General features: G+C 60.9%; 63 protein-coding genes (2 of these 63 cut by a window edge). 44 read left to right on the plus strand and 19 right to left on the minus strand.

Annotated elements, in window-relative coordinates; genetic code table 11:
- The 3 genes from AAIL67_RS12770 to bamC all read left to right on the plus strand — a co-directional run.
- Positions 1 to 1156: the 3' portion of a hypothetical protein gene (locus tag AAIL67_RS12770; RefSeq protein ID WP_343484150.1), read on the plus strand. Its footprint begins 995 nt before the window's first position; only the last 1156 of its 2151 coding nucleotides appear in the window; its start codon lies off the left edge, out of view; it ends in the stop codon at positions 1154 to 1156.
- A gap of 298 nt (positions 1157 to 1454) precedes the next feature.
- Positions 1455 to 2351, plus strand: coding sequence for a 4-hydroxy-tetrahydrodipicolinate synthase (gene dapA, locus AAIL67_RS12775; protein WP_003064577.1), 897 nt, complete (start codon positions 1455 to 1457; stop codon positions 2349 to 2351).
- Between the two features lie 63 nt (positions 2352 to 2414).
- A complete protein-coding gene (bamC, locus tag AAIL67_RS12780; protein ID WP_224650048.1) occupies positions 2415 to 3527 on the plus strand; it encodes an outer membrane protein assembly factor BamC in 1113 nt (370 codons plus the stop codon).
- 271 nt (positions 3528 to 3798) lie between these two features.
- Here the strand turns inward: bamC and AAIL67_RS12785 are convergent, their stop codons facing one another.
- The 3 genes from AAIL67_RS12785 to AAIL67_RS12795 form a co-directional block, all read right to left on the minus strand.
- The gene (locus AAIL67_RS12785) at positions 3799 to 4065 is read right to left on the minus strand and encodes a hypothetical protein (protein ID WP_034359978.1); all 267 of its coding nucleotides are present in this window, start codon (positions 4063 to 4065) and stop codon (positions 3799 to 3801) included.
- A 377-nt stretch (positions 4066 to 4442) separates the two neighbouring features.
- A complete protein-coding gene (locus tag AAIL67_RS12790; protein WP_034378842.1) occupies positions 4443 to 5567 on the minus strand; it encodes a cupin domain-containing protein in 1125 nt (374 codons plus the stop codon).
- A gap of 71 nt (positions 5568 to 5638) precedes the next feature.
- On the minus strand, positions 5639 to 6589 hold the full coding sequence (locus AAIL67_RS12795; RefSeq protein WP_343484151.1) for a helix-turn-helix domain-containing protein: 951 nt from the start codon (positions 6587 to 6589) through the stop codon (positions 5639 to 5641).
- Between the two features lie 354 nt (positions 6590 to 6943).
- Here AAIL67_RS12795 and AAIL67_RS12800 point away from each other — a divergent pair, with 354 nt between their 5' ends.
- The 3 genes from AAIL67_RS12800 to AAIL67_RS12810 all read left to right on the plus strand — a co-directional run bounded on the left by AAIL67_RS12800 (position 6944) and on the right by AAIL67_RS12810 (position 9194).
- Positions 6944 to 8395: an aldehyde dehydrogenase gene (locus AAIL67_RS12800; protein ID WP_343484152.1), complete on the plus strand. Its 1452-nt coding sequence runs from the start codon at positions 6944 to 6946 to the stop codon at positions 8393 to 8395.
- A 177-nt stretch (positions 8396 to 8572) separates the two neighbouring features.
- Positions 8573 to 8893, plus strand: coding sequence for a cytochrome c (locus tag AAIL67_RS12805; protein WP_343484153.1), 321 nt, complete (start codon positions 8573 to 8575; stop codon positions 8891 to 8893).
- A 13-nt stretch (positions 8894 to 8906) separates the two neighbouring features.
- On the plus strand, positions 8907 to 9194 hold the full coding sequence (locus AAIL67_RS12810; protein ID WP_343484154.1) for a hypothetical protein: 288 nt from the start codon (positions 8907 to 8909) through the stop codon (positions 9192 to 9194).
- A 76-nt stretch (positions 9195 to 9270) separates the two neighbouring features.
- Here AAIL67_RS12810 and AAIL67_RS12815 read toward each other — a convergent pair whose 3' ends face one another.
- The 14 genes from AAIL67_RS12815 to AAIL67_RS12880 form a co-directional block, all read right to left on the minus strand.
- Positions 9271 to 9906, minus strand: coding sequence for a phage virion morphogenesis protein (locus AAIL67_RS12815; RefSeq protein WP_343484155.1), 636 nt, complete (start codon positions 9904 to 9906; stop codon positions 9271 to 9273).
- Positions 9903 to 11096 (minus strand): phage minor head protein, encoded by a 1194-nt coding sequence (locus AAIL67_RS12820; RefSeq protein ID WP_343484156.1) that lies wholly within the window; start codon positions 11094 to 11096, stop codon positions 9903 to 9905. The genes AAIL67_RS12815 and AAIL67_RS12820 overlap by 4 nt, the downstream gene beginning before the upstream one ends.
- Before the next feature lie 8 nt (positions 11097 to 11104).
- On the minus strand, positions 11105 to 12634 hold the full coding sequence (locus AAIL67_RS12825; protein WP_343484157.1) for a DUF935 family protein: 1530 nt from the start codon (positions 12632 to 12634) through the stop codon (positions 11105 to 11107).
- Positions 12627 to 14156, minus strand: coding sequence for a hypothetical protein (locus AAIL67_RS12830; protein WP_343484158.1), 1530 nt, complete (start codon positions 14154 to 14156; stop codon positions 12627 to 12629). Before AAIL67_RS12830 ends, AAIL67_RS12825 begins: the two co-directional genes overlap by 8 nt.
- Entirely contained in the window at positions 14153 to 14716 is a 564-nt protein-coding gene (locus AAIL67_RS12835; protein WP_087084184.1) for a DUF3486 family protein, read from the minus strand. The genes AAIL67_RS12830 and AAIL67_RS12835 overlap by 4 nt, the downstream gene beginning before the upstream one ends.
- Positions 14717 to 14719: 3 nt before the next feature.
- The gene (locus AAIL67_RS12840) at positions 14720 to 15028 is read right to left on the minus strand and encodes a hypothetical protein (RefSeq protein WP_087084185.1); all 309 of its coding nucleotides are present in this window, start codon (positions 15026 to 15028) and stop codon (positions 14720 to 14722) included.
- Entirely contained in the window at positions 15018 to 15356 is a 339-nt protein-coding gene (locus AAIL67_RS12845) for a hypothetical protein (RefSeq protein WP_343484159.1), read from the minus strand. Before AAIL67_RS12845 ends, AAIL67_RS12840 begins: the two co-directional genes overlap by 11 nt.
- Position 15357: 1 nt before the next feature.
- On the minus strand, positions 15358 to 15930 hold the full coding sequence (locus AAIL67_RS12850) for a DUF2514 domain-containing protein (protein WP_343484160.1): 573 nt from the start codon (positions 15928 to 15930) through the stop codon (positions 15358 to 15360).
- Positions 15927 to 16469, minus strand: coding sequence for a lysozyme (locus AAIL67_RS12855; RefSeq protein ID WP_343484161.1), 543 nt, complete (start codon positions 16467 to 16469; stop codon positions 15927 to 15929). Before AAIL67_RS12855 ends, AAIL67_RS12850 begins: the two co-directional genes overlap by 4 nt.
- 181 nt (positions 16470 to 16650) lie before the next feature.
- Positions 16651 to 17133 carry a hypothetical protein gene (locus tag AAIL67_RS12860; protein ID WP_343484162.1) on the minus strand — a complete coding sequence of 161 codons (483 nt, stop codon included), beginning with the start codon at positions 17131 to 17133 and terminating at the stop codon, positions 16651 to 16653.
- Between the two features lies 1 nt (position 17134).
- The gene (locus tag AAIL67_RS12865; RefSeq protein WP_343484163.1) at positions 17135 to 17683 is read right to left on the minus strand and encodes a hypothetical protein; all 549 of its coding nucleotides are present in this window, start codon (positions 17681 to 17683) and stop codon (positions 17135 to 17137) included.
- A 38-nt stretch (positions 17684 to 17721) separates the two neighbouring features.
- Positions 17722 to 18108 (minus strand): hypothetical protein, encoded by a 387-nt coding sequence (locus AAIL67_RS12870; RefSeq protein WP_343484164.1) that lies wholly within the window; start codon positions 18106 to 18108, stop codon positions 17722 to 17724.
- A gap of 15 nt (positions 18109 to 18123) precedes the next feature.
- A complete protein-coding gene (locus AAIL67_RS12875; RefSeq protein ID WP_343484165.1) occupies positions 18124 to 18603 on the minus strand; it encodes a hypothetical protein in 480 nt (159 codons plus the stop codon).
- A gap of 32 nt (positions 18604 to 18635) precedes the next feature.
- Complete coding sequence (locus AAIL67_RS12880; protein WP_343484166.1) at positions 18636 to 19091, minus strand: helix-turn-helix domain-containing protein; 456 nt, start codon at positions 19089 to 19091, stop codon at positions 18636 to 18638.
- 103 nt (positions 19092 to 19194) lie between these two features.
- Between AAIL67_RS12880 and AAIL67_RS12885 the strand changes: the two genes are divergently transcribed.
- The 31 genes from AAIL67_RS12885 to AAIL67_RS13035 all read left to right on the plus strand — a co-directional run bounded on the left by AAIL67_RS12885 (position 19195) and on the right by AAIL67_RS13035 (position 45371).
- Positions 19195 to 19398, plus strand: a complete 204-nt coding sequence (locus AAIL67_RS12885; RefSeq protein WP_087084191.1) for a hypothetical protein — start codon at positions 19195 to 19197, stop codon at positions 19396 to 19398.
- Between the two features lie 27 nt (positions 19399 to 19425).
- Positions 19426 to 19734, plus strand: a complete 309-nt coding sequence (locus tag AAIL67_RS12890) for an HTH domain-containing protein (protein ID WP_140401060.1) — start codon at positions 19426 to 19428, stop codon at positions 19732 to 19734.
- Positions 19735 to 19760: 26 nt separating this feature from the next.
- Positions 19761 to 20750, plus strand: coding sequence for a hypothetical protein (locus tag AAIL67_RS12895; protein ID WP_343484167.1), 990 nt, complete (start codon positions 19761 to 19763; stop codon positions 20748 to 20750).
- A gap of 9 nt (positions 20751 to 20759) precedes the next feature.
- Positions 20760 to 22565, plus strand: a complete 1806-nt coding sequence (locus AAIL67_RS12900) for a hypothetical protein (protein ID WP_343484168.1) — start codon at positions 20760 to 20762, stop codon at positions 22563 to 22565.
- On the plus strand, positions 22562 to 23752 hold the full coding sequence (locus AAIL67_RS12905) for an AAA family ATPase (protein WP_343484169.1): 1191 nt from the start codon (positions 22562 to 22564) through the stop codon (positions 23750 to 23752). The genes AAIL67_RS12900 and AAIL67_RS12905 overlap by 4 nt, the downstream gene beginning before the upstream one ends.
- Positions 23753 to 23764: 12 nt before the next feature.
- Positions 23765 to 23935, plus strand: a complete 171-nt coding sequence (locus tag AAIL67_RS12910) for a hypothetical protein (protein ID WP_176391677.1) — start codon at positions 23765 to 23767, stop codon at positions 23933 to 23935.
- Positions 23935 to 24102 carry a hypothetical protein gene (locus AAIL67_RS12915; protein ID WP_343484170.1) on the plus strand — a complete coding sequence of 56 codons (168 nt, stop codon included), beginning with the start codon at positions 23935 to 23937 and terminating at the stop codon, positions 24100 to 24102. Before AAIL67_RS12910 ends, AAIL67_RS12915 begins: the two co-directional genes overlap by 1 nt.
- Positions 24103 to 24198: 96 nt before the next feature.
- The gene (locus tag AAIL67_RS12920; RefSeq protein WP_343484171.1) at positions 24199 to 24432 is read left to right on the plus strand and encodes a hypothetical protein; all 234 of its coding nucleotides are present in this window, start codon (positions 24199 to 24201) and stop codon (positions 24430 to 24432) included.
- 30 nt (positions 24433 to 24462) lie between these two features.
- Positions 24463 to 25080, plus strand: a complete 618-nt coding sequence (locus AAIL67_RS12925; protein WP_343484172.1) for a DUF3164 family protein — start codon at positions 24463 to 24465, stop codon at positions 25078 to 25080.
- The gene (locus AAIL67_RS12930) at positions 25077 to 25781 is read left to right on the plus strand and encodes a DUF2786 domain-containing protein (protein ID WP_343484173.1); all 705 of its coding nucleotides are present in this window, start codon (positions 25077 to 25079) and stop codon (positions 25779 to 25781) included. The genes AAIL67_RS12925 and AAIL67_RS12930 overlap by 4 nt, the downstream gene beginning before the upstream one ends.
- A 3-nt stretch (positions 25782 to 25784) precedes the next feature.
- Complete coding sequence (locus AAIL67_RS12935; RefSeq protein ID WP_343484174.1) at positions 25785 to 26066, plus strand: hypothetical protein; 282 nt, start codon at positions 25785 to 25787, stop codon at positions 26064 to 26066.
- On the plus strand, positions 26063 to 27049 hold the full coding sequence (locus AAIL67_RS12940) for a recombination-associated protein RdgC (protein WP_343484175.1): 987 nt from the start codon (positions 26063 to 26065) through the stop codon (positions 27047 to 27049). Before AAIL67_RS12935 ends, AAIL67_RS12940 begins: the two co-directional genes overlap by 4 nt.
- Before the next feature lie 326 nt (positions 27050 to 27375).
- Entirely contained in the window at positions 27376 to 27798 is a 423-nt protein-coding gene (locus AAIL67_RS12945; protein ID WP_087084199.1) for a regulatory protein GemA, read from the plus strand.
- Between the two features lie 77 nt (positions 27799 to 27875).
- Entirely contained in the window at positions 27876 to 28229 is a 354-nt protein-coding gene (locus AAIL67_RS12950) for a Mor transcription activator family protein (protein WP_343484176.1), read from the plus strand.
- Between the two features lie 110 nt (positions 28230 to 28339).
- Positions 28340 to 29362 (plus strand): hypothetical protein, encoded by a 1023-nt coding sequence (locus tag AAIL67_RS12955; RefSeq protein ID WP_343484177.1) that lies wholly within the window; start codon positions 28340 to 28342, stop codon positions 29360 to 29362.
- 31 nt (positions 29363 to 29393) lie between these two features.
- Positions 29394 to 30350 carry a hypothetical protein gene (locus AAIL67_RS12960; protein ID WP_343484178.1) on the plus strand — a complete coding sequence of 319 codons (957 nt, stop codon included), beginning with the start codon at positions 29394 to 29396 and terminating at the stop codon, positions 30348 to 30350.
- 12 nt (positions 30351 to 30362) lie between these two features.
- The gene (locus tag AAIL67_RS12965) at positions 30363 to 30887 is read left to right on the plus strand and encodes a hypothetical protein (RefSeq protein WP_343484179.1); all 525 of its coding nucleotides are present in this window, start codon (positions 30363 to 30365) and stop codon (positions 30885 to 30887) included.
- Between the two features lie 99 nt (positions 30888 to 30986).
- Positions 30987 to 31379 carry a DUF2190 domain-containing protein gene (locus AAIL67_RS12970; RefSeq protein WP_343484180.1) on the plus strand — a complete coding sequence of 131 codons (393 nt, stop codon included), beginning with the start codon at positions 30987 to 30989 and terminating at the stop codon, positions 31377 to 31379.
- A gap of 20 nt (positions 31380 to 31399) precedes the next feature.
- On the plus strand, positions 31400 to 31894 hold the full coding sequence (locus tag AAIL67_RS12975; RefSeq protein WP_343484181.1) for a DUF1320 domain-containing protein: 495 nt from the start codon (positions 31400 to 31402) through the stop codon (positions 31892 to 31894).
- A complete protein-coding gene (locus AAIL67_RS12980; RefSeq protein ID WP_343484182.1) occupies positions 31894 to 32349 on the plus strand; it encodes a hypothetical protein in 456 nt (151 codons plus the stop codon). The genes AAIL67_RS12975 and AAIL67_RS12980 overlap by 1 nt, the downstream gene beginning before the upstream one ends.
- Before the next feature lie 18 nt (positions 32350 to 32367).
- Positions 32368 to 33171, plus strand: coding sequence for a hypothetical protein (locus AAIL67_RS12985; protein ID WP_087084207.1), 804 nt, complete (start codon positions 32368 to 32370; stop codon positions 33169 to 33171).
- A 12-nt stretch (positions 33172 to 33183) separates the two neighbouring features.
- Positions 33184 to 33957 carry a hypothetical protein gene (locus tag AAIL67_RS12990; protein ID WP_343484183.1) on the plus strand — a complete coding sequence of 258 codons (774 nt, stop codon included), beginning with the start codon at positions 33184 to 33186 and terminating at the stop codon, positions 33955 to 33957.
- A 14-nt stretch (positions 33958 to 33971) separates the two neighbouring features.
- Positions 33972 to 36332 (plus strand): hypothetical protein, encoded by a 2361-nt coding sequence (locus tag AAIL67_RS12995; protein ID WP_343484184.1) that lies wholly within the window; start codon positions 33972 to 33974, stop codon positions 36330 to 36332.
- A gap of 10 nt (positions 36333 to 36342) precedes the next feature.
- Entirely contained in the window at positions 36343 to 37131 is a 789-nt protein-coding gene (locus tag AAIL67_RS13000) for a hypothetical protein (protein WP_343484185.1), read from the plus strand.
- Position 37132: 1 nt separating this feature from the next.
- A complete protein-coding gene (locus AAIL67_RS13005; protein ID WP_343484186.1) occupies positions 37133 to 37594 on the plus strand; it encodes a hypothetical protein in 462 nt (153 codons plus the stop codon).
- Positions 37595 to 37763: 169 nt separating this feature from the next.
- On the plus strand, positions 37764 to 41039 hold the full coding sequence (locus AAIL67_RS13010; protein ID WP_343484187.1) for a phage tail length tape measure family protein: 3276 nt from the start codon (positions 37764 to 37766) through the stop codon (positions 41037 to 41039).
- Positions 41039 to 41413, plus strand: coding sequence for a hypothetical protein (locus AAIL67_RS13015; RefSeq protein WP_343484188.1), 375 nt, complete (start codon positions 41039 to 41041; stop codon positions 41411 to 41413). Before AAIL67_RS13010 ends, AAIL67_RS13015 begins: the two co-directional genes overlap by 1 nt.
- The gene (locus AAIL67_RS13020) at positions 41410 to 41886 is read left to right on the plus strand and encodes a DUF1833 family protein (protein WP_059440638.1); all 477 of its coding nucleotides are present in this window, start codon (positions 41410 to 41412) and stop codon (positions 41884 to 41886) included. Before AAIL67_RS13015 ends, AAIL67_RS13020 begins: the two co-directional genes overlap by 4 nt.
- Complete coding sequence (locus tag AAIL67_RS13025; protein ID WP_343484189.1) at positions 41886 to 42263, plus strand: hypothetical protein; 378 nt, start codon at positions 41886 to 41888, stop codon at positions 42261 to 42263. The genes AAIL67_RS13020 and AAIL67_RS13025 overlap by 1 nt, the downstream gene beginning before the upstream one ends.
- Positions 42264 to 42298: 35 nt before the next feature.
- The gene (locus AAIL67_RS13030) at positions 42299 to 43117 is read left to right on the plus strand and encodes a hypothetical protein (RefSeq protein ID WP_343484190.1); all 819 of its coding nucleotides are present in this window, start codon (positions 42299 to 42301) and stop codon (positions 43115 to 43117) included.
- A gap of 1 nt (position 43118) precedes the next feature.
- The gene (locus AAIL67_RS13035; RefSeq protein WP_343484191.1) at positions 43119 to 45371 is read left to right on the plus strand and encodes a phage tail protein; all 2253 of its coding nucleotides are present in this window, start codon (positions 43119 to 43121) and stop codon (positions 45369 to 45371) included.
- Here the strand turns inward: AAIL67_RS13035 and AAIL67_RS13040 are convergent.
- Complete coding sequence (locus AAIL67_RS13040) at positions 45366 to 46232, minus strand: hypothetical protein (protein ID WP_343484192.1); 867 nt, start codon at positions 46230 to 46232, stop codon at positions 45366 to 45368. The two genes, AAIL67_RS13035 and AAIL67_RS13040, sit on opposite strands and share 6 nt — an antisense overlap.
- 159 nt (positions 46233 to 46391) lie before the next feature.
- Between AAIL67_RS13040 and AAIL67_RS13045 the strand changes: the two genes are divergently transcribed.
- Together AAIL67_RS13045 and AAIL67_RS13050 are read left to right on the plus strand one after the other, a co-directional pair.
- On the plus strand, positions 46392 to 46646 hold the full coding sequence (locus AAIL67_RS13045) for a hypothetical protein (protein WP_343484193.1): 255 nt from the start codon (positions 46392 to 46394) through the stop codon (positions 46644 to 46646).
- A gap of 19 nt (positions 46647 to 46665) precedes the next feature.
- On the plus strand, positions 46666 to 48216 hold the full coding sequence (locus AAIL67_RS13050) for an FAD-binding oxidoreductase (RefSeq protein ID WP_034378834.1): 1551 nt from the start codon (positions 46666 to 46668) through the stop codon (positions 48214 to 48216).
- 323 nt (positions 48217 to 48539) lie between these two features.
- Here AAIL67_RS13050 and AAIL67_RS13055 read toward each other — a convergent pair whose 3' ends face one another.
- Complete coding sequence (locus AAIL67_RS13055) at positions 48540 to 49520, minus strand: AraC family transcriptional regulator (protein ID WP_034359967.1); 981 nt, start codon at positions 49518 to 49520, stop codon at positions 48540 to 48542.
- 214 nt (positions 49521 to 49734) lie between these two features.
- Here AAIL67_RS13055 and AAIL67_RS13060 point away from each other — a divergent pair, with 214 nt between their 5' ends.
- From AAIL67_RS13060 to AAIL67_RS13080, 5 genes are all read left to right on the plus strand, one after another.
- Positions 49735 to 50958: an amino acid ABC transporter substrate-binding protein gene (locus AAIL67_RS13060; RefSeq protein ID WP_343484194.1), complete on the plus strand. Its 1224-nt coding sequence runs from the start codon at positions 49735 to 49737 to the stop codon at positions 50956 to 50958.
- Positions 50959 to 51179: 221 nt separating this feature from the next.
- On the plus strand, positions 51180 to 52055 hold the full coding sequence (locus AAIL67_RS13065; RefSeq protein WP_043004316.1) for a branched-chain amino acid ABC transporter permease: 876 nt from the start codon (positions 51180 to 51182) through the stop codon (positions 52053 to 52055).
- Positions 52052 to 53002, plus strand: coding sequence for a branched-chain amino acid ABC transporter permease (locus tag AAIL67_RS13070; protein WP_343484195.1), 951 nt, complete (start codon positions 52052 to 52054; stop codon positions 53000 to 53002). The genes AAIL67_RS13065 and AAIL67_RS13070 overlap by 4 nt, the downstream gene beginning before the upstream one ends.
- Positions 52999 to 53769: an ABC transporter ATP-binding protein gene (locus AAIL67_RS13075; RefSeq protein ID WP_343484196.1), complete on the plus strand. Its 771-nt coding sequence runs from the start codon at positions 52999 to 53001 to the stop codon at positions 53767 to 53769. The genes AAIL67_RS13070 and AAIL67_RS13075 overlap by 4 nt, the downstream gene beginning before the upstream one ends.
- Positions 53762 to 54350 carry the 5' portion of an ABC transporter ATP-binding protein gene (locus tag AAIL67_RS13080; RefSeq protein WP_253233530.1) on the plus strand. Its footprint extends 125 nt past the window's final position, so the window shows 589 of its 714 coding nt (coding positions 1–589); the start codon lies at positions 53762 to 53764; its stop codon lies off the right edge, out of view. The genes AAIL67_RS13075 and AAIL67_RS13080 overlap by 8 nt, the downstream gene beginning before the upstream one ends.

Below are 54350 nucleotides of genomic sequence, written 5' to 3' on the forward strand. Positions count from 1 at the left end.
CGGCCTCGCGCTGCTGCACGAAGGGCTCAGCAGCATCGACTACAACGAGGAACACGACGAATTCATCCGTGCCGAACAAGGCCCTTGTGGCGACTCGCGCCAGTTGCTGCTCAAGCCCGACGGCCACCCTGTGTTTGATGCGGGCCGCTATGAGCACATCAACGACTTCAGCGCCAAGACAGACCTGGCCGTCGCCTGCGTCCGGGAACCCTTTGTCAACGAGCAGGGCGAGCAGGAGTTCCGCATCCTCGAAGGCGTGATTGACATCCGCGGCCAGGAAATCATCCCCTGTCAGTTCAAGACCATAGAGCGCGGCTTCAGCAGCTCGCCCCCCAAGGTATTTCCCGGCCGCAAACTGCTGGCCATCACCGAAAAAGGCGAGCCCCGCATCTTCAACACCAAAGGCAAGCTGCTGGCCGCCCCTGATATCTGGTGCCCGCCGCTGAACTGCAGTCCCAAGAAAAATGAACTGCTCACCTTTGTGGGCGAAGGGCCGGAGGCCGAACTGGTCATGTTCTCCATCCAGGATTTCAGCATCACCCGCACTGGAGAAACCTGGGAGGACTACCGTAATGCGCTGCGCGGCATGTTCAAGGGCCTGGGTGGCGACACCCCCGAAACCACGGCCATGACCCGCGCGGAACTGATAGAGGCAGAGGATGAGGCCTGGATGCAGGATATGTCGCGCATTCTCTGCCTGAATGACGAAAGCCAGGCTGCAGAACTGCTGCTGCAATGGCGTGACTGCGTGGCGGCACCTGATCCTGACGACATGGGCTGGGACGAAGATGACGAGATCGACCCCGATGTCATGCATCTGCCCGCTGGTGAAAACGCGCTGACCCTGTACTGGGTGCATCTGCTTGCCGTTGCCGGTCAGTTCGCCCGCTTTGACTGGAAGGACGCCGACGGCATTGCCGCCACGCACTGGTTGCCCGGCACCGATGACTGGCAATGGGACACGCCCGCTGATGGCGTTGAATCGGGCCTGGAGAACATGGCCGAACATCTGGCCGGCCGCCAGCTGGCCCTGATCAAGCTGGCCACCGATGACGACAGCCTGCGCGTGACCGTGGTGCGCTCGGCAGATGCCGAGGACTTCATGGAACGGCTGGCGCAGGCCCATATCAGCGCCTGGAACTACAGCGCGAACTGAAGCGATGCCGGCGTGGCAGGAACCATGGTCGCCGGGCCTGCCTGCAGGCTTTGAGAAAAGCGGCCGGACCGCATTGAGCAAGACTTGCAAAGCCGCCAGATTGCAGCCATGCCGTCCGAAACAAAGCCACGATCAACGAACAATATGACGCACAGAAATTAAATATTTCGTCATTTCGTCATTTATCAACAACACTTCGACAAAAACAGAGTTTTGCTAGACACTGTTGATCGCAAACCACTGCCTGCACCCTGTCCCTGTTTGTAGAATTCATTTTTACCGTTTTCTGATTGCGGATATGACATCACCCTCCGTTGCTCTCACTGGCAGCATTGTTGCCCTCATTACGCCCATGCTCGAAGACGGTAGCGTCGACTACCCGTCGCTGCGCAAACTCATCGACTGGCATGTGGCCGAAGGCACCAACTGCATCGGTGTGGTCGGCACCACCGGTGAATCGCCCACCGTGAATGTCGAAGAGCATTGCGAAATCATTCGTGTCGCCGTGGAACAGGCCGCCGGCCGCGTCTCCATCATGGCCGGCTGCGGTGCCAACAGCACGCACGAAGCCATCGAGCTGGCCAAGTACGCCAAGAAGGTGGGCGCCGACAGCCAGCTGCAGGTCGTTCCCTACTACAACAAGCCCACACAGGAAGGCCAGTACCAGCACTTCAAGGCCATCGCCGAAGCCACTGGCGACCTGCCCGTGGTCCTGTACAACGTGCCCGGCCGCTCGGTTGCGGACATGCAGCATGACACCGTGCTGCGCCTGGCCCAGATCCCCGGCATCATCGGCATCAAGGAAGCCACCGGCAACATCGAGCGTGCTCAATGGCTGATCCGCGACGTGCCTGCCGGCTTCGGCGTCTACTCCGGCGACGACCCCACCGCCGTGGCACTGATGCTGTGCGGCGGCCACGGCAACATCAGCGTGACGGCCAACGTCGCGCCCCGCCTGATGAGCGAGCTGTGCAAGGCCGCCATGGCCGGCGATACCAAGCGCGCCATGGAAATCCAATTCAAGCTCATGCCCCTGCACAAGAGCCTGTTTGTGGAAGCCAATCCCATTCCCGTGAAATGGGCAGCAGCCCGCATGGGTTTGTGCGGTCCCGCCATGCGCCTGCCCATGACACCGCTGAGCGAGCAATGCGAAGCAGTTGTTGAGGATGCTCTGCGTAAAGTTGGCGTACTCTGATCGAGTTGCGCTAAGCTAGCGGTTTTTCGCACATAGCTTGAACGCTACCCAAGGACAATCCGCGTGAAACAACAAACAGCACGTTTGAGCCTGCTCAGCATCGCGCTGGGCCTGTCTGCCTGCACGACCACGTTCCAAGAGACCAAGATCGACTACAAGAGCGCGGGCAAGAATCAAGCTCCCTCTCTTGAAGTCCCTCCGGATCTGACGCAGCTGTCGCAAGACTCGCGCTATACCGTCCCTGGTGGCGTGGTATCCGCTGCTGCCATGCAGGCCAATGCCAAGGCCGCCAAGCCTGCCGACAACAACACCGCAGCCAACAAGATTGGCGACGTCCGCATCGAGCGCGACGGTGCCGAGCATTGGCTCGTGGTTGATCGTGCAGCCGACAAGCTCTGGGAGCCCACTCGCGACTTCTGGCTGGAAAACGGCTTCATCTATGCGATGGAAGACCGCCAGCTGGGCATTCTCGAGACCGACTGGGCCGAAAACCGCGCCAAGCTGCCTCAGGACATCATCCGAAAAAGCCTGGGCAAGGTGTTCGATTCGCTCTACTCCACCAGCGAGCGCGACAAGTTCCGCACCCGCCTGGAGCGCGAGCCCGATGGCAAGACCCGCATCTATGTCACCCACCGTGGCATGCAGGAGGTCTACACCAGCGAGCGCAAGGACAACACCATCTGGCAACCGCGTCCTCGCGATCCCGAACTGGAAACCGAATTCCTGCGCCGCATCATGGTCAAGCTGGGTGTGAGCGAAGAGCAGGCCTCTGCCGTTGCCAAGGCGGACAAGTCTGCAGCCACCACCTCGACCAGCGCACGCATGGACACCATCAACGGTGTGCCCACGCTGCAGCTGGAAGAAGGCTTTGAGCGCGCATGGCGCCGCGTTGGCGTGGCACTGGACCGCACCGGCTTCACCGTGGAAGACCGCGACCGCAGCCGCGGCCTCTACTATGTGCGCTACGTGGACCCGAACGCCAAGCCCGAGTCCAAGGGCTTCTTCAGCAAGATCTTCAGCCAGGGCAAGGAAGCTGCTGCGCCCCAGAAGTATCAGATCCAGGTCAAGGGTGACGGCAACAAGTCCCAGGTCAGCGTGCTCAATGAGCAGGGCCAGCCGGACAGCTCCACCAACGGCCAGCGTATCGTGCGCATCATCACGGATGATCTGAAGTAAAGAGCGCTGCGCCCCATAAAAAAGCCACCGGACTGCGCTCTGGTGGCTTTTTTCATGTCCGAACGAATCGAACTTCGGCTTGGGGCTGCAATGCTCATGGCGCGCTTGCACGCGAGAATCCGCCCAAGTGCTGATACAGGTGCAGACCTTGTATGCCGACAAGCATCCGCGGCTCGAAAATCCGCTGCGAAATCCAGACGTAAAAAAACCGCACCTGAGTGCGGTTTTTTCATGCTTGAGGCCTGGGCCTCAAGCTGGCTGATGCAGCGAATTACTTGGCAGCAGGAGCTTCAGCGGCGGGAGCAGCAGGAGCGTCAGCGGCAGGAGCAGCAGGAGCGTCAGCGGCAGGAGCAGCAGGAGCGTCAGCGGCAGGAGCAGCAGCGTCAGCGGCGGGAGCAGCAGGAGCTTCAGCAGCAGGAGCGGGAGCAGCAGGAGCTTCCACAGCAGGAGCGGGAGCAGCAGGAGCTTCTTCCTTCTTGCCGCAAGCAGCCAGAGCAGCAGCAGCGATCACGGTAGCCAGAATCAGAGAGTTCTTCATGACAGTTTCCTAAATGGTAGGTTCAGCAGACGGTATGCAGATTGCCATTACGGTCAGCCTTTTGCAGCTATTGATCGCTCTGGCAGATCAGGTCAAACGATAAATTCGACTCAGCCCGCATTATAGGTAGTTTTGCCCATTGCTGACTAACACTGACAGCAACCAAACAATTCTGCACAAATCGGCGCGTTCTCATTTATCGGGCAAGCCCACGCTTGCCTTGAGCCACACTGTGGAGCATAAATTTATTCCTGTCAAATCCCTGACAAAGCTTTGATAAAGATTTACATAACCTACACAAAGCCTGCGAAATCAGCAGGAGCCACAGAGGACAAACCCGTAAGTTAGCACGATCGCTGTTACAAGTCCACCCTGTTTCAGTCGCCGGAGCGAACCCAGCCAGCATCAAACCACGACGACAGCAACTCCAGCGCGTCATCGCTGGCAGTTGCCAGATCCTTGCGCGACAGGGCTCGGCTGTCTGCCAGCTTGCGCATCAACGTGGCATCGCGGCCACCTGCCAGATAGCTTTCGCCATTGATGAAGATGTGCTTGGCGTCATACATCATGCGCGTGCGACGATCCAGCACAACGCTCTCGAACATGCCGTTTTCATCGCCATGCTCGAACCAGACATTGGGCTTGGGGTCGGTCAGGTACTCGCCCAGCGCGCGCTCCAGCGCCAGCGGCTCGGCCATGGCCTTCTTCAGTGCCTCGCGGGCAAAGTCATACATGCCTTCAGGAATAAGCGCCGGGTTGCTCACGGCCTCCTGCTTGGGATCGCGATAAATGACCGGAGTTTCGGGCTCGTCGGGCTCGTCCGACATGCGCAGCAGCAACTCGCGGCCCAGCTCGCTGCGATCGGGCGAGCGAAAGCCTATCGAATACGTCATGCATTCGCCTTCCGCCACACCGTCATGCGCCCATTTGGGCGGCAGATACAGCATGTCGCCGGGCTCCAGAACGAACTCTTCCTCGGGCTCGAAATTGGAGAGGATTTTCAGTGGCTTGCCCTGCTGCAGAGACAGGTCTTTTTGACGACCGATGCGCCAGCGGCGCTTGCCCTGGGCCTGCAGCAGAAACACGTCATAGCTGTCGAAATGCGGGCCTACGCCCCCCTGATCGGTGGCAAAGCTGATCATTAGATCATCGAGGCGCGCCTCGGGCACAAAGCGGAATTGCTGCAGCAACTCATGCGCCTTGGCGTCATGCATATCCACGCCCTGCACCAGCACGGTCCAGCCCGGCTTGGTCAATGCAGGCAGGCTGCGACGGGACAGCGGGCCGTGGCTGAGCTTCCAGTTGTCGCCTTCGAGCTGCTGGATCAGGCGCGACTCCACGCCATCCTCGCCCGCCATGGCCAGCAGTCGGGCACGCGGAATCGGGGCCTTGAAGCCGGGGATAGCCTGACGCACCAGCAAGGGCTTTTTGTGCCAGTGGCGGCGCATGAATTGAGAGGCGGTGAGCCCACCCAGCAGGGTGAGCGGCGTATTGATGTCCATGAATACAGTCCTGCTTTCTAAGCAACGGACTGCATTGTCCTATAGGCCTCGAAAACGCTGGTCGGCACAGATCAATGACCGAGCGCTCTGAACTCGGACGGCGACATGCCGGCATAGGCCTTGAAGGCACGGCTGAAGTGCGCGCTGTTGCCAAAACCACAGCCCATGGCAATGTCTGTAATGGTGCGGTGCGCGAGCGCCGGGGAATGCAGCTCCCGCATGCAAAGCTCCAGCCGGCTTTGCTGGATGAAGCCGCCCAGCGACTGGTCTCGCCCCGCAAAGGCGTTGTGCAGATGCCGACGGCTGCAATTGAGTGCTTCGGCCACCTGATCGACCGACAACCCGGGGTCGCGCACATGGCTGGCCACATGTTCGCAGATACGGTCGTACAGGGCCTGCTTCTGCGTCACCGCCGTGGCCTGCCCGCCAAGGGCCTGCAGGGACAGATGCACCATATCCACCAGCAACTCCCCGGCGCGACGCGCCAGCGGTGCCGTCATATTGTCCAGTTCCTGGTAAGTGCTGCGCATGGTCTGCAGAGCAATGCGTGCAATGCCGGCGCTGCCCCCCACCGATCGACCCATGAGGTTTTCCAGACGCAGGCCTCGCTCGGCAATGCTCTGTTTGGGCACCATCATGATCAGGTGCTCCGTGTGCCGGGGATTGGCCACCACATAGGGCTGCGAGGTGTCATAGATGGCCCAGCTGCCATTGCTCACGCAGGCCTTGCTGCCGTATTGCTCCACCTCGGCATGGCCGCTCCAGGGCGCCACGATCTTGAGGTAGGCCGCTTCACTGTCGCGCAGACGATGGCTGTCGCGTATGACGCGGTGGCGCCCGGCATCCAGCTTGGTGAGCATCACGTCGCCTGCGTATGCCACGCTCAGATGCCCGTCAAAACAGGTGTCGCCATACAGATCCGTATCCAGACCCGAGAACAGCTGTGCCATCCAGCCCTGCCAGGCTGGTGCAGTTTCCGTCTCGGGAAGACCATCGGTACTCAGTACCACGGGCGCGGTCATGGGCCTTGACTCCTCGTTGTATCTATCTCTGCCTGTACCGACAAAGTACAACAATTATCGGTAAGTGAGCACTTTCGTGCTCAGGCCGGAAAGAATCTCCCACACTGCATTCAAACTAGTGTAAACCCTAGGTCGCGTGCACGATTCGTCAAACGGTTTGTGCACATTGCGCACAGCATCTTGCCAGGGCTTTTCCTACGATCACTCACACGCCAGTGTCAGGCGAAACATCACAAAAGGTGGAGACAAGCCCGGTGACACAAGCCTTGTGCAACGACACCAGCCCCCACTTTTCAACTTGCATCAACAAGCAGTGACTGCGGTCACGCGCCTTTGGTAGTGAAGGAAGCGAAGATGATTGAACAAAGCATGCTCATCGGCGGTAAGACCGCACAGGCCAGCAATAGCGCCACTTTCGAGCGCAAAAACCCTCTGGACGGCTCGGTCGCCACGCGTGCCCCGGCCGCCACAAGCGCCGACGCCGTGCGTGCCGTGGAAGCCGCTCAAGCGGCCTTCCCGGCCTGGGCGGCCCTGGGCCCCACAGAACGCAGGCTGATGCTGATGAAGGCCTCCCAGGCCCTGGAGGCCAAGGCCGAGGCCTTTGCCGCAGCCATGGCGGCAGAGACCGGCGCCTCCGGCATCTGGGCCGGCTTCAATGTGCATCTGGCCGCCAATATGTTTCTCGAAGCCGCATCGCTGACCACCCAGATCAACGGCCAGCTGATTCCTTCGGACATTCCCGGCAGCATGGCCATGGCCGTGCGCCAGCCCGCCGGCGTGGTGCTGGGCATCGCCCCCTGGAATGCCCCCATCATCTTGGCCGTACGCGCCATTGCCACGCCCCTGGCCTGCGGCAACACCGTGATCCTCAAGGGCTCGGAGCTGTGCCCTGCCACGCACGGCCTGATCATCGAAGCGCTGCAGGAAGGCGGCTTGCCGCCCGGCGTGGTGAACTTTGTGACCAATGCACCCGAAGACGCCGGCACAGTGGTCGAGGCCATGGTGGCCCACCCCGCCGTGCGCCGCGTGAACTTCACGGGCTCCACGCGCGTGGGCCGCATCATCGGCCAGACCTGCGCCAAATACCTCAAGCCCGTCATCCTGGAGCTGGGCGGCAAGGCCCCATTCCTGGTCCTGGACGATGCCGACATCGACTCCGCGGTGGCCGGCTGCACCTTTGGCGCCTTCGCCAACTCGGGCCAGATCTGCATGTCCACCGAGCGCATCATCGTGGACGAGGCCGTGGCCGAGGAATTCATCGCCAAGCTGGTGGCCCGCGCCACAACCCTGCCTCTGGGCGACCCCCGCAAAGGCCCCGTGGTGCTGGGCTCAGTCGTGGATATGAACACCGTGAACCGCGTCAACGAGCTCATCGACGACGCCGTAACCAAGGGTGCCAGGATTCTTTGCGGCGGCAAGGCCAACGACACCTTGATGGCAGCCACGCTGATAGACGGCGTGACCCCCGAGATGCGAATCTTCCGTGAAGAGACCTTTGCCCCGGTAAAAGCCATCGTGCGCGTGCGTGGCGAAGAGCAGGCCATTGCCATGGCCAACGACAACGAGTTCGGCCTGTCTTCCGCCGTCTACACCAAGGACACAGCGCGCGGCTGGCGCGTGGCCGGCCGCATCGAAGCGGGCATCTGCCATGTCAACGGCCCCACCGTGCACGACGAAGCACAGATGCCTTTCGGCGGCGTGAAGAACTCGGGCTACGGTCACTTCGGCGGCCAGGCCGGTATCGATGCCTTCACCGACACCCGCTGGATCACCATGCAGACCACCGCACGTCACTACCCCTTCTAAAGCGCCCAGGACAGCAGTCATAGCCGGCAGGCATGACTCCTGTCTTCGCTTGAAACCTCCATTGCAGGCATTGGGCCATGAGGCAAAGACCTCAGGTGCAGCGCCCGCATGGGCAAGGCGCGGGCCCCCAACCCGCGCCTTGTGTCTGCCGACCAACAGAACCACCGGAGACCCACGTTGAAACATGCCTCCCAACTGGCCCTGGCAGCCCTGCTGTCTGGCCTCAGCCTCGCCGCCTCGGCTGCGGACTCTCACAGCATTGGCCCCGGCCAGCGCTTCTACGAAAAGACCTGCGCCAAATGCCATGAAGCCGGTATAGGCCCCGTCATCAAGGGGCGCGGCTTTCCGCCCGCGACCTACGTGATCATTGCGCGCAACGGCATGAACGCCATGCCATCCTTTCGCGTGACCGATATCGACGACGCCACGCTGGAAGACTTGGCAAACTACCTGTCCAAGACAGAGGCTCCCCAGGCTGCCGAGCCAGCCAAGAAGTAAGGAGGACGACGCAATGCAAACCGATCGTCGCTCCCTTCTCAAAAGTCTGACCGCTGCAGGTCTGGCTGTCTCCGGCATAGGCTGGGCACAGGCTGCCACCTCCGCTGCAGGCCGCACCGCCAGCGCAGCCACACGCTCTGCCGAGGTGCTGGCCGTGACCTCCTCCATGCACGCCAGCGCGCTGGACAAGGCCTTTGTGGCCGGTGTTCAGAGCACGAACCGCAGCGCGGTGCACACCGGCCTTCAAGGTCTGGACAGCGTGAACGGGAGTGAGATAAAGAAAGAGGGAGAGATGAGATAAATCGGGATGTGGTGGGACTTGCCGGGCCATGGTGGGATAGGAACCTGCAATTAGCTTTCGCCACAGAAAACACCAATTACTGACCGAATGCACCTCGTAGAAATCGGTCCACCACATCCATGATTGAGGTCTCGGCCTCGGGTTGCAGTATAGGAGCCTCGGGCGGGCCGCTGAATGGCAAATACGGCCGCGCCGGGATCTTGATGGTGTACTCGCCGACCTCGTGCCAACTCTCACGCGCCCGCTTGTGGCTATCGCGGGCAAACACAGCCAGGTTGGGGTTGCTAGCCTGGCGCAACAGATTGCCCTTGGCATCCGTGCGCAGCCGTACCTTGGTCGAATAGGCCGCGCGCTTGATCTCACCACCAAACTGCTGGATGGCCGCATAGTCCGAGGCCGCACCGCCAGCTGCTATCAGGGCAAAGTCGGCACCGAAGTCGGACGTGACGCTGGCGGTCAGGATGCCGCTGTCCTGCAGCATCATCAGTGTGGAGCTGCCCTTGTTACGGCGCGTGCGCTCCTGGATAGTGGACTTGGACAGAGGAGCCCAGTGCGGCCGCCCTTGGGCTTCAAAGTTGCCCTCTGTCACGCTCTCCAGGCTCTGCGCAATGCCCCGGTAAAGATCCGTCGGGTTGTCCAGGATCGCTGCAGCACGATCCAGCCGGCGAACGGCATCGCCGATATCAATGATGATGTCGATCAGGCCGCTCATAGCGCTGCAGCGATATCGGCATCAGCCATGGCCTGCTCCAAGGTGAGCCGCTCCACGCTGACCACTGCCAGGCTGTCGCCAGATGCCTGGGCCCGAACCACCGAAACCATCTCGCCCTGGCGCAGCACATAGATCAGCTGGCCAGCGCTGCGCACCAAAATGCCTTGCTCAATCACCAACTGCGCGCCTGCATAGTCGGCCGTGGCAGACCCTGCTGCTCGCACCACGGCGCTGGCCAGCGTGCCAATGCGTGAGGCAGCTCCAATGGACTGGGCATCTGCAGGTGGTACAGACACAAGCGGCCAGGCGCCCGTGGGGGCCTGCAACCACTGACCAAACTGCGGCTGGCCCGCCATATCACGCACTGCAGCCTGGCTGATGGCAGGCGCTGCCTGTTCCAGCTTGCCGGTCATGACTCGGTCTAGATTGGCTTGAGATGCCACGCCTGGGTTGTAATCCCAGCCAGGATCTGGCCGGAATGTACGCGGCTGGCCACGCTCGTCCATATAGCGCACGACTTGCACCTCCATCGTGTCGCCATCTTTGTTGACTGGCACTCGGATCGTGCTGATGGCTTGGCTGCCATCTTCAAGAGCCACACCAAGCGCCCGGAATTCGGCTTCTGTCAGCGCCTGGACACGACACCGGCATCCCCAGCCATTGGGCGGCCAGATCACCTGCCAGATCGGGTCATCCCAGCGCCATACCTTGCCATGCAGGGCCCGATGGGCGGGGCGCGTGCGCCCGTCCAAGATGGCCACATAGCGCCAATACGGCCTGTTTTCCACATCGGCCAGGTAGCGCTTGTAGCGTCCGGCCATATAGGCCGTCTGCACATTGGTCTGGAAAATGGTGCGCAGGCGCCGGTTGCTGCCCAGCTGCGCCGTGGTCAGCTCACCAGTCTCGCCGTCCAGCACTTCCTGGCGGCCCCACCAGCCCAGGTCCTGCAGCTTGGGCCGCAGAGCCTTCTTGAAAGCCTCGAAGGTCTGCCCCTCACCGATGGCCTTGTCCACCTCGGTGCGAATCGCGGACAGTACATCCAGCGTCGTGGCCTTGGCCACCGTGAACGCAGCGGCGTGGGCATCCCGTGTCATGTCGGTCCAGGACCAGGTCACCTGCAACCCCTTGGCTCGGAAGTACTCCGTGGCGTCGGCTGGCTGCAGCTTCAGATTGGCAGCAATGGTCGCCATGGCGTCCCCTATGCCTCAACGGCACGGCCGTAGGCCTGGCCGCCAAAGATCGCCGAGGCGACCAAAGACTGCAGCTTGGCGCTGTCCATCTTCGGAAAAGCCTTCTGCACCACAGCCAGGGCATCCTCAAAGTTATCGGTGGCCTCAATGGCTTCAAACAGCGGCTCCAGCAGGCCGCGCATGGCGTCCTGTAGCTCGGCATCGTCAATGGAGGCCAGCGCCTGGTCAATGGCGTCCTGGCCCTGCACGCCGTTTGCTTCGGAAAAGCTGGGGCTTGCGGGGTCAGCATTGGGGGGCGTTTCTGTTGTGCCAGGCACACCCTTCTTTTTGGTCCAGCCGTCCCCATAGCGCTCCTTGACATAAGCCTCTGACGGCTCGAAGCCCAGGTCGGCGACATTCTTATCAGTTTCCGACTGTGCCTTGGTGTCCTCATCGGCTTTGATCTGGCGATACACCTTGCAGGGCTCCAGGCCATTGAAGTAGCAGATATGGTCGAGCAGCTGCTCCTTCAGCGTTTCTGTCAGCAGATCGCTGTCGCCCTTGGTCAAGCCCAGGCGCACCGTCTCGCGTTCCTTTGCAGCAGCGGCTACTGCGCCACCAGCCTTGCCGCGCGGGGACTCGCCGGTCCAGACGGCCGCAATCCAGTCGTCCATGTACTCAGCCAGCTCACGTTCGGAGCTGATGCTGCCGCTCCCTGCCATCTTGCTTTCCAGTAGCGAGATATCCATGCCCTGCGGCGTCATCAGCACGCCGTCGTTGCTCATGGCACGCAGCGCACGGAACAGTGTGTCCTTTTCCTTGGGACCGGCACCGTTGGGATATTTGCCCCAAGGCATCGGTGAGCCAGTGCGGGCCAGGCGCTTGTTCCAGGCCACGATGCCGGCGCGCTTGAAGAACACCGGCCAGTAGGTTTGCAGGCCCAGGCCCATGCCATATGGGTTGTCGTCCTGCGGATTGACCCGATGCACGATGAATTTGCGCTCTGGCAGCGCACGGCCGCGCAGCATGTCCTCGCGTGTCAGCATGCGCAGTTCAGGGGGGCGATCAGCGGTGTCCTGGATAAAGGTAAAGCGCCGCTGGGCCCGCTGGGCAAAGCGCTTGGGTACCCACCTGCCATCCGACACCGTCCAGATGATCTCGACAACTTCCATACCAGTGAGCAACGCATCCATCAATTGCTTGCACAAGTTGTCGAAGCCGCAGCCATCCAGGATGTCATGCATCGTCTTGGCATCTTCATCCGCCTTTGTGGACGACGTGATGGGCGTCACGGTCCAGTCATAGCCGACAAGGGCCAACTGCCGCTTTTGCAGTGAAGAGAACACCTTGCCGTCGCGTTTCAAGTCGCGGTAGATCTCGATACTGCCCTGGCCACGTTCCAGCAACAGCGGGTCATTGGTGCGCAGCACGCCCATGTAGCTGGATTCAAAGGGGTCAACCAGGCGGCTGGCAATTTCTGTTTCCAGCTCCTGCCGTGTCACATAGTTGCTCAGGTCCGGCGCTGGCCGGCTCGGCTGAGTACGGCGGTTTTTAGCCATAGAGGAATCCATTCATGTCATAGGCATCCTGGACGGGCCCACTGCTGGTGAACTCCATCGGGGCGCCAGCGTTGCGGGATGCGTGCCAGGCCAAAGCTGCGGCCACGGCTACGTCACCATGTCGCTTGCCCTTGTCGGTGCCAGTACTGCGGATATCGGGAATCCGTGGCACGCCACGTATCACCTGGACCAAGCGCAAGTCGGCCAGGGTGTCTGCATCTTTGGGAAGGCCATCCAGGGTGCCGTCTTCAAGCGCAGCCTTCAGAGGGGGCATGTTCTCCCGGTACCAAGTCTCGGAAAGCATGACCTGGTGGATGCGATCCACGCCATAGCGCTGCATTGCAACCTCGGCCAGGTACTGGCCATTGCCTCGTGCATCGAATGAGCCGCCGCTGAAGCGCGGTAGCCGATCCAGCAGATAAAAAGCCACTTGCTCCTGCTGTTTGAAGGGCACGTTGCGTAGCTCCACCGTGAAGGGCGGACGCCGCACCAGGTTGGGGTATTGGATGAGCGGCACATGCACCGACAGGTCGCCCGTACGCCCGAAGTCCTCGCCGTCGAAGCTGAGCACATCCTGCGGCAATGCCTCCAGAATGGGGGCCATCTGCGCCTGCAGCCAATCGCGGCATTCGGCTATGCGGATGTTCTCGGGCAGCACCTCGAAACCGGGCTTGCACTCCCAGCGCAGCACTGGCGTGTCTTTGGACATGCGCGACTCGATCAAAGCGCGCGTCAGCCATGAGCCGCTGCTGTTAGCGGGGATGCAATCCAGCTCTTCCGAGGCGCCATCGCCGTAGAAGGAATAGACCCCTGCCATCCATTCGGCCTCGTCCTCTGCAGTCCAAACCTTGCCCAAACGCATGCACACGCGCTTGTAAAGGCCCTCGGTTACGGCTTCCTGGAACGTTATGCGATGCACTGTGCCCTTGCGGCGCCCCGAGCGAATATCAGTCACCAACTCATTGAACGGGTTGTCCGTGCCGTTGTGCGTGCTGATCACGCGCACCTTGCCGCCCCAGATCAGCATGGCCAGGGCGGCCTTGAGCAGCTCGGCTAGTTGGTCGTGGAATGCCGCCTCGTCGATCACGATGGTGCCCTGTCGGCCGCGCAGGTTGGAGGGGCGGCTGGACAAGGCAACGATGCGAAAACCGGAGGCCGGAAACTTGATCGTGTAGGTCTTGATATTGCGGTCGGCTTCATCCTCGCCATCCCACATGCCTTCCTCGATCTCCCCGGCCGCGTAGTTGAACACCCGGGCCCACATTGCGCAGGCCTGGATGTACTCGATGGTCATGTCCTGGTTGTACGCGATGTAGTAGACGTTCTGGCCGCCCGCGCTGCGCGCCGATGCAGCCGAGAGCACGTTGTCCGAAGCCTCACCCCAGGTCAAACCTGTTCGGCGGGACTTCTCTATCACCTTCAAAGGCGATGGATCAGCCACCCAGCGCTGCTGGTAGCCCATCAGGGCGGCGGGCACCGCGCTGGTGGCCGTGTTGGGCGTCACAAAGGGAATGGAGGTCATGCGGCGATCCCCAGGATCTCGCGGCGCAGCTGCTCCACCGATTCGGCCGAGAGGCCGCCTTTCTTGGCGATCTTCTCGACGTTGGCTGCAGCTGCTTCAGCACGATCACGCACCTCGCTCTGAAACTTCTTCAGGCTCACGCTGGAGCGTGTGAGCGTGGCAATGTTCTTAGCGGCTTTGGAGAGCAGCTCCACCCGCTTGACTGGGTCAACATCCTGTTCACTGGCATCCTGCAGCTGCATGATGTACTCGAACAGCTCGGTTTGAACCAGGGCAGTGAGCGCGCCGCTGCGTGCGTCTTCATCGTCGCCCGCATGCTCCTGAATCAGCCGCGCAGCCTCGGTGCTGGCTCGGATGGCTTCCAGACGGCGCTCCAGTTTCTGGCCGAAGCGGCCAACGGCGGAACGGCTGGGCAGTTCGCCAGCACCTGCAGCGGCCGGGAAGCGCCCCTGCAGATCCTTGATCAGCTCGTCCAGCGTCATGCTGCCGGTTGCCAGCATGGCCGTGATGTATGCCTTGATCTCCGGGTCTAGCCGGTCGATGCTGCTTTTACGGGCCATGGCTTACCAGTACTTCTGAGGGCGAGCGATGCCTGGCTCGCAGTCCACGGTGTACTCGGCCACATCGACGCCGTACCGGGTCAGCTCGGCATGCCAAACGCCATTGGGCGCACGGTCCACCTTGACCAGCTCGCGGTCGTGCAGATAGTCCAGCTCGCGGCGCAGCTCCAGCGGGCTGGCATCCGGGTACAGGGACTGGGCCACCGACAAGATGGGCCCTTCCTGGGCACCCATCGGCCGGGCGTTGTTGAGCGTGAGCAAAATCAGCCAGCGCATGGATTCGCGGCGTACCTTTGCGTGATCAATCTGCATGATTCTGGTTTCCTCTCTTTGGCGCGGTACCGAGCATGGAGGCCATGGCATCCAGCTTGGCTTCAATCACTGTCTGGTTGCGGATGTAGTCGTCGCGCAGCACGTACTGCAGCGGCAGATCTGCCTTCCACTTCATCAGCTCTCTCTCCAGCTCCTGCGTGGCGCTGGCGTTGTTTTCCTGGGCCTTGACGATGGTTTGCATTGACCGGCCCAGCTCATCAAACCGATCCGAAAGTCGGCGCTCCTGTTGACCACTGATCACCTTTACCAGTGCCCACAGCGCTGCAATAAACAGAGCCGCAACCGTGATCACGTTGGCCAGCGTCATCTCAATAACCATCGGCCAGCTCCTTTTGTGTGGACACGGAACGGACGTAGCTCTGCAGGCCTATTACCTGGTTTGAGAGCTTGTCAGCAACGCCTCCCAGCGTTGTGTATCTGCTGCTGCACTCGCCGAGTGCATTGCGGGCGGCGGTGGCTCCATCAATGTCGGCGGCGGTGCAGGATTGCGGACCGGGGCCGGACAGCTTTGCAGCGGCGGCATTTGCGTTGAGCTGGGCGATAGTGGTGAGCAAGCTGCGATTGCGAGAAGTGGCAGCGTCAAGAGCAGCGCGCGAAGCCTGCTCACGTTGAGCCTGGTCATGGGCGATCCTTTCGGTTTCTTTTTGCTTGGCTTGCTCAGCGGCGCGGAGCGCTGTTTCGTCTGCAGCCCGTTTGAGTGCAGCCTTTGCGCTGGCCGCCGATTCAGCGGCTTGGCGCTTAGCTTCGGCCTGGTCCCAGGCCTGCTGCATGCGCTTGGCGCCTTGGGCGTCGCCTTGCGCAATCAAATGCGCATTCCACAGTTGCAGACCCGCACCGGCGCTGAACGCCAGCACCCAGAAAATCAGAATGCGGCCGGTCATGGCATGGGCTCCCCAAGGCACATTGCGTGCAGACGCTTGCGGTCCGTCCATACGCCTCGGCATGTGCGGTTGTCTGGGTGGCTGCATCGGTCGCTCGGCTTATTGACTGGGCCGGCGCGGTCGTAAAGCAGGATGGCTTCACAGGCGCCGACATAGTTCTCGGCCTGCAGGCGCTGCTTGATGGTGCTGGGGCCCGTGCGGTCGTTGTTGAAGCAGACCGGCGTGACGCCTGTGTTGTAGGCCAGGCCCACATAAGCATCCCATTCACGCTGCAGCAGCTTGATGTCGCCGAGGCAGCGCCGAAGGGCTATCTCTTTTTCATTGGCATCAGCACGAAGCCGAACCAGTGCGCGGTCGGGCGTTATCTTGTCGCCCATCTTGACGCCTCCAGTTGTCCCATAGCCGATGGTCGGCACCTTGGTGCCAAGGGCCGGATCTGGATACGCGTCTTCTCGGTAGCCCTCACGCTGGGCTATGTAGACCAGGCCGGACGCTGAAAGCACAAGGCCAACAATGCCGACTCGAATATCAAGTGCCATACAGCCCCCCTTGCGCCAGAGGGACTGTGGTGTGTGGTGTTGGGGATTTCATGCACGGCAGGATGCCGCGCAGGTAGCTCTGGCGTTGAGTAAAGCGCTTTACTTATTGCCGACTCAGGCTAGGCGCATCATGAATGCATGATCACCACCGACCTCATCTCCAGAATGCATGCAAATGCGTTCAATGCCGCGCAAGCGAGCCAGGTGCAGCTCCCACAGGTAATTCGAGCCCAGTGCGATCTGCTACTGGAAACGGGAGCTTCATTTGATGAAGCAAAAACAGCATTGCAGCCCCTTGTCGTGCAGCAGCTGGAAGGCCCTGGGGAATCGGCATAAGCGGGTTGCCCGCACGCTCATTCAGCATGGCAAGGACGATGGCTTGCTGGTGTCGTTCCAGCAAGATGCGCCATACAGGTGCCTGCTGCAACGCCCATGGCGTGGCCTTCAAAACAAGCTGCTCAATTGCATCATCAGCTGCAGCTTCAAACTGCTCCTGATAGGGCAGCGAACGTACCATTTCCAAAACCGGCCTAAAAACATCATTCAATGGCCACAAAGCCTCGACGACTTGCATGCCGCTCATGTGCTCTACTGCCACAGAGTTATCGAGAGGATGTCCGATTTCCCGGACCAAGTAAGAGAGAAACAGATCATCTGCAGCCATTTCAAGATCCTTGGTTTTTACTACTGCTCACGCCAGATGAAGCCGCCTCAATGGATTGCCTGATGCGTGCAGCTTCTTCTAAAACAGCTGCTTCAACTCTCTCAAAGGATTTTCTCCATTCAGAAGCGACCGTAGTCGCGTCATACGTCTTCTCGGTGTCATGAATCAACGTATCGGCGTCAGTGCATGCATCACAGAAGTCCTTCGCGACATCAAGCAGGTTAGGAATCATCACAAGCGCAATAGCGTATGCACGAGTTGCCGCAGTCGATAGTGATCCCTCAGAAAACCTGCTTTTCTTAGAGTTCACATAAAGCGCATCAAGAAGCCTATCTTGAGTTTCAACAATTGCTCGCCAAAACTCCTGGAGCTTGTCTTCAGCGTCCTTTTGCTTTCGGTGAACCTCGTTTCGTTGCCATTGCAGCAACTCCTGCTGCGCCATGCGTTCAGCCTGTTTCGCGGCACTGCGCATAGCCATAATCTGCGTCATCAATGCCGCCACGATGGCGCCGCCAGCACTGATAAGCGCAACCCATACAACATCACTCATGCAGTTTGTCTCCCTAACCGATTCATCTTGGCTTGCAATTACTTCAAGCAATAGGCATTCCAGTAAACCTTCTCAAAGGTCGTAGGTTTGCTTTCTGTGGGGTCATCCAATTCCATGATGGAGATGTCGAGAAGGTCATTTCCCTGCAGCCCTCTGACGACAAAGCGAGTGCCGCCTGTATAAGCCCCAAAGCTGTTTTTCCCGTCGATAGTTCCGCACGCAGCGACCTCAGAAATACCACTGGAATCGGCAGGCTTGCGCACAATAAAAGTCTTCCCGAACTTTGCGGAATCTGGGTCTTTCAGTTTTCGTGCGATGTTCTTTTCAGCTGTCCAGATGAAATTTTCATCGGCAGACCCGCAACCAGTTAAGGCAACAGCTGCAACCACAGCAGAAATAGCAGACTGCATCGAATTAATTTTCATTGTTTCCCCGCCCCTTTAGGCCCGCTTCTTAGTTTGACGCTCGCTTTTGATTGCCTCTGGATTGCGCATGACGGCATCCAGGTAGAGATGAACTCGATTGAGTTGGTCCGGCCTAAGGTGAATCACCATTCTTGTACCGAACTCTCGCTCCATGAAATTGAGCACGGTAATCCTGCTGCGTAGTTGATCCATCCGGCGCAGAACAGCAGATTGCTCTGACGATGTCGGCTTGATTGGATCTACGGGGGACGGAGGGCCTGAAGAGGCCTGGATGATTGTGATGTGGCTGATGTGCTGGTTGTGGTGATTGACATGGCTCACCACATCTCCATGCGCAATGCCTACTTGTAGGTTGCCTGATCCCGCGTCTATGGACTGATTTGGTACCTCTGGACCCAATTCGCAGTCATTGGTCGCAATTGTTGCCTGCCCAACGTCAGGCTTACGACCTACCAGCCCCCAACGGCGTAGCAGGCTCAAAATCACCTTCCACATCTGTCTTGTCCCCTCAATTCATCGCGCTTGGTTCAGGATTTTTTTACGCGGACATTGCCACCTGCATAGCCCACTTGAACCGATCCATCGTGCGTGCTTGTTTGATCGCCAACACGCACATTGCTCCCTGTGTGAGAGGCCTTATTTGGCGTGCTCGCGCCCAGGCCAGCAGATAGCAGTGCAGCTGTCTGGATGAGGTTGACGCGCGCTTCTGGAGTGCAGCTGCGATAGCTATTCAAGAGCACTTGCTCTGCTGGGTCTGGTGTGCCGTCCTGCTCTGGCGGCTTTGGTGTGCGTTGTCCCGTGACGATGTACAGGACGTCAGCGCCTGCTGAAGCTACCCCAGCCAGGAAGCTCGCATCGGGGACTCTCTCCCCAGTTTCATAGCGAATCAGTGCCCGTTTGAGCACGCCTCCTACGCCGCCAAACACCTCCTGGGTCATCCCCAGGCGCTCCCGCTCTTCGCGCAATCTATTTCCAATGTCCATATGAGCACATTTCTTGTTGCTGGGTGTCCAAATGGACACTAGAATCACCTACATCAACAGCGACACACACGGAATAACTGCGAAATGAGAAAGGGACGAGCTGATGACTCAATCCACCACGCAACCAACCGCTAACCAGATCAAACACCGTCTGCGTACAGAGCAAGGCTTAACGCTCAAGGCCTTCGCCTCCATGCATGGTTTCAGCTACCGCACTGTTTCTGACGTGGTGCGAGGCCTGCGCCACGGCAATTTCGGTGAGGGCCGAGAGGTCCGCATCAAGCTGGGCCTGCCCGTAAACGATTAACGCATTTTCACACTATTTCACGTGAATATGACACGAACTACTGATTACACAAACGCTGCCCAGCAGCGCCTGCTGCAGCTCATTGACCTGCTTGCTGGGCATGAACTGCAAGGCCTAGCCCCTACAGCAATCGCCCGCGCCCTGAACTGTTCGGGGACGGTGATCACCAGAGACCTAGACAACCTGCGCACAGCAGGCTGGGCTGAGCGCACACCCGACCAGGAACGTTGGCGCCTGAGCCCCCACGTCGTGCAGATCTCCCTAAAGCACGCGGCAGGCATCCAGGCAGGCCAGCAAAACATCAATGACGTCGTGCAGCGCTTCAGCCGCACCTGACCCGAAACCCATCTCAAGGAGTCGAAATGACACAAGCAGGACGCAAAACCCTCGCAGCAGCAGCCCCCGTGGCTGCAAACGCCGATCACGAAGCCATTAGCAGCGCGGTGGCTGCGGCCGACCAGATGGCCACTCTGCAGAAGAACTACGGCCAGGGCCGGGACCTGCTCAATCAGCTGCTGGGCCAAGCCCAGGCCTTCCAGGCATCTGCCAATTTGCTCCAAACGTTTGGAGTCTCAAAGCTGGCTTTTGTGAAGGAGAACAAGCTATATCAACAACTTAGCGGAATGGTGGCTCCAAACGGTTTGGAGCTGAAGGGCACCTGGGTCGAGTTCTGTGGCTTGCTCGGCATATCTGACGAAAAGGCCAACCAGGACATTGCCAACTTGCATTCGTTTGGCGAGGAAGCTCTGGACTCCATGCAGCGCATGGGCATCGGCTACCGCGAGCTGCGCCAGTACCGCAAGCTGCCCGAAGACCAGAAGCTTGCCCTGATCGAAGTGGCTCAGGCCGGCGACAAGGAGAGCTTTGTCGAGCTAGCCGAGGAAATCATCGCCAAGCATGCCAAGGAGAAGGAAGCTTTGAGCGCCCAGGTGCAGGAGCAGCAGGAAACCATCGAAGCCAAGGACCGCGTCCTGGCCAGCAACAGCGAACGCATCACAAGCCTCGAAGAAAAGACCGCCCGAGTTTTCAAGCCACGCCCAGGCAGCGAGGCGCGCACGGCTGACGAAGAGCTGCTGCTGGATGAAATCCAAGAATCCACGGCTGCATCCCTGCACGGCTTGCGCCGGCTCTTCACCGCAGCCGATGCCGCAATCATCGGCAGCGAGCGCGATGCTATCCAATTGGCAGCCCGCCAAGCAGTTGAGTTTCTGTGCCAGCAAATGGTCGATATCGCTGCCGAGTTCAACATCTCTGTTGACCTCGAAGAGCGCCTGCAACCATCTTGGATGTCGCCCGAGGCCCTGGCCGCTATGGAACAGCGCCAGGCCGAACGTGACGCGGCAGAGCAATAAGGCCAAGTCATGGATGCCATCCGCATGGAAGTCATCAACCAGGCAGCGCGTGAATGCGCCGAGGCGCCATGGGGCCAGACCGGCCCCATCGTGCAGCGAGCTGCCAATGTGCTGAACCTCTCGGTGCAGCGAACTACTACCTTGATCTCCAAGGCCTCGCGCGATCTGGGCCTGAGTGAGAGCCGCAAGCGCCGCAGCGATGCGGGCCAGTCTGCGATCAGCGACTCCGATCTGCTGCTCATCAGCGGCACGATGACGCATGACCGTCGCGCAGGCAAATGGATGCTGTCCTGCCAGGACGCCATCGACATGCTGTTCGATGGGGGCAAACTCGACACACGCCTGACCGCCAGTCATGTGAACCGTCTGCTGCGTGAGCGCGGCATGCATCCCGAGCAGATCAGCCGCCCGGCACCGTCCACCCGCATGCGCACTGAGCACATCAATGCGATGTGGCAGATCGATGCCTCGGTGTGCGTGCTCTACAAGACACCCAAGGGCGAACTGGTGCTGCTGGAAGAGGACGGCGTTCACTACAAGAACAAGCTGCACAACTACACGCGGGTCATGAACGACCTGCTGGTGCGCTATGTGGGCGCTGAGCACGCGAGCGGCGCTATTGGCACGCGCTTTTACCTGGGCGGCGAAACCACCGAGAACGCGCTCGACTTCCTGATGTGGCTGATGACTCAGCGCCAGGATGTCGGAGGGCAGCCTATGCCTTTCCACGGCGTGCCCTACATGCTCTATACCGACCAGGGTAGCGCGTTCAAGTCCGGGCCGTTCGCCAACTTCTGCCGCGCCATGGAGATTGACCTGCAGCACCACAAGCCTCGCAACAGCCGGGCGACGGGCCTGGTCGAGAACGCGCAGAACCTGGTCGAACGGGGCCTGGAATCCCGCTTGCGCTTTCTCGACCCCGAGAGCATCACCGTGGCACGGCTCAATGCTCTGGCCGAGTTGTGGATGCATGCGTACAACGGCACGCGAAAGCACAGCCGCCACGGCATGACACGCTATTCGGCCTGGGCCACCATTGGCTCCCAGCATCTGCGCCTGGCTCCATCCATGGAGATCATGCGCGCGCTGCCCGCCAGCATGGCGAAGACTCGCACGGTCACCAGTGACATGCGCGTCACATACGCCCTCAAGGGCCAGGGCAGCCAGGACTATGACCTGCGCTATGTGCCTGGTCTGTCGGCAGGCGACAAGGTGTTCGTGACGGTCAATCCCTTTGATGCGCCCAATGTGCGCGTCGGCGTGACCGACCGCGAAACCGGCGAGATCGTCTGGCACCAGGTGGAGCCCACGGCCAAGGGCTTCATGGGCTACGACGCATCGGCCCCCGTGGCTGGCAAGGAATTCAAGTCCATGCCAACGACCCCGGCGCAGCAGCTGCGCCAGGCGGTCGATGCGCAGGCCTACGCCAAGGACGGCAAGGCCGCGACAGCCGCCGAGGTGGAAGCAGCCCAGCGCGACAAGGTTGCTCCATATCTGGGCCAGTTCGACCCCCTGGCCGATATCAAGGCCAAGGCCGCCAGCCTGCCCACCTACATGCAGCGCCCTGGCACTGCCCATGAAGCTGCAGCGCCCAGCGTGGAGGCCGCACGCCTGTCCGTGGCCGAGGCCTGCAAGCGCATCAAGCAGGCCTTGAGCGAGCTTTACGACGCTGGCACTTATGCCTGGCTCACCGAGCGCTATGGCGCTGCAGGCGTGCCCGAGGACGTTGTCAAACAGATGATCTCGGCCCGCCGCGATCAGCAGAACACCGCACCAGGAACCACCGGCCTGCGTGCTGTGGGAGGCACCCGATGAGCACTCAAACCATCTTTACAGAGCTGTCCCAGACCCTGGGTCTGAGCCAGCGGGCCATCAGCCGCGAGTGCCGCATCAGCGCGGCCGGCCTGAATCGCATCGTGAACCAGGGCATCTGGCCCAAGTTCGACGCACGCGCACTGCGCAACCGTATTTGGGCATTCCTGGTCAGGCGTGGAGCCACCCAAGACCAGGCCGAGGCGGCGCTGCCGCCCTTGTCCAAAAAGTTGGCCCCGGTCGTTGGAGCGACCGAGGCCGTCCCCGAAGAACCGAAACCACTCAAGAACCCCGAGGAGGATGTAATGCTACTACCCAAGCAATCCCTGACTGAAAACGCCCGCAAGGCCTTTAGCCTGTTCACTGACCCCTTTGCCTCCGAAGTCACCCGCGATGAAGAGATGTTCGTCAACGGCGAGATTCGCTTTGTGCAGGAGGCTGCTTGGCAGGCAGCGCTGGGCGGCCGCATGGTGGCCGTCATTGGCGAGTCCGGCGCAGGCAAGTCCACGCTGCTGGGCGATCTGAAGGAAAAGATCACCCGCCAGCACAAGCCCGTGGTGCTCGTCGAGCCCAGCGTGGAGGGCATGGAAGACACCGACAACAAGGGCGAGACGATGCGCTCGGCGGATATCCACGCCGCAATCATCTACACCCTGAACGCCAAGGCCACGGTGGCACGCGGCAAGGAAAAGCGCTCGCGCCAGGTGCAGTCCTTGCTGGAAGAGTCCACCACCTCGGGCCGCAGCCATCTGCTGGTGATCGAGGAGGCCCACGCGCTGCCCATCCCCACGCTCAACCACCTCAAGCGCCTACACGAAAAGATGCGCCTGGGCCGCCGCCCCATGTTGGGCATCCTGCTCATGGGCCACCCCGAGCTGGAAGACAAGCTCAATCGCCACGACGTGCGTGAAGTGATGCAGCGCACCGAGATCGTTCGCCTGCGCCCCCTGGGCTCCGACCTGGCTGGTTATCTCAAGGTTCGCGCCGAGGCCTGCAACCGCAAGCTGGACGAGCTGATCACCGTGGATGGCGTCGACGAGCTGCGCAGCCGCCTCACAGTGAACGCAGGCAAGGACCACGTCAGCCTGCTGTACCCGCTCAACGTCAACAACTGGATGGTGGCTGCACTCAACGCAGCTGCAGAGATCGGCGCCCCCGTGGTCAATCGTGACGTCATTGCCGCAATGTGATGGAGGTTCGACATGCACACCTACTGCATCACGGTCACCCAATGCGCTGGGCGCAAGCCCAGCGTGGTGATCCTGGATTTTCTCAACATGACGGATGCCTTCGCATACGCGAACCAGAAATGGCCGACGGCCAGCAGCATCCACATCACGCCCATGCAGGCCTGCAAGAAGGAGCCCGTCTGATGCGTCGCCATATCCCCATCGAAATGGAGTGCCATCAACGCGCGCCCAGCCGCTTCGAGCGCTTCGCCCTGGTACTGCTGATCGCCTGCTGCATCTTCGGAATCGGTGCAGCAGGTGCCATGGCCCTGGGCTACATCAAATACAACTTTGGAGTCTGGCCGCTATGAGCATCGGAATTGGAATCCTGATTTTTCTGACGGGCGCGCTGACCGGTGGCGTCCTGGCCACTGTCGGAGCCATCGCCGCCATGGAGGGCTACTGAGATGCAAAAGCTCAATCTAACGCCTCGCCAATACCCCGGCCTGCCCGGCGAGAGCCGTCGCACCAAAGCACGCAAGCGCGCGGTCGCCGCTGCACCCCAACGTCCCGAAGGCGTGGTGGAGCCCGCCCGCTATGACCGCATGCGCGCCCCCGTTTGGGAGCCCGCCGCATCCACACCCACACGCCCCGGCGCACATGACTTTCAGCGCGTCGAGAGCCGTGGTCTGAGCTGCTGAAACCAAAGCCAACTGAAAGAGCACCAAATCATGACTACTGAAAACACCATCCCTCCCGGCTACTGGAAGAACGCCCGTGGCGACCTCGTGCCCGAATCCCGCGTGACCGATATCGACAAGCTGCGCGACCAGGTCGTGCGTGATCTGTGCGTGATGGCCAAGGAGCGCAGTGTCGGCCTGCGTGACTTCAAGCTCAACAGCATGCAGAACGTGGCCACGCTGGTCACCATCAGCATGGAGCAGTACGGCGTCAAGAGCGGCGGCGACAAGGGCAATGTGACATTGACCACCTATGACGGCGGCTTCAAGATCGTGCGCCAAATGGCCGACCACCTGGTCTTCGGCGAGCAGCTCCAGGCCGCCAAGGAGTTGATCGACCAGTGCGTGATTCGCTGGGCCAAGGATGCTGACGACAACATCAAGGCTCTGGTCACCCATGCCTTCCAGACCGACAAGGAAGGAAAGATCAACACGGGCCGTGTGCTGGGCCTGCGTCAGCTCAAGATCACTGACGAAGACTGGCTGAAGGCCATGCAGGCCATCACAGACAGCATCAAGGTGGCCAGTACCAAGCCATACATCCGCTTCTATGAGCGCAATGCTTCTGGCGGCTACGACCCCATCAACCTGGACTTGGCGGCCGTATGACACGCGACGAAGCACTCCAGAAAATCAAAAAGTGCCTGGCGCTTGCCGCCAGCCCTGAGCAGCACGAAGCCGCTGCGGCAATGCGCCAGGCGCAAAAGCTGATGCAGCAGTTCGGTCTGTCCGAGGTTGATGTCAGTCTGGCTGATGTTTCCGAGGTGGGGCAGAAGGCGGTCAACGCCCCGCTGGTTCATTGGGAAGCCTGGCTGGCCCATATCGTGGCGCAGGCTTTTGGCTGTGTGCAGTACACGTCTACCCAGATGGTGTTGGGGAGCAACTTCACTCGTCGTACACAGAGGAGTTTTGTGTTCGTCGGAGTTGGCGCTTCGGCCGAAGTGGCAAGTTATGCGTTTGAAGTGCTGTCTCGACAGTGCGCCAAGGGGCGACGGGCGCATATCAGCAAGCAACCCAAAACTTGCAAGCCCAAGACCAAGGTGGCCCGAGGTGATCTCTATGCCGAGGGCTGGGTGCATGGTGTGAATGAAAAGCTGGACGCATTCACGCAAAGCGAGACAGGGGCGGCTCTGATTACGCAGTACATGGAGCAGCGTCACCCCTCAATGGTTGAAGCCAAGGTCAAGGACCGAACCACTGGCAGGAACGTAAAGGAGGCGGACTTTGGCCAAGGATTCCGGGCTGGACGTGAAGCTGATCTGCACCATGGCTTGGGTGGCAAGCCACCGCAGGCTTTGATTGGAGGTTGAACCATGGCTGACAACACGCTCACTCTTATGTTTGTCCAGCGCGTCCAGGAATGGCATGAAGCCCGCTTGCAGGCTGCGCGGGACATTCAATCCAATGCCAAGGAAGGCACTACGGTCAAGGTCATTGGCGACTCAGGCAAGGAAGTGAAAGTCCAGCTCACCCAGCGTGAGGCAATGATCTTTTCTTTGGGCATGGACGCTGGAATCACCCATTTTGAAAAACTCCCGTTCGCCGTGAGCACCAAGAGCGATGAAGACGAAAACGATGAAGGAGATGAGGAATGATCAAGAACGCCATCACCTACCGCATCGCTCCCAGCTGGGCACCTGACCTGCAGGCGCTGGAGGCTGCTCTGCAAAAGACCCCGTTTACCGAGTGTGGCGCAACCCAGGAGCGCTCGGCCGGCTGGGTGCCGCCTCGCGGTGAGCAGCATGGTCTGCTGGCCGAATCCGTTGCTGGTCAGTGGATGCTGCGCTTCATGTCCGAAGCCAAGCTGATTCCCGCCAGCGTTCTCAACCGCAAGGTCAACGAGAAGGCCGAGCACATCGAAAAGACCGAGGGCCGCAAGCCCGGAAAGAAGGAAAAGCGCGACCTCAAGGACGAGGCCAAGCTGGATCTGCTGCCCATGGCATTCACCAAACAGGGCGCGATGTGGGTCTGGATCGACCCCCAGGCCCGCTTGCTGTTGCTCGACACCAGCGCGCAAGGCCGTGCCGATGAAATCGTGACGCTCCTGGTTGAGGGCCTGCCAGGCTTTGCGCCGGCCCTGGTCGATACACAGACCAGCCCACAGGCGGCCATGGCCCACTGGCTGGTCACGCAGGAGCCACCTGCGGGCTTTTCGATTGACCGCCAGTGCGAGCTGGTAGCGGCTGACGAGTCCAAGGCCGTGGTGCGCTATGCACGCCATCCTCTTGATATCGACGAGGTACGCAAGCACATCGAGCACGGCAAGCTGCCGACCAAGTTGGCCATGACCTGGGACGACCGCGTGAGCTTTGTGCTCACCGACAACCTGCAGCTGCATGGCATCACGCTGCTGGATGCGGTGATGGACGGGCAGTCCCAGGACGACGGCGGCTTCGACACCGATGTGGCCATCACCACGGGCGAGTTGTCGCGCATGCTCTCGGACCTGATCGAGGCCCTGGGCGGCGAAGGCCGCACCGGCCTCGGCGAGCTGCCCGCTTCACTGACCAAACAGGCGACAACAACCGGCCCCGCCGCTGCTCCTGCAGATACAGAACCGGATGCCGCTCCGTTTTAGCGCCACGACGCCCGGAAACCCGTTCAAAAACGTTCCAAAAGAAAAATCCAGGGGGATGCCGCAGCAAAGGCTGCGAGCCCCTCAGAAGCCCGGAAATCAAAACATGCCGTCAGAACTGGAAAAGCACTGCAACCACTGCGACGAAGACTGGCCCGCAGACCTGGAGTTTTTCTACAGCGATTCACGCGGGAAGTACGGGCTGCACTGCTACTGCAAAGCCTGTTACGCAGAACTGATACGCCCACCAGCGTCCCGCCGTAAAGCCCCACTCCCGCCGCAAGTCCGCCCCTCCGACTCCTTCGCCCACCTCCTGCTCAATCCTCCCTATGACCAACAACATTGCCGCAATCCACACCCTCAAGAGCAAGCTGCAGCTCTCGGATGATGACTACCGCGCGTTGCTGATGAACCTGACGGGCAAGTCCAGCAGCAAAGACATGACGCCTGTACAGCAGGAAGCTGTGCGTGACCACATGCAGCAGCTGGCGGTCAAGCTCGGTCTGGCCAAACCCACACGCAGCCGCCGCAACACATTCGCACAGTCCAAGCAGTCCGCCAGCCCCAAGGAGCGCAAAGTCTGGGCACTGTGGAACCAGCTGTACCGCGACGGGAAGCTGCGCGACAACAGCGCTGCATCGCTCAATGCCTGGGTGCAGCGCACGGTAGGTACCGCCGCGCTGCGTTTTGCCAATGGCGCCCAGCTCGACACATTGATCGAAGGTCTGAAATCCTGGGGAGAAAGGGAATAACGATGGCACGCAAATTTCTGACTGCAGCTGAAGCCGATGTGCTTACCGCGATCCTTCCGCCCGGAATGACCCGTGAAATGAAAGATGTTGCCTACTGCCTGTTTGAAGCCCTGGCCCTGATGGACGGTCGCGCCGGCCAGGCCAAGCCAGACCAGGCTTGGGCGCAGAAGCTGCAGGCCGTTGCCAATATGTCGGTGGTTCAGCTGCAGCACTTGGCCCACGAAAAAGGTGGCCGTACCATCTACCTGTCGCGCGGCCTGGCAATGCAGCTCAGTGCCCGCGACCGGGAGATGTGCGCAAAATTCCGTGGCAACTACGATGATCTGGCTGATGAGTACGACCTCACTCCAATGCGTGTCCGCCAGATCGTCGACACCTATCAACGAGAAATGTTTTTGAGCCGTCAGCAGCAACTGCCCGGCCTGGACTGATCCCAAGGGCGGCGCGCAACGCGCCAGCCCAACGCCCGGTGCAATGCCAGGCGTAATTGTTAAAGCGCTTTACTTACAGCGACAGCCCCGTCCGCAAGACCATGCGGGACATGGGCAACAAAACCACCCCCTCCCAATTCCCCGACGGCCTGGAGATCTTTCAAGCCGGATCTCGCGCGGCCACCAACGGACAGATCTATGTGATCACCGAGTCCGATGTTGCGGCCACGGCCGCTGCCTACGACCCTGCCGTCCACGAGGCCCCCCTGGTCATTGGCCATCCCGAAGATGACCACCCCGCCTGGGGTTGGGTCACCAAGCTGTCGGCCGATGGCGGAACGCTCAAGTCCAGCCACCAGCAAATCGACCCCTCGTTCGCCGAGTACTACGGCGCCGGCCGCGTCAAGAAGCGCAGCGCCGCCTTCTACCACCCCGAAGACCCGGCCAATCCGAAGCCCGGCGTCTATTACCTGCGCCACGTCGGCTTCCTGGGCGCCCAGCCTCCAGCCGTCAAAGGCCTGCGTGATCCCAAGTTCGCCGAAGGCGGAAACGACACCGAATTCGGACTCATCTTTTTTTCCGAGCAACCCACCCCCAACCAGGAGCACCCATCCATGACCGAAGCCGAACGAATCGAAGCCGAGCGCAAAGCCAAGGAAGAAGCAGAGCGCAAGGCTGCCGAGGAAGCGCAGAAGACCGCCACTGCCGTCGCTGAACGCGACCAGGCGCGCGCCCAGCTGGCCCAGTTTGCAGAGCAGCAAAAGCGTGATCGCCACACCGCCAACGTCTCGTTCGCGGAAAGCCAAGTCAAGGCAGGCCGCCTGATGCCCAAGGACAAAGACATGGCTGTCGCCACGTTGGACCGCCTGGCCGAGGTCGAGCCGGTCGAGTTCTCCGAAGGCGATACCAAACGCAAGGTCAGCCCCTCTGCCTGGCTACAGGAGCTGATCGCCGGCAGCAAGCCCTCGGTCGATTTCAGCGAACACGGTGGTGGCCATGTCCCCGAAGGCGAGCAAGGCAGCGCCAAGGGCAAGAGCGACGCCGATATCGACAAGGCCGCCAAGGCCTACGCCAACAAGCACAACGTGAGCTACGCCGAGGCGGTGAGCAAGGTTGTGTCGTTCGAGGGCTGATTCCCCCAACTTCCCAGAAGGAAACCACAACATGATGACGCTCGACGAAATCCGTCTCAAAGCCAATCCGGTCCTCACCAATCTGCTGCTCGGCCGTGGCCAGGGCACGATGGTGGCAGACCGCCTGTTCCCCCGACTGCCTCAGTCGCTGAGCACGGTGACCATTGCCAAGATGGGCGATGCCGCTCGCCGCCGCTACAACCTGCGCCGCGCGCCTGGTACAGCGACCAAGCAGATCACTATCAACTTCGAGGGCAAGCTCTACACCGTCAAGCAGCACGCGGTGGAAGTGCCTATCCCGCGCGAGCTGATCCGCGAATCTGACGAAGCCAAAAAGCTCAATCTCGCGCCCAACATCGGCATCTCCACCGTGGCCATGACCACGGCGCGCGATGTCCTGAACCTGGACTACGAGATCGAGGCGGCCGAGTTTGCCACCGACCCCAGCAGCTTTGCGCCCGGTCATTCCAAGGCCCTGGCCGGTGCTGAGAAGTGGTCCGCTGCCACAGGAACCCCCGTCACGGATATCCGTGCAGCATCCAACATCATCCGTAAGAAAGTCGGCCGCCGTCCTAACAAGCTGATGCTCTCGGCTGACGCTGAAACCGCGCTGATTTCCAATGCAGAGGTCAAGAGCTATCTGCCATCTACCCAGCTGGGCCCGGCCACCCATGACCAGCTCAAGACCATTCTGAACGTCAAGGAAATCGTCGTAGGCGATGCCACTTATGTGGACGAGGACGATGAGGGCCATGACGTATGGGGCAATGCAGCCGTGCTGGCTTACGCGCCCGACATCCCGGCCTCCGGTGAATTCAGCCTGGCAGAACCCGCTTTCGGCTTTACCAACGTCATCGAAGGCCATCCCTTCAGCGAAACGCCCCTGTACCGCGAATCGCAAAAGAGCTGGATCTATGGCGGCACCTTCGAGCGCGCGCCCAACATCGCTTACCCCGATGCCGGCTTCCTGTTCCTGAACCCGAACTAAGGAGCAGCCACCATGACTTTGATCGCAAAGATCCTCATCGTGGCCAGCACCGTGGGTGCCGGTGGGGTGAAGGTACGTAAGGAGTTCAAGCCCGGCGAAGAAGTGACGGGCCTGAGCGACCACGACGAGCGCGAGCTGCTGAAGATGAAAGCGCTGGCCGACACGGACCGTGAAGAAGCCAGCGACCAGTACGACGCCATGCGTGCTGAGCACGCGCAACGCGAATTCGAGCGCGAGCGCCAGGCCGTCCAGCAGCAGCGCGAGTCCACCCACCCGGCAGGCGCGGCAACACCTGTTGTGGGGACCGTGGTGGGCTTATCGCCAGAAGACAAGGAAAAGCTGCTGAAGGAACTCCGCGAAGGAACCACTGGCGGGGCGCTGATCCCCGAGCTGATGGAGCCTTTGGAGCCTGTGAAGGCGGCCCCTTCCGTGCCTGCTCCCTCGGCACCGCCTGCCGCGCCGCCTGACCCTGCACCAGAGCCGAAAGAGCCTCCCAAGGAGTCCCAGAAGGCCCCGCGCGGCAGCAAGCGCAACTGACAACCACCCCGAGAGAGAAGCTGCCCCCGGTCCAGGTCATGAGTACCTGGCCGGGTTGGGCCAGTAGGAAACCCTTTCACATCGACCTGGAGCGAAACCATGGCATCTCAGAACAACCCCGGCCGCCAGTTTGACAAGCAGCACGCGGTCACCATCGTGGCCACGGCCATCATCGAGAAATACCGCTTTGTCGGCTACAACGGCCAGCACGCGACCAGCGCAGGCGGCGTGAATGACTCTCAGGGCACCAGCGAGTACGGTGCCGCTGTGGGCGACGCCTTCTCGGCCATCACCAGCTATTCCGGCCTGGTGGAGGTCGCAGCAGGCCAGACCATCGCCTTCGGTGATCCGGTCAAGCCTGCGGCCGATGGCAGCGGCAAGGCTGCGCTGGGCGACTCCGATGACAACTGCGGCCGCGCCCTGGGCGCTGGTACCGAAGGCCACATCATCGAGGTCCAGATCCAGCGCCACGTTCACCCTGCAACGCCTTGATCTGACGGCAGGCCAATCGCATGAGCTACGCCACCGTCGCCGACATGGTTGCCCGCTTTGGTGCCCTGGAGCTGATCCAGCTCACCGACGTGGACAACATACCGCCCAGCACCATCGACGAAACCCGTGTCGGGCTGAAGCTGGAAGACGCCTCGTCTTTCATCGACGGCTATGTGGGCCAGGTCTACCGCCTGCCGCTGCAGGGCTGCCGCAAGCCCTTGATCACCGGCCAGCCCGTGGAATACGCCATGCCGCCCGTCCTGGTGCGAATGGCCTGCGATGTGGCGCGCTACTACCTGCACGACGACCTGGCCCCCGAAAACGAGGTGTACCGCCGCTACAAGGCGGTCATTGCCGAGCTGGATGCCATCGCCATGGGTAAGTCCATGTTGTCCTGCCCCTTGGGCGGATCGCCTGGCGCGCTGGTGGCGGCCGACGCCCAGCAAGGCACTGACGTGCATTTCGATTTCAGCCCACGCGCTGTGACAGACGACACCCTGCGGGGGTTCGGCTGATGCAAACGACCTGGAATTTTCTCGACGCACAGACCGGCATCGTCGACCGCCTCAAGGCCAAGACGCAGCCGTCCGACGGCAGCGGCTGGGCCCGACTGGTGGGCACCCGCAAGGAGCTGGCGGCCGTGGCCGAGGAAATGCAGGTCACGCCTGCCGTCTATGTCGTTTACGACGGCTTTGCCGTCCTGCCTGGCTCGGACGAGTACTCGCTGCAGCTGAGCCATCGCTGGTTGGTCGTCCTGGCCATCGGCAATGCTGCCAGCCAACGCGAGGCTGCTGCCCTCGACCAGGAAGCAGGCCCGCATCTGGGCGAACTCATCAAGGCCTTGCATGGCTACACGCCGCCGCAATGCAACAGCCCCCTAGTGATGTCCACACCGCCGAGGCCTTTCTATAGCCCGGCCAAGTTTGCCTATTACCCGCTGCTGTTCACCGTCAGCAGCATCCATTGCTAGTTTTTTTAGGAGAGAGAAATGGCTGAACGCAAATTCTGCTGCTTCAAGGGCCGGGGTGAAATCAGCCTGGTCGATTACCTGGCCCGCCTGGCGCGCACCGCAGGCTTCATTCCTGTCGGCAACGCGCCCAGCTTTGTGCTCAACGCGACCGAGACCACGGAAAACATCAAGGACTTCACCACGCCAGGCGGTGGTACTGCTTGCGCATTCCGTGAAATCGACGCCGTCAACGTCTCCCTGCAGCTGCGCTGCCACTCGCCGCGCAACTGGTCTATCGCAACAGGCGGTAGCGGCGATGACGTCGAGGTGGCAACAGCCGCCGTCGCCAGCGAGGAGCATGTGCTGTGGCCTGGCACCGTGGAGCCACTAGACCACCTGGCCGACGACACCGTGGCCATCGTGGTCAAGAGCGCAGACGGTCAAACGACCTATGACGTTGGCACCGACTACGAGATCACGCCGGCAGGCTCCATCAAGCTGGTCGAAGGCACCACCATCCCCGCACCGACAGTGGCGCAGGGCAAGGGTCAGCCCAACATCACGGTCAGCTACACACGACGCGAGCAGCGCCTGATCCAGCTGTACTCGCAGCCTCCCAAGCCTGTGGCGCTCCACTTCGATGGCTACAACGTGGCCGAAAGCCCCGTCCAGCCTATCCACTTTGACCTCTTCAAGGTGGTCTTTGGCCCGGCTGCATCCGTGAACATCATCAGCGACAACCTGGCCCAGCTCGAACTGACAGGTACCGTCGAGCGTGATTCCTCGCGCCCCCTGGGCACCTTGGCCAACCCCTTCAGCCAGTACGGCACGCTGAAGATCTGACGGGCGCGAGCGATGTATCTGGGTCAGTACGAGCAGGAGCACAACCCGCATTACCTGGGCCGAGGCATGTTGTATGCCGGCCCGGCCGTGCGGGACTGGGCCACGGGCATGCCACCAGGCCGCCGCCTGGGCAATGCCTCTGGCCTGGTCGTGACTCCCGACGTGCGCCGACTACGCACCAGCCCCTGGGACGGCCGCAGCAATGCCGTGATCAACGGCGTTTCTGTGTCTGTGCAGCTCTATGGCCATGGCGCAGCCAACCTGGCCATGGCCCTCAACGCTCAGCGCCTGGCCACGGCCAGCGCTCCCATTACCACCACGGTCGATGTCTCCGGCTTGCTGCTGCCCGCTGGCGCAATGTTGTGGACGCCGCACCAGGTGGACTGCCGCCAAGCCGTCCTGGCCGTGCCGTCCTGGTCTGCATGGACTGAAGGTGTGCAGTGGCGCCGGGCCGACTGGGGTATCGAGCTGCTGCAGGGCATTGCAGCGCCCCAGGGCGCGACTGTGCGCATCACCACCACCGCCGAAAACAGCGCAGAGCAGCTGGACGCCGGCAGCGGTGGCGACATGGAGATCGGCCTGGCATACGCCGGCATCAATCTGGCTGACCGCAAGCCTGTGCGTCTGCAGTGCTACCGCTGCCGCCCTGTGCTCGATGGCGGGCTGACGCTGCTGGAGCAATCGGCCAGCAGCATCCGGCTCACCTTGCAACTGCGCCCCGTACCCCGTCAAAACCGCCCGGCTGCCTGGTTCGACCTGGCACGCGCGGCATACACAACAAACTGAGAAGAGATCACGGCATGTCCAAGACACAGCTGGCCCGAGGGATCTATGCGGGCTTCGCACCGACTGAAGATCCGTTCGCTGGCCCTAACGGTATGGAAGCCAATCTGCGCCTTATCGACGATCACCTGGCGCTGTATACCTTGGCTGGTCCTGTGCCTGCTGCAACTGCGCTCCCAACCGATGCCCGCCAGGGCGCAGGCCAGATTTTTACCAACGGCACCTATGCCGTTTTGAATGCCGGTGTTTGGCAAACGTATCCATCCCGCATGGGGATGCGCGCCATCGAGCTGGACAACAAAACCGAGTACATCAATATCGGAACTGGCTGGCAAGTCGTCACCCAGAAAAACGAGAAGTCCTATCTGACGCGGGCCATCATGCTGGCCGATACGGCACAGCCTGCAGGCTCTCAGGGCGTCGTTACCAATGACCCCGCTCATACCGCCGAGAACCCTATCAATGGGGTCTATACCTGGACCGGCGCAGCATGGGTGCGCAATGCGTTCCAGCCAGCGAATCAGCGAGATGTCGATGATTTGCGCGCTGAGGCGAATCAGATTTCGTCGCGTACCGATGCTCTTTCAGATGCACTCGAAGCGCGTGCGCCGCTGGACAGCCCGACCATGGTGCTGATTGAAACAGATGAGGCAGGCCGAGTCATGCGAAGTGTAGATGTGCATGGTCTGACGTACATAGACCGGCCCGATGATCCACAACCTGCGCCTGTTGAAAAGGACATGGTGCTGGTCGAGACGGATGAAGCCGGTAACTCGTTTCGGCTGGTCGATGTAAATGGGATGACGCACATCCAGCGCCCAGAAGACCCATTTGATGCCCCAACTGAAAGTGAACACATTGTTGCGACCTATGCAGCAGGCGGTCATGCCATTGCCCATCTGCTAGCTGATGGAGTTATTAAGTTTGAGCTGCCACCGTTGGGCCTGGGGGACCCGGGCAATGTTGCATCCGAGGACCCTGTGTCATCCGTGGATGTAGCCAATGGCAATGTGTATATGACAGATGGCAAGGGCCGCGTTCTCGTGTACGACGGCAGCACCTACCCCGCAATCTCTGCAGCCCCATTGAGCTCCAGGCGATGGATCGGCACCGTGGAGCGGTCCGCAAACGGCTCGCATCAGGCGGTGATCGGAAATGATTCCGGTGTTGTCTCCCCAGCAGATAGGCGCCTGCTGCGGCACATGATCGGTTTGGGCCAAAGTTTGCGTGTGGGTTCGCAGTCGGCCACCTCGATGCTGAGTACCGTGGCCACGTACCCGGAGAACGTGCTGATGTTCGCAGGGGGTGCGGCCATGGATGTCCGCATGGGTCTTGTGACTCAAGACGGATCGGGTGCCCCCGCACTTGATCCAGCAACCTTGACTGGGTTTCAGCCTTTGATCGCAAAAGTCGGTGCGGGCAGTGGAAGCAGGGGGGAAACCATCGACAACGCAATGGCAAATGCGCTGCACGCTCTGGCTAGCTCTGAAACGGGAGTTCACGTCAACTACCTGTTGAGCACCGCAGCAATGGGCGGCACAGCATATGCAGGTCTTAAAAAGGGTACCCAGACCTATACAAACACCTTGCTGGCCATCGCAAGAGCCAAGGAGCTGGCTGAGGCCGCAGGCTATGTATACGAGTTTGCAGGGTTTACGCTTCAGCATGGAGAGGCAGATACAGCGAATGCGGCGTATTTCGACAATCTGATTGAGTGGCGCTCGGATTACGACGCGGACATCAAGGCCATCACTGGACAGGTTGCCGACGTGCATTTCTGGATGTCGCAGTCAAGCACGTTTAATGACGGCCGCACAGCAGCAGCCCTCGCTTTCCTGCGCGCGCATGTAGAGAGTCCGCATCACACGCTGATCGGCCCACAGTATGGAGTTGAGTACTACACGGACTATCTGCACTGCACAGGGCCGGGCTACTACGCCATCGGGCAGCGCTTTGCAGTTGCTGTCGGGCATGAGCTGCACGGTAGCGGCGGAAAGTGGGAGCCTCTACGTCCGCTTTCGTGCGTTCTGACTGGCAATGTCATTGACCTGACGTTTACACAAATGTGCGGCCCTCTTGTGCTCGACGACGTGACTGTCGCAAATCCAGGCAACTATGGGTTTAAGTACACCGACTCGATCAGTAGTGCTCAGATATCCAGCGTCGAGATCACCAGCGACTACGCCATGCGAATCCTGCTGACGCAGGCACCCACGGGCTCAAACAAGGTATTGAGTTATGGCCTTAGCGGTCATATCGGTGACAGAAACCCAAGCACCGCACCGCGCGGCTGTATACGCGCGAACCCAATCGCGAGCCCCATTGAGCTTTCGATTCCTAACTATCACTGGCTCTGCCATTTCTCTCAGCAACTGTGAAAGGCATCACATGCGAAAAATCATCCGCCACGATGGCATCAAAATTTCCAATAGCGCTCTGCCAATCGTTTCAGTCTCCGATCATGATCGGCTGTTGGCAGCCATTCCGGGGCACTTTTTTTGGATGCAGGCCCGCGAGATGGACGTTGGCCCTGTCGAATCGATCCGGGATCGTGCCAACTACAGCGCAATCACGCCAATGGGAAGCGATGGTACGCGCTGGACGATTGGCGCTAGCGCAAACGGCAAACCCGCGATTGTGTGTCCTGATGGAGTCAATGTTGTGTCTTACACCACGGACCTGCAGATCCGACCGGATGCATTTACGGTCGCGCAGGTGTTTAGGCTCACCCCTAACTACTTGAACAGCATCAACGAGCTGGTATCAAGCACTTCGAAAGCGAATGTCAACGGAGGTCTGGCCGCTCGCATCAACATCAATGTTGCGCCAAGGTTTCGTTTGCTAGGCGAGGATGTGAGTCCCGCATATGAGCGCGTGGGAACTAGTATCCTGCCCAATGTCGATACGCTGGGCATCATCACATTCTCCACAGCCCTGGGTTGTAGCGTGCGCATCAATGGGCACACCGTAGCTCAGAACGTAGCGGACAAGCGACCTCTCACCGATAGAACTATTCGATTTGGATCGCAATCCACAATTGTCAACAGCAACGCCAGCTTCCACGGTCAGCGCATGCGCACCCACATGTTTAACCTTGATCTGTCCGCGCCGGAGTATGCAGGGTACTTGGCCACGCTTGAGCGCGAACTGATGTCCTTTTACGGAATTGGGAGCTGAGATGGGGCTTATCTTCCATACACCTTGCATCAAAACTATCTCCGGTCATCAATTCGAGGTCAGCCAGGTTCCATTCGAGGTCTTCACCGAAGCATTCGAGTTCGGCGACTGGCTGATCGGCATGCAGGGCGGCCAGTTCGACCTAGCCAGCCTCAAGGTGCTGCAAGGTGAATCCACCTTGCGCCTGGCGCTGGAAAAGCTGCTGGCAGCATGTCTGGCGCCTGTGCAGGATGGCCAGGCCAAGGCCATGTCGGTGGCTGACGTTCGTGCGATGCCGATAGCCATGGTGCTCGAAGCGGTCTATGTGGTGCTGGAGGAAAACCTCAGTTTTTTTACCCAGCGCCTGCAGGCGATCAAGGTGATCCAGGCGAAACTGATGTCGATTGGTTCGCCGTTGCTCAGCAGCTCATCGCCGCAGGCCACGACCGACAGCAGCTTCGGCGCTACAGCATCGACGAGCTGAAAGGCTATCTGCAGGCCATCGGCGACCAGGCAGAACGTCATGCACAACACCAGGCGGCCCACACGGCCGTCGCACTTGCAGGGGGCTCAATCTGAGCCCCTTTTTTCATGGGCAAACTCTAAAGCGTTTTACTTATTGCTGATGGCCGTGGCGGGAGACCATGCGGTCCATGGCAAACAACCTCGAAATCGGACTGCGGGTCCAGGCCGCACTGGACGAAGCGCGCAAAGAAGTCCGCGCGTTCACTGCCGAAGTCCAAGAGCTGGGCGCAGCCGGCAAAAAAGCTTCGTCAGAAATGTCGGCCGTGCCGGCGCCCGCGTCTAGCTCGGCTCCGTCGACTCCCAGCTCCGACCAGGCCGCTACAGCTAGGCAGGCGGCCACAGCCACTCAAGAACAAGCTACAGCCACGGCCGCGCTGTCAGCAGCCCAGAAGGAACAGGCCGAAACCTCTGACCGTGCAACCAAGTCTGAGCAGGAGCTGACCAAGCAGCGCGAATCCCAGGGGCAGCAAAGCAGGAAGAACGAGGAGCAGCAACAGCGCCAGGCTAAAGGCTCCGACGAAACCGCCAAGGCTACCGACCGTGAAAAACTGGCCATTGACCGCCTGATTGCCAGCCTGGACCCGGCTGCCAGCGAAGCCTTTCGCTTGGCACAGGCTCAGAATGAACTGAATACGGCACTGGCTCGTGGGCTCATCACCCAGGACCAGCACACACGCCTCATGGGCCTGGCTCAGCAGCGCTTTGCCGGCCTTGGTGTTTCTGCAGGGCAAACAGCAGCGGCAATGCGCATGTTGCCCGCACAGATCACCGACATCACCACCAGCATCGCCAGCGGCATGCCCATCTGGCTTGTGGCCATCCAACAGGGCGGACAAATTAAAGACTCTTTTGGAGGTGTCGGTCCCGCATTTAATGCCATCACCTCTGCAATCACACCTGCGAGGGCTGCCGTCGGTGGCCTGGCGCTGGGTGTGGGTGCCTTGGCCTTGCTGTTCCTTGAGGCCGAGAAAAAGGCCTATGCCTTCAATGTGGCTGTGCAGACCACCGGGAATGCGGCCGGCGCGACCCAGGGCCGCATCGAAGCCCTGGCAGAGGCGGCCAACAAAGTCAGTGGCATCAGCAAGAGCGCGGCCGAGTCCGCGGCCGTGGCCATGGTGCAGTCCGGTCGCCTCGGCATCGACGTTATCGGCAATCTGACCAAGGCCATCAACGGTTATGCGGCCGCCACCGGCCAGTCCACCGATGCGGCGGCAAGCTCCCTGGCCAAACTGTTTGCGGAGCCTGCCAAGGCGGCAAAGCAGCTGGATGATCAGTTCAATTTCCTCTCGGCAACGCAGCGCCGGCACATCGCCGACCTGGTCGAGCAAGGCCGAGTCGAGGAAGCCCAGCTCGAACTGAGCCGGCAGGCTGCTGACCACTTCGGCCGCGTGGTGCCTGAAAACCTCGGTGTGCTGATGCGGGCGCTGAATGCAGCGGCCGATGTTGCGCGCAAGTTCTGGGGCGCGATTCTCAATATTGATAAGCAGAAGACGCTTGAAGAGCAGATCAAAGAGCAAGAGAACCGTGTTACCCAAATGGCAGCCGATCTGCGGCGCCGTGGGACGAACCTCGCCGGTAATCAACAAATGCCGCAACTGCTCAACAACGCGATAGGCGAGCTGAGCACTCTTTATGCTCAACGTGATAAGCAAGAAAAAGAGGCCGACGACAAGGCTGCTACTGCTCGCAAGGATCGCCGCAAAAAGTCTGTCCAGGAAGAGTATGCGGCGGCCATGAAAGCCACTGAAACCGAAGAGAAGCGCCTGGCCGAGAACAAGAAGAAATGGCAAGCATGGCGCGATGAAGGGTCAATCACTCAGGCTGAATTAGACGCACTGGTCAAGCAGGCAGACGAGAAAGCCAAGAAAAATCCGCGCACGCCCAAGGGAAACACCCCTGAGCAGGAGGCTATCCAGCAGATTCGCTCAAATCTGCGCACCCTGCAAGCCTCAATCAAGAGCAGTGATGCCTTCCTGGTCAACCAGCTGGAAGAAGGCCGTGTCAGCATTGAGGAGGCCTACCAAAAGCGCCTGGCTGGCATCAATGAAGACTACGAGGCCCAGCGTGAGGCTCTAGAAAAAGAGCTGAATGCCAAAGGCACGACAAAGACTCGGGCTGTGGAGCTGAAGGCATCGCTCAAGGTCTTGGAGCAATCGAAGGTAGATTCCACGCGCGAGTTGGACAAATGGCGGCGCTCTGAAGAGTTGAAGTTGGCAAACCTTGTCGTGAGACTGCGTGTAGATACAGCTGCATTGACTGGGCAGTTTGACCGTGAGGCCATCCGAAAGCAGTTGGAGCTGCAATATGCGGAGGAGTTACGCGCCGCTGGCCGCCAGTCGAATCCTGCGGATGCCGAAAAGTCTCGCCAGCAGGTCCAATTATTGATAGAGGCTGGTGCTGCTCAGGCCGAGTTCAACAATAAGCTTGCAGAGGCGCAGCGCCTTCAGAGCCAGCTCGGTGTCATCGAGCAGGCCGTGCAGACGCAGGCCACGCAGGGAACGATCAGCCAGATCGAGGCCGAGGCTCGCATCAGGCAGGCCCGCGCGGCTCAGGTGCCAGTGCTGCAATCCATCGTCCAGGAGCTGGAGCGCGTGCGCGACAGCCTGCCGCCCGAAGCACAGGTCGCCATCGACAACATGAGCACCAGCATTGGCCAGCTCAAGAATGAGGTGTCCAGCGCCACGCCTGTGGTCGTCAACCTTGGCACCCGCCTGCGCAATACCGTCATCGATGGCGTGGCGGATGCTGCGGCCAATGCCGTGACGAACTTCAAGAGTCTCAGCGAGGTCGCCAGCGCGACCCTACGCCAGATTGCCGGTGACATCGTGCGCAGCGACATCAAGCGGCTGCTTACCAACCTGTTTACGCCTGATGTGAGCGGCGGCGGAACTGTCATCGGCGGCATTTTTGGCAGCATCGGCAAGATTTTCGGGTTCGCCGAGGGCGGATCTCCTTCGACTGGAGGCGGCCGCATCGTGGGCCCTGGCACGGGCACCAGCGACAGCATCGCCGCATTGGTCGACGGCAAGCGCCCCATTGCCGTGAGCAATAACGAGTTCATCCAGCCCGAGAAGGCCGTGAATCACTACGGTCTGCCGTTCATGGAGGCGGTGCGGACCTTGCGGCTGCCCAAGCCTCGCTTTGCCCTGGGCGGCCTGGCTTCGGCCAGCCAGCGCGTGAGCTTTGCCACGGGCGGCTCTGTATCGTCCGCCGGCGGCACCATGCCTGGTCAGACTCAGCCTGTGGAGGTCCGCTTCAACAACCAGGGCACTCCCAAACAGCAGGTCGGCCAGCCGATAACCAAACAGGAATTGGGCCGCCTGGTCGTAGAAATCATGATCGCGGACGCAAGCAATGGCGGGAAAGCCTCAAGCGCAATCAATGCGGCAGGGAGGCGCAACTGATGGCATACACCCGATTCCCCGATTACGCCCAGCTCGTATTCGAGACTGATTACACCCTGCGCCCTGTGGGCGGTGTGGAGCGCACAGAGATGGAGGACGGCTTTATCGAGCAGGCTCCTGTGCAGTCCCTGGCCCGCTATGAGCTGCCGCTGACATACCGGCTGGATAGCCTGGCGCGCAAGCAGCTGTTCGAGGCCTGGCGCAAGACGGACCTAGCCCTGGGCGCCAGGTTCTTCGCCTGGCCAGATATCGAAGACCCCAGCGGCGCCACGTTACGCCGGGCCCGGATCGTGGGTGGTGCGGTCGATTACAAGGCGATCACCGACCGCCTGGATGAGTTCATGGTCTCTTTCACCCTGGAGTACTGGGCATGAGCACGCGAAAGTCTTCTCGATATCGCCGCGCCGCCCAGCAGCTGGCACCGGCCGAGCGCCCCCTGGTGCTGCTGGAGCTGGCCCATGCGCTGCTGCCCGAGCCCATGCGTTTCGTCAACGACAACCAGGACGTGGTCTCTCGCACTCATCTATACGTGGCCACGACTTTCGAGTTCACCTGGCCAGATGACCAGGAGGGCCGCACGCCGGCAGCAGCACTGAGCATCGGCAACGTGTCTGGCGGTGTGGGCGTCTTCTTCGAGCGCACCCACGGTGGCCGTGGTGCCGTCATCACTGCTCTGCAGATCATGCGCAGCGCCCCCGATTTCATCGAAGACGAGCTTACGCTGGATCTACGAAACGTCGAAGTTACGACCAAGGCAGTGACCGGCCAGCTTGGCTATGACGACATTCTCAACAAAGCGGCCGTGGCGTACACCTACCGGCCGGAAACCGCTCCGGGGCTTTTCTGATGCACTGGTCTGACTCTTATATAGACATCCCACACGATGTGCTGGACTGCGCGCAACTCGTCGAACGTGCTTTGCATGAGCAGTTCGGCCGCATAGACATCCACTTCCCGAGGCGCCAGGCAGACGACTTGGCCCACCGCTCGGCCTTGATCACAGCCAACCAGGCTGATTTCGCCAAGTGGATCGAGGAGCCCGTCGATGGATGTGGCGTGCTGATGCTGGCACGCGGCCGCCAGGCCCACATCGGGCTGTATTGCTTAATTCAGGGCGTTCCCTATGTGCTGCACAGCGATGCGCTGTTCGGGTCGAGCATGCGCCAGCCCCTGGCACGCTTGCCTCGTTGCTACCGCGTGGAGGGCTTTTACCAATGGCTCTGATGCCCACACTCTCAGTCATCTGGTGTCCAAACCCGTTGCGCCCAGCCAGTGACCGGAAGGTACTGCCCATTGCTCTGGCCGGTACCGAAACTCTGCAAAGCATCATCCAGCGACTGGGCCTGGCTGAAACGCCCTTAGCCGTCATGTTCAATGGCCTACCTGTGGCGGCCAAGGATTGGGCCGCGACGCCCGTGACCGTATCTGACCTGATCGTCATGCACCAGGTGGCCAAGGGCATCGTCGAGGGCAGCACAGTCGCAGCCAAGCTGGTTATGTATGGCGAGATTGGCTGGACTGCCGCCTTCGCTTTGGGAACTGTGGCCGCGTTTGCTGCCAATGCCGTGATCGCCTTTGCCATTTCCGCCTTGGCCGGCAGCTTGTCCGCCCGGAGCGCCGCTTCTGCCCAGGGCGATGATGCGCCCACGGCGTACAGCATTGAGGGCGGCTCCAACTCGGCTCGCAACTATGAGCCACTGCAACTGGTGCTGGGCGAACACCGTGTATTCCCAGACTACGCTGGCCGTCCGTTTGGCGAATTCGTCCCAGACCCGAGCACGGCCACCGAGGTGATCAACAACACCCCGGTCTATGAAACCCGTACCCATCCGCCATTCGGCTTCGAGAGCACAGCAGTCATTGCCCCATGGGTGCTCATTCGTACAGATGTCTGGGAAAGCGGAACGATTGAGTACTACGGAGACCAAGCCAGCCGCACCTATACCAGCAGCAGCGGCGGAACGGTCACTCAGCCGCATACCTTTGTGATTAGCCACCAAGGGCTGTTCGACTCGGTGACAACCTATGAGGACTACCTGGTGCAGATCACCCCACCAGAAAGTGGTGGAGGAGACTGATATGGCCTGGAATCCATTGGGTACACCGCTGCCCGTCCTGGTGCGCTACGGCTACACCATCATCTACAACACAGAGCGCGTCACGAGTGTCTTCAATTATGGGTTTGGCGACCTGGCCATCAGCGACGAACGCATCGGTGCCAACGCTGTCAGCCAGTACAACGCCATCGAGCTGCACAGCAGTGCAACACCGCCTGGTCAGGCCGACCGCACAGTGCTGCGCGGTTACGCAAGCGCTGGCTGGCCGACGGATATCTACCCTGGCAACGTGCAGACCGTCGATGGCGGCGCCCTGGAACAGCGGGCAAATGTCGAGAATGACGGCTGGATAGAACGCAGAGGCTCTGTCGCCGGCAGATTCATACAGATGGATATTTCGGGCCGTCTGCTGCGGCAAGCAAGCGGCGGCTTCGAGAATCTGACCTGCCAGGTGGTGGCCGAGTATCAACTGCCAGGATCGAACGCCTGGCAACCGATGCCGTTTTCTCCCATGACTCTCAGTAATGGCAGCACCCGGCCGCTGCGTGAGACGTTTTCGGCCATGCTCCCCCAGGCTGCGGCCAAGTTCCGCGTGCGACGTGTCACCCCTGAGTACACCGATGCAAACAATGTGGCCGAGATCGAATGGACACGCCTCAAGGTCTTCCGCGATACCGATGCTCTGTACCCAGCGCAGTTGCGTCGGGGGATGATGGTCAAGGCGACAGGCCAGCTCAATGGCCGAATCGACCGCTACTCGGCCCTGCTGCGCCATAAATGCTGGGTCTGGAATTCGTCGGCTCCCTGGGACGGCTCCATGCCGGCAGTAGGTGCCGGCGCCTGGCAGTGGACATACAGCACGAATCCTGCCTGGCTGTTCCTCTACTTCTCGCGCGGCGGCTTCCTCAATTCCTATGCCGCGCCGGCCCACCTGGGCCAGGCTGGCTGGTTGGATGAGCCATCAGCCAGCAATGGCGAGCGCCTCTTTGGCGCCGGCCTGCCCAATGCCCGCATCGACTACGGCACGTTGGTTGCCTGGGGGCAGTACTGCGCTGCAGCTCAGCTGACCTGCCGCATGCTGCTGAGCGGCGCGCGCAGTGCGGGCACCGTGCTCGATGACATCGCTGCAGCGGGCCGGGCCCGGAAAACCTGGGCGCCCGGCAAGCTGTCGGTTTGGTGGGAAAGAGATGGCCAGCCCTGGGTGGCGGCCTTTGGTGCGAGCAACATCATCGCGGGCACGTTCAAGATCGCCTACATCACGGACGACACGGTCGACGAGTTCGGGCTCTCATACAGCCAGGCCGATAACGACTATGAGGCAGACACGGTCTATGCCAAGGTTCCAGGCGTCACGCTGCCCGTCAATCAGCAGGTCAGCCAAGCCACATACAGCATGCCCAAGGCCCAAGCCCAGCGCCTGGTCAACCTGTTGGCCGCCTCGAAGCACTACCACCGCCGCACGATCACATGGGAGAGTTCCATCATGGGATTGACCGTGGCCACGGGCGACATCATCCAGCTCGGCCACGACCTGACCCGTTGGGCATTCAGCGGCCGCCTGGTCGGCCTGGGCCTGACAGGCACCCGCGTGGCTTGGGTGGATTTGTCGGCCGAGGTGGAGCTGCCAGACGGCAATGACTTCTATCTGATGGTCACACCGCCAGGCGGCGACCCTTTCAGCGTGCGCTGCGCCAAGCCTGTAGGCCGTACGCGTCGGCTAGCCCTGGTGGGCAACTGGCCAGCCTCGGCCGCGCCAGGCTGGCTGGATGCAGGCACACCGAACCCGCAGGCGTCCGCAGAGTGGGAGGACACGGTACCCGAAGACTGGACGTTCCTGGGCGGCCCACAGCAGACGCCCGGCAAGCGCGTGCGCATCATCAGCATGGAGCCCAGCAGCTCCAGGCGCGTGCGCATGACGGTTCGTGATGAATATGAGCAGTACTACCCGCTGGAGTGGGGCCTGGGTGTGGTGCCCGAGGTGGCCAGCGGCGAGCGCCGCGTGGCCAGGGCCTTCAATCTGTCGGCCGCACCGCTGCCCGATGGTGGGACGCTCCTGGCATGGGAGCTGGAAGCGGCCCATGGTGCCGATGTCAGGGTCTCGGTGAACGGAGGGCCCAGCCAGCAAATCCCCGTCGCTGGCCACATCACAGTCCTCGGCCGCGAGCTGCTCCTGCCACCGTATCCAGCCGGCACGCGCCTGGCGGTTTCTCTGCTGCCGGTGACGGCTGGGGCGCCGGTAGGCGTCGAGGGAGACGCCTTGGATATCAATCTATGAGTGCTTTTTCCAAGGGTTTCTATCAAGGACAGAACCGGAGAGAGGAACACGTAGCCCCTCTCTGTCCAGCATAGACCTGACTAGGTGGAGGAGCCACGGCTTAGAGTCTGGAGATAGGCGGACACCCGTAATCAAGGTTGGCAGGTCTATGTCAATCAGACTGCCGAATGACTCTCTGCGTTCAGTGAACACACTGGAGGGCTTCCAAACGATGGCACGAACTTCTTTCTCAAACTCGTAGGCATGCATCTTGTGCAGAACTGAGGCAAATGACGAACCTGTCTGAAAGGGGTCAATCTCATGATTGATGTAGTGCACTTTGGCAATGTGACACTTCATATCGTCAGCCAAGCGCAGAGCGCGTTTCAGTCGCCCCACAGTAGAGGTGATGCAAACAGCTTCGTTCGTGCGGCCGTAGATCCTCCACATGGCTAGGCTTTCATCGACACTCTCATGCCAGCAAGCAACATCTATCCAGTCACGAAGCTTGTGGAGAACTCCCTCGTAGCCAAGCGCTGGGGCTTTGTCTGTGTAGTCCCCAAACGGAGTCTCAAACGTCAAGGGCTTTTCCAGGTCCGCTTTGCGCGCCTTCGCCTCCAACGATTCAACAGTTTGCCTAGGGGACGTTCCAATGGTCCCTGGCCACATAGAGTTAACTGCATAGTCAAGAAGCGCAGGGGTGTTGGAGTTGACTAGAGCATCAATTAAGGTTGCTGCGCCCTCGCTTTTGTCCTCGAATTGACTAACTGTGTTGAAGAACAGCTTCTTAGATAGCAAAGTTGAGGCAAATGCCGCGAAGCTCATGTAGCGGCTGATCACCGCGTCATCATCCAAACCGTGCGAGATATCTATCGGTCCCATTTCATCAGTGCAGAAGTTGTTTTGCCCATCCTAAGCTGGAACTACTGACTGTGATTCTGTAATTCTCTTTCCTGTGGCGAAATTGAATCTTCTCGCATTTATCTCATCTACGCGGCTGGATTTATCGCGCCGCGCTTCAACAGCGCTGCATTCAACCAATTGGGCGAGCTGCTGGCCGACAGCCAGGAAACCCTTTTGGTGGGTCTGCTCGATGACGCCTCGGCCACGCTGGTGCTGGATCTGGTCCGATCCTCCGGTGGCCGCGTGCTGGCCGTGGAACACCATCGCGTGGACGGCGCTGCAGCCGACTGGGCCCAGGCGCTGGGTCGGTCGCTGGCGTCCAGTCAAGTCATGGACACCACCACGGCGGCAGCAGGCAAGGAAGCCCGCGTGTCCTTTAGCTGCGTAATCTAAGAAACAAGGAAAGCAGAGCATGACAAGCAAATACATGGCCCTGCCCAAGGGCATGAGCGAGAGCAGCTTTGATGCGGCCATCGCCCAGTTCAAGAAGGCCCTGGGCGAAGACAATGTGATGATCAAGGACGAGCTGGTTCGTCCCTACACCAAGGTGATGATGGCTGTGCCTACCGAAGAGCACACACCTTCCGCCGTGGTAACCGCCACCACCGTGGAGCAGGTGCAAGAGGTCGTCAAGATCTGCAACGCGCACAAGGTGCCCGTGTGGACCATCTCCACCGGCCGCAACTTCGGCTACGGCTCGGCCGCACCGGGCCAGCGCGGCCAGGTGGTGCTGGATCTGCGCAAGATGAACAAGATCATCCACGTGGACCCCGAGCTGTGCACGGCCCTGGTCGAGCCTGGCGTGACCTACCAGATGCTCTACGACTACCTCGAAGAGAACAAGATTCCCTTGATGCTGTCGTTCTCGGCACCCTCGGCCATTGCCGGTCCTCTGGGCAACACCATGGACCGCGGCGTGGGCTACACCCCCTATGGCGAACACTTCATGATGCAGTGCGGCATGGAGGTGGTGATGGCCAACGGCGATGTGCTGCGCACCGGCATGGGAGGCGTCAAGGGCGACAAGGCCTGGCAGGTGTTCAAATGGGGCTACGGCCCGACGCTGGACGGCATGTTCACCCAGTCCAATTACGGCATCTGCACCAAGATGGGTTTCTGGCTGATGCCCAAGCCCCCGGTCTTCAAGCCGCTGGAAATCCAGTTCGACGAAGACAGCGATATTTCCGAGATCGTGGAATTCATCCGCCCCCTGCGCATCGCCCAGGTCATCCCCAACTCGGTGGTGATTGCCGGCGTGCTGTGGGAAGCATCCACCTGCAACACCCGCCGCTCGGACTACACCACCGAGCCCGGCCATACGCCGGACGCCATCCTCAAGCAGATCCAGAAAGACAAGCATCTGGGCGCCTGGAATGTCTACGCTGCGCTGTACGGCACCAGGGAGCAGGTCGACGTCAACTTCAAGATCGTGCAGGACGCGCTCAAGAAACTGGGCAAGGGCCGCTTGATCACCGAGGAGATGGCTGGCGACACCCAGCCCTTCAAGTACCGTGCCCAGCTCATGTCGGGCGTGCCCAACCTGCAGGAATTCGGCCTCTACAACTGGCGCGGGGGTGGCGGCTCGATGTGGTTTGCCCCTGTGTCGCAGGCGCGCGGCAGCGAGTGCGACAAGCAGAAGTCGCTGGCCAAGAAGATCCTCAACAAGCATGGCCTGGACTATGTGGGCGAGTTCATCGTCGGCTGGCGCGATATGCACCATGTCATCGATGTGCTCTACGACCGCAGCAACGAAGAGGAAACCAAGCGCGCCAACGCCTGCTTTGCCGAGCTGCTGGACGAGTTCGAGAAGGAAGGCTATGCCGTGTACCGCGTGAACACGGCCTTCCAGGAGCGCGTGGCGCAGAGCTACGGTCCGGTCAAGCGCGATATCGAGCGCAAGATCAAGCGTGCTCTGGACCCCAATGGGATTCTGGCCCCGGGCAAGTGCGGAATAAACATTTGATCTCCCCCTGAGGCGCTTTGCGCCTTCCCCCTCTCTCGCTTTGCTTCGCAATGCGGGAGGGGGACGACAGCTTTGCTGCGCGGCGGCGCTTGCTTGCTGTCCTTTGATGGGGCATGCCTGTTCAATTGCTGCGCCCTAGCCTCAAATTTTTAAAGCCACCTGATTTGAAAACGCCAGGTGGCTTTCTTTTCCTTGTTTGCTTCTTGTTTGCTTCTTGTTTGCTTCTTGTTTGCTTCTTGTTTGCTTCTTGTTTGCTTCTTGTTTGCTATTGTATCAATAGCTGTTTGCGATTTCCTGGATTGGGTTTAAGGCCAATTTAATGCCTAGTTCAGCAGACTCGAAGACTGCACGCCTGCCCTGAACTGCGCCGGCGTCTGCCCCGTGTGCTGCTTGAACAGGCGGCTCAGATGCGCGCCGCTGGCAAAGCCGCTGGCCAGCGCCAGCTCGGTCAGGGTGCAGTGGCGATTGGCAGGACTGAGCAGTTCGCGCTGGAACAGGGCCACGCGCTCGGCCCAGATATGCTGGCTGATGGACAAGCTCTCATCGGCAAAGGCGTTGTAGAGATGACGCTTGCTGCAGTTGAGCGCTGCGGCTACGGCATCCACGCTCAGGGCAGGATCGCGCAGATGCTGGCGCACATAGGCCTTGATGCGGCCCTGCAGCAGCTCGCTGGCGCTCAGCGAGGCCGCGCGGCCGCAGGCATCGAGCAGGGACAGCTGGATCAACTGAAGCAGCGAATCCGTCACATGCTGGGCCAGTCCCTGGCCCATGGCCCGACATTCGGCAAAAGTGCCGCGCATCATGTCCAGCGCAATGCGGGATACGCCTTCGCTGCCGCCCACATAGCGCCCCATGAGGGCGTCGATGGCGCGGCCATGGTCTTCGAAGCGGCTTTTGGGCAAGGTGATGATCAGATGCTCGCACCACTCGGGGTTGAGCACCTCGTACTCCTGCGTGGTGTCATAGATCAGCCACTGGCCGCTGCGCGCCACGGCTTCGCGCCCGTTCTGGCAGACGCGGGCCTCGCCATGCCAGGGGGCCACGATCTTGAGAAAGTCGGTGCTGTGGCGTGCCATGCTGGCCGAAGTGCGCCGCACGCGATGGCGGCTGGCCTCGATCCGGGTCATGCCCACCGGCCCCAGCTCCAGGGTTCCCAGCCGCGCCGAGAAATGCTGATCGCCATAGACATCGCTCTCCAGTCCATAGAGCGTGGACATCCAGTGCTGCCAGGCGCCCACGGCTTGGGCACCTTGCATCTCGGTCATCTTCTCGGTCACTTGGTAGGCAGGAATGTCTGGCCGCATCTGGGCTCCTGAAGAAGTAACAGGATGCTTCATTATCCATAGCAATCCAGACCAGGGGCCGGGCAAAACCGGCGCCTCGCAGGGAAATCAGTGTTTACCCACAGACACTTGCATGCACAGACAAGACGCAGTGCACGCACAGACAAGCCCCTTGCGCCGCGATTTCCTACGATGGCCGAAAACCCGGACACCCGTCCATCAAAAGGAGACAAACATGACATTCGCCGACAAGCGTTTTGTTCTCAAAAGCCTGGTCGCAGCCACGGCCCTGGCGGGCCTGTGCGGCCAGGCCCTGGCCCAGGAAGCGCCCAAGTCCATCCGTATCGGCTGGGCAATTGCCAAGACCGGCGTCAACGCGGGCGGTACTTCCGTGACCACGGCGCCCAACTACAAGCTCTGGGTCAAGGAGATCAACGACGCCGGCGGCATCATGCTCAAGGCCTACAACAAGCGCGTGCCCATCGAGGTCATCGAATACGACGACCGCTCCAGCACCGAGGAGGCCGTGCGCGCCACCGAGCGCCTGATCACCCAGGACAAGGTGGACTTCGTGCTGCCGCCCTGGGGCACGGGCTCCAACCTGGCCGTGGGTCCGACCTACGAAAAACACAAATACCCGCTGCTGGCCGCCACCTCGGTGACCGACAAGGCCCCCGATCTGGCCAAGCGCTGGAAGCATGCCTTCTTCTTCCTGGGCACGGGCGGCGAATATGCCGAGGGCCTGGTCGCCATGCTGGAAAAGGCCAAGAAGGACGGCAAGATCAACAACAAGATCGCCATGATCAACATCGCCGACGGCTTTGGCGTGGAGTTGGCCAATGCCACGCGCAAGGCCGCCAAGCAGCATGGCTTCGAGCTGGTCTACGACAAGAGCTACCCGATCGGCACGCAGGACATGACGCCCGTCATCAACGAGGCCAAGGGCAAGGGTGCCGACACCTTCGTGGCCTACTCCTATCCGCCCGACACCATGCTGATCAACGAGCAGGCCAGGACGCTGGGCCTGACTCCCAAGGTGCTTTTCACCGGCGTGGGCACGCAGTTCCCCATGTTCAAGGGCAAGTTCGGCGCAGCGGCCGAAGGCGTGATGGCGCCGGGCGGCATCGATGCGGGCAACCCGCAGATGCAGGCCTATCTGAAGCGCTTCAAGGAAGTGACCGGCCAGGAGTCGGACCGCTTTGCCAGCCCCATCGTCTACACCTCGCTGCAGATGCTGCAGCAGGCCATCGAGCGCGTGGGCAAGATCGATCGCGCCGCCGTGACCCAGGAGCTCAAGAGCGGCAGCTTCGAGACCGTGCTCGGCCCCGTGAAGCTCGAAGGCCAGATGCTGACCAAGCTCTGGCATGTGGGCCAGTGGCAGAACGGCGAGTTCAATGCGATTGCGCCGACTACACGGGCGGGCGTCAAACCTGCGGTGATCCCTAGAAGCACCCCCTGAGGCGCTGCGCGCCTTCCCCCTCTCTCTACGCGCTTTGCGCTATGGGAGGGGGACGATGCCATCGCCGCGAGGCGGCTCTTGCTCGGCATCTCTGATACCCCATGGTCACGAGTGTGCCCAGCTCCGCAATAACTATCAAAACAAGAGCTGGTTGCGCATGTCTTGCCTTCACTTTGCATTGATTTCACAACAAGAACAATGAATCACCAGCGGTATACGCTATGAATTTAATAGACATCCTTCTTGCTGGCGCCATGCTGGGCGGGCTCTACGGCCTGGTGGCCATGGGGCTGACGCTGCAGTATGGCGTGGCGCGCATCATGAATCTCTCGTATGGGGAGTTTCTGATTGCACCGGCCTTTCTGGCCTTTTTTGCGGTGAGCAGCTGGGGTATTTCACCGCTGCTTCTGGTGCTGCTGGTGGTGCCGCTGGGCTTTGCCATCCAGTGGCTGATCTATCAGCTGCTGCTGACCCCGCTGGTGCGCCGCGCCAAGGGCGGGCCGGCGCTGGAGGTGGATTCAATTTTGGCCACCTTCGGCATGCTGTTCGTCGTGCAGGGCGTCATGCTGGTGATGTTCGGCGGCGACTATCACAGCTACAGCTATCTGTCCGAACCCGTGGAGATCCTGGGCAGCAAGGTCGCGGCCAACCGTCTGCTGGTGCTGGGCTTTGCGATCGTGCTGGGCGGCGGCCTGTACCTGCTGCTGACGCGCACCCGCGCCGGCGCCGTGGTGCGCGCCGTGTCCGTGGCACCGCAGTTCGCACATCTGGTCGGCATCAATGTGCGCAGTACGGCGGCACTGGCCTACGGTCTGGGCGGCGCGCTGGTGGCGGTCTGCGGCGTGCTGGTCAGCATGTTTCTGCCCTTCTCGGCCGGCATGGGCACCATGTTTGCGATGAAGGCGCTGATCGTCGTCATCATGGGCGGCGTGGGCAATCTCATGGGTTGCCTGGTGGCCGGCATGCTGCTGGGCTTTGCCGAAACACTGGTGGCCTCCTTTGTCGACCCCGGCCTGACGCTGGCCGTCAACTACGCGGTGTTCCTGCTGGTGCTGCTGTTCAAGCCCACAGGATTGTTCGGGAGGGCCGCACGATGAATCCGAACCATCGCAAGGAAATCCTGATCTGGGCCGTCAGCGCCGCCGCCCTGCTGGGGCTGGCACTGCTGCCGCGCTGGCTGACGGACGAGTACTACCTCTCGCTCATGATCAGCATCCTGATGTACTGCGTGCTGGCCACGGCCTGGGCGCTGTTCTCGGGGCCTACGCGCTATATCTCGCTGGCCACCGTGGCCTTCTTTGGCCTCGGCGCTTACGTTACCGCCGTGTTTGGTGAATCCCTGCCCTGGGCCGCCGTGCTGGCGATTGCGGCCGGCGTAGGTCTGGTCACGGCGCTGCTGGTGGGCCTGTCCACGCTGCGGCTGTCGGGCGTGTACTTTGTGATCTTCAGCTTTGGCCTGGCCGAGCTGGTCAAGCAGCTCGTGACCTGGTGGGAGGTGAACATCACCAAGGACCTGGGCCGCTATGCGTTTGTGGAGATCACTCAGCTCGACATCTACTGGCAGCTGCTGGCCATGCTGGCCCTGGTGCTGGCGCTGCGCGCCCTCATCAACCGCTCGCGCCTGGGTCTGGCCCTGCGCGTGATTGGCGAGGACGAGACCGTGGCCACCCATGTGGGCATCAACACCACCACGGCCAAGCTGCTGCTGTTCGCCGTCAGCGCCGTGTTCATCACCGTCACGGGCGCCATCATGGCTCCGCGCTGGACCTATATCGACCCCAGCATTGCCTTTGCTCCCGCCGTCTCGTTCCAGACCCTGATCATGGCCTTGCTCGGCGGTGCTGGCGCGCTGTTCGGCCCGATTCTGGGGGCCGTCCCGCTGGTGCTGCTGTTCGAGTACCTGGGTGCCAACTTCCCCAACCATTTCTCGATTCTGCTGGGCCTGGTGTTCATCGTGATCGTGTACTTCATTCCCCAGGGCCTGTCTGGCGTGCTGGCCAGGCTGCTGGGCAGGAATTCGGCCAGCAAGGGAGAGCAGCCATGAAGACCGCCACCCTGCTTTCCGTGCACGGCGCCACCCGGCGCTTCGGCGGCTTGGTGGCCGTCAACGAACTGAGCTTTGACGTCTACCCGGGCGAGGTCGTGGGCCTGCTCGGCCCCAATGGCTCGGGCAAGACCACGGCCATGAATCTGATCTCGGGCGCTCTGCCCGTCAACGGCGGCGAGATCGTATTCAACGGCAAGCCCATCCACCAACTCAAAAGCCACCAGATCGCCCGCCTGGGCGTGGCGCGCACCTTCCAGCTGGTCAAGGTGCTGGGCTCCATGAGCTGCACTGACAACGTCATTGCCGGCATGGCCTTCAAGCCCAGACCCCTGTTTGGCAAACCTGCCGCCGCGCGTGCCCTGCAACTGCTCAGTCAGGTGGGTCTGGCCGAATTTGCGAATACTCCCGCAGGCGATCTCACCTATATCAACCAGAAGCGCCTGGAGCTGGCCCGCGCGCTGGCGCTGGAGCCGCAGATCCTGCTGCTCGACGAATGGCTGGCAGGCCTGAACCCCACGGAGCTGCAGCAGGGCATTGCACTGATCCGGCAGCTGCAGGCCACGGGGCTGACGATTCTCATGGTCGAACATGTGATGGACGCCGTACACGCGCTGTGCAGCCGCTGCGTGGTGATGAACGCGGGCACAAAAATAGCCGACGGCCCCACGGCCCAGGTGCTCAAAGAGCCCGAGGTGGTGCGTGCCTATCTGGGGGAAGATGTGAGTGCAGATGAAGACCGGTCAGCGGAGGTTCGCCATGCTTGAAGTGCGCAATATCTCGGTGAGCTACGGCAAGCATGAGGCGCTGCACCAGGTCAGCCTCCAGGTGCGGCCCGGCGAGCTGGTCGTCATGCTGGGCGCCAACGGCGCGGGCAAGTCCAGCCTGCTCAAGGCGCTGGGCGGCATGGTCACGCCCCAGGCCGGCGCCAGCGCCCAGCTGGCGGGCCAGGAGCTGATGCAGCTGCCCCAGCATGCCATCGTGCAAGCCGGCCTGGCCCTGGTGCCCGAGGGGCGCGGCGTGTTCGGCGATCTCAGCGTCAAGGAAAACCTGCTGCTGGGAGCCCAGCCCCGGCGCGCGCGCGCCAACGAGGCCAGCAATCTGGAGCAGGTTTTCGCCCTCTTTCCCAAGCTGCGCGACCGTCTGCCCCAGGCCGTGCGCACCATGAGCGGCGGCGAGCAGCAGATGGTGGCCGTGGGCCGCGCGCTGATGAGCCAGCCCGATATCCTGCTGCTGGACGAGCCTTCGCTGGGCCTGTCGCCGCTGATGTGCAAAGAGCTGTTCGCAGCCCTGGCGCGCATCAAGACACTGGGCATGGGCGTGCTGCTGGTGGAGCAGAACGCGCGCC

The sequence above is a fragment of the Comamonas sp. A7-5 genome (assembly GCF_039581385.1).
Lineage (GTDB): Bacteria > Pseudomonadota > Gammaproteobacteria > Burkholderiales > Burkholderiaceae_C > Comamonas > Comamonas thiooxydans.

What these genes read in the sequence shown, in the direction of transcription:
- dapA (WP_003064577.1), top strand. Translation starts at nt 1,455, where the DNA reads ATGACATCACCCTCCGTTGCTCTCACTGGCAGCATTGTTGCCCTCATT.
- AAIL67_RS12785 (WP_034359978.1), bottom strand. Translation starts at nt 4,065, where the DNA reads ATGAAGAACTCTCTGATTCTGGCTACCGTGATCGCTGCTGCTGCTCTG.
- AAIL67_RS12790 (WP_034378842.1), bottom strand. Translation starts at nt 5,567, where the DNA reads ATGGACATCAATACGCCGCTCACCCTGCTGGGTGGGCTCACCGCCTCT.
- AAIL67_RS12795 (WP_343484151.1), bottom strand. Translation starts at nt 6,589, where the DNA reads ATGACCGCGCCCGTGGTACTGAGTACCGATGGTCTTCCCGAGACGGAA.
- AAIL67_RS12800 (WP_343484152.1), top strand. Translation starts at nt 6,944, where the DNA reads ATGATTGAACAAAGCATGCTCATCGGCGGTAAGACCGCACAGGCCAGC.
- AAIL67_RS12810 (WP_343484154.1), top strand. Translation starts at nt 8,907, where the DNA reads ATGCAAACCGATCGTCGCTCCCTTCTCAAAAGTCTGACCGCTGCAGGT.
- AAIL67_RS12815 (WP_343484155.1), bottom strand. Translation starts at nt 9,906, where the DNA reads ATGAGCGGCCTGATCGACATCATCATTGATATCGGCGATGCCGTTCGC.
- AAIL67_RS12820 (WP_343484156.1), bottom strand. Translation starts at nt 11,096, where the DNA reads ATGGCGACCATTGCTGCCAATCTGAAGCTGCAGCCAGCCGACGCCACG.
- AAIL67_RS12825 (WP_343484157.1), bottom strand. Translation starts at nt 12,634, where the DNA reads ATGGCTAAAAACCGCCGTACTCAGCCGAGCCGGCCAGCGCCGGACCTG.
- AAIL67_RS12830 (WP_343484158.1), bottom strand. Translation starts at nt 14,156, where the DNA reads ATGACCTCCATTCCCTTTGTGACGCCCAACACGGCCACCAGCGCGGTG.
- AAIL67_RS12835 (WP_087084184.1), bottom strand. Translation starts at nt 14,716, where the DNA reads ATGGCCCGTAAAAGCAGCATCGACCGGCTAGACCCGGAGATCAAGGCA.
- AAIL67_RS12840 (WP_087084185.1), bottom strand. Translation starts at nt 15,028, where the DNA reads ATGCAGATTGATCACGCAAAGGTACGCCGCGAATCCATGCGCTGGCTG.
- AAIL67_RS12845 (WP_343484159.1), bottom strand. Translation starts at nt 15,356, where the DNA reads ATGACGCTGGCCAACGTGATCACGGTTGCGGCTCTGTTTATTGCAGCG.
- AAIL67_RS12850 (WP_343484160.1), bottom strand. Translation starts at nt 15,930, where the DNA reads ATGACCGGCCGCATTCTGATTTTCTGGGTGCTGGCGTTCAGCGCCGGT.
- AAIL67_RS12855 (WP_343484161.1), bottom strand. Translation starts at nt 16,469, where the DNA reads ATGGCACTTGATATTCGAGTCGGCATTGTTGGCCTTGTGCTTTCAGCG.
- AAIL67_RS12860 (WP_343484162.1), bottom strand. Translation starts at nt 17,133, where the DNA reads ATGGCTGCAGATGATCTGTTTCTCTCTTACTTGGTCCGGGAAATCGGA.
- AAIL67_RS12865 (WP_343484163.1), bottom strand. Translation starts at nt 17,683, where the DNA reads ATGAGTGATGTTGTATGGGTTGCGCTTATCAGTGCTGGCGGCGCCATC.
- AAIL67_RS12870 (WP_343484164.1), bottom strand. Translation starts at nt 18,108, where the DNA reads ATGAAAATTAATTCGATGCAGTCTGCTATTTCTGCTGTGGTTGCAGCT.
- AAIL67_RS12875 (WP_343484165.1), bottom strand. Translation starts at nt 18,603, where the DNA reads ATGTGGAAGGTGATTTTGAGCCTGCTACGCCGTTGGGGGCTGGTAGGT.
- AAIL67_RS12880 (WP_343484166.1), bottom strand. Translation starts at nt 19,091, where the DNA reads ATGGACATTGGAAATAGATTGCGCGAAGAGCGGGAGCGCCTGGGGATG.
- AAIL67_RS12885 (WP_087084191.1), top strand. Translation starts at nt 19,195, where the DNA reads ATGACTCAATCCACCACGCAACCAACCGCTAACCAGATCAAACACCGT.
- AAIL67_RS12890 (WP_140401060.1), top strand. Translation starts at nt 19,426, where the DNA reads ATGACACGAACTACTGATTACACAAACGCTGCCCAGCAGCGCCTGCTG.
- AAIL67_RS12895 (WP_343484167.1), top strand. Translation starts at nt 19,761, where the DNA reads ATGACACAAGCAGGACGCAAAACCCTCGCAGCAGCAGCCCCCGTGGCT.
- AAIL67_RS12900 (WP_343484168.1), top strand. Translation starts at nt 20,760, where the DNA reads ATGGATGCCATCCGCATGGAAGTCATCAACCAGGCAGCGCGTGAATGC.
- AAIL67_RS12905 (WP_343484169.1), top strand. Translation starts at nt 22,562, where the DNA reads ATGAGCACTCAAACCATCTTTACAGAGCTGTCCCAGACCCTGGGTCTG.
- AAIL67_RS12910 (WP_176391677.1), top strand. Translation starts at nt 23,765, where the DNA reads ATGCACACCTACTGCATCACGGTCACCCAATGCGCTGGGCGCAAGCCC.
- AAIL67_RS12915 (WP_343484170.1), top strand. Translation starts at nt 23,935, where the DNA reads ATGCGTCGCCATATCCCCATCGAAATGGAGTGCCATCAACGCGCGCCC.
- AAIL67_RS12920 (WP_343484171.1), top strand. Translation starts at nt 24,199, where the DNA reads ATGCAAAAGCTCAATCTAACGCCTCGCCAATACCCCGGCCTGCCCGGC.
- AAIL67_RS12925 (WP_343484172.1), top strand. Translation starts at nt 24,463, where the DNA reads ATGACTACTGAAAACACCATCCCTCCCGGCTACTGGAAGAACGCCCGT.
- AAIL67_RS12930 (WP_343484173.1), top strand. Translation starts at nt 25,077, where the DNA reads ATGACACGCGACGAAGCACTCCAGAAAATCAAAAAGTGCCTGGCGCTT.
- AAIL67_RS12935 (WP_343484174.1), top strand. Translation starts at nt 25,785, where the DNA reads ATGGCTGACAACACGCTCACTCTTATGTTTGTCCAGCGCGTCCAGGAA.
- AAIL67_RS12940 (WP_343484175.1), top strand. Translation starts at nt 26,063, where the DNA reads ATGATCAAGAACGCCATCACCTACCGCATCGCTCCCAGCTGGGCACCT.
- AAIL67_RS12945 (WP_087084199.1), top strand. Translation starts at nt 27,376, where the DNA reads ATGACCAACAACATTGCCGCAATCCACACCCTCAAGAGCAAGCTGCAG.
- AAIL67_RS12950 (WP_343484176.1), top strand. Translation starts at nt 27,876, where the DNA reads ATGAAAGATGTTGCCTACTGCCTGTTTGAAGCCCTGGCCCTGATGGAC.
- AAIL67_RS12955 (WP_343484177.1), top strand. Translation starts at nt 28,340, where the DNA reads ATGGGCAACAAAACCACCCCCTCCCAATTCCCCGACGGCCTGGAGATC.
- AAIL67_RS12960 (WP_343484178.1), top strand. Translation starts at nt 29,394, where the DNA reads ATGATGACGCTCGACGAAATCCGTCTCAAAGCCAATCCGGTCCTCACC.
- AAIL67_RS12965 (WP_343484179.1), top strand. Translation starts at nt 30,363, where the DNA reads ATGACTTTGATCGCAAAGATCCTCATCGTGGCCAGCACCGTGGGTGCC.
- AAIL67_RS12970 (WP_343484180.1), top strand. Translation starts at nt 30,987, where the DNA reads ATGGCATCTCAGAACAACCCCGGCCGCCAGTTTGACAAGCAGCACGCG.
- AAIL67_RS12975 (WP_343484181.1), top strand. Translation starts at nt 31,400, where the DNA reads ATGAGCTACGCCACCGTCGCCGACATGGTTGCCCGCTTTGGTGCCCTG.
- AAIL67_RS12980 (WP_343484182.1), top strand. Translation starts at nt 31,894, where the DNA reads ATGCAAACGACCTGGAATTTTCTCGACGCACAGACCGGCATCGTCGAC.
- AAIL67_RS12985 (WP_087084207.1), top strand. Translation starts at nt 32,368, where the DNA reads ATGGCTGAACGCAAATTCTGCTGCTTCAAGGGCCGGGGTGAAATCAGC.
- AAIL67_RS12990 (WP_343484183.1), top strand. Translation starts at nt 33,184, where the DNA reads ATGTATCTGGGTCAGTACGAGCAGGAGCACAACCCGCATTACCTGGGC.
- AAIL67_RS12995 (WP_343484184.1), top strand. Translation starts at nt 33,972, where the DNA reads ATGTCCAAGACACAGCTGGCCCGAGGGATCTATGCGGGCTTCGCACCG.
- AAIL67_RS13000 (WP_343484185.1), top strand. Translation starts at nt 36,343, where the DNA reads ATGCGAAAAATCATCCGCCACGATGGCATCAAAATTTCCAATAGCGCT.
- AAIL67_RS13005 (WP_343484186.1), top strand. Translation starts at nt 37,133, where the DNA reads ATGGGGCTTATCTTCCATACACCTTGCATCAAAACTATCTCCGGTCAT.
- AAIL67_RS13010 (WP_343484187.1), top strand. Translation starts at nt 37,764, where the DNA reads ATGGCAAACAACCTCGAAATCGGACTGCGGGTCCAGGCCGCACTGGAC.
- AAIL67_RS13015 (WP_343484188.1), top strand. Translation starts at nt 41,039, where the DNA reads ATGGCATACACCCGATTCCCCGATTACGCCCAGCTCGTATTCGAGACT.
- AAIL67_RS13020 (WP_059440638.1), top strand. Translation starts at nt 41,410, where the DNA reads ATGAGCACGCGAAAGTCTTCTCGATATCGCCGCGCCGCCCAGCAGCTG.
- AAIL67_RS13025 (WP_343484189.1), top strand. Translation starts at nt 41,886, where the DNA reads ATGCACTGGTCTGACTCTTATATAGACATCCCACACGATGTGCTGGAC.
- AAIL67_RS13035 (WP_343484191.1), top strand. Translation starts at nt 43,119, where the DNA reads ATGGCCTGGAATCCATTGGGTACACCGCTGCCCGTCCTGGTGCGCTAC.
- AAIL67_RS13040 (WP_343484192.1), bottom strand. Translation starts at nt 46,232, where the DNA reads ATGGGACCGATAGATATCTCGCACGGTTTGGATGATGACGCGGTGATC.
- AAIL67_RS13050 (WP_034378834.1), top strand. Translation starts at nt 46,666, where the DNA reads ATGACAAGCAAATACATGGCCCTGCCCAAGGGCATGAGCGAGAGCAGC.
- AAIL67_RS13055 (WP_034359967.1), bottom strand. Translation starts at nt 49,520, where the DNA reads ATGCGGCCAGACATTCCTGCCTACCAAGTGACCGAGAAGATGACCGAG.
- AAIL67_RS13060 (WP_343484194.1), top strand. Translation starts at nt 49,735, where the DNA reads ATGACATTCGCCGACAAGCGTTTTGTTCTCAAAAGCCTGGTCGCAGCC.
- AAIL67_RS13065 (WP_043004316.1), top strand. Translation starts at nt 51,180, where the DNA reads ATGAATTTAATAGACATCCTTCTTGCTGGCGCCATGCTGGGCGGGCTC.
- AAIL67_RS13070 (WP_343484195.1), top strand. Translation starts at nt 52,052, where the DNA reads ATGAATCCGAACCATCGCAAGGAAATCCTGATCTGGGCCGTCAGCGCC.
- AAIL67_RS13075 (WP_343484196.1), top strand. Translation starts at nt 52,999, where the DNA reads ATGAAGACCGCCACCCTGCTTTCCGTGCACGGCGCCACCCGGCGCTTC.